This window comes from Salmonella sp. SAL4457 (genome assembly GCF_046548235.1).
GTDB lineage: Bacteria > Pseudomonadota > Gammaproteobacteria > Enterobacterales > Enterobacteriaceae > Salmonella > Salmonella enterica.
This window is the reverse complement of sequence record NZ_JBGDZO010000003.1, coordinates 401,357-459,027: the sequence shown is the minus strand read 5'-3', so window position 1 is coordinate 459,027 and position 57,671 is coordinate 401,357. Positions and strand designations below refer to the sequence as shown.

48 protein-coding genes, 1 tRNA gene and 5 pseudogenes (1 of these 54 cut by a window edge) are annotated in these 57,671 nt (G+C 50.5%); 39 read left to right on the top strand and 15 right to left on the bottom strand.

The features are described 5' to 3' along the window. Positions 1-213: 213 nt before the first annotated feature. Positions 214-981, bottom strand: a complete 768-nt coding sequence (locus ACLJNW_RS13325; RefSeq protein WP_000015789.1) for an amidohydrolase — start codon at positions 979-981, stop codon at positions 214-216. A gap of 108 nt (positions 982-1,089) precedes the next feature. Beyond that, entirely contained in the window at positions 1,090-3,534 is a 2,445-nt protein-coding gene (fadE, locus tag ACLJNW_RS13320) for an acyl-CoA dehydrogenase FadE (RefSeq protein ID WP_000973041.1), read from the bottom strand. A gap of 239 nt (positions 3,535-3,773) precedes the next feature. Here fadE and lpcA point away from each other — a divergent pair, with 239 nt between their 5' ends. Then, the gene (gene lpcA / locus ACLJNW_RS13315; RefSeq protein WP_000284051.1) at positions 3,774-4,352 is read left to right on the top strand and encodes a D-sedoheptulose 7-phosphate isomerase; all 579 of its coding nucleotides are present in this window, start codon (positions 3,774-3,776) and stop codon (positions 4,350-4,352) included. 212 nt (positions 4,353-4,564) lie between these two features. Next, on the top strand, positions 4,565-5,332 hold the full coding sequence (locus tag ACLJNW_RS13310; protein WP_000333387.1) for a class II glutamine amidotransferase: 768 nt from the start codon (positions 4,565-4,567) through the stop codon (positions 5,330-5,332). Here the strand turns inward: ACLJNW_RS13310 and dpaA are convergent. Next, positions 5,303-6,043 (bottom strand): peptidoglycan meso-diaminopimelic acid protein amidase, encoded by a 741-nt coding sequence (gene dpaA / locus ACLJNW_RS13305; protein WP_001225658.1) that lies wholly within the window; start codon positions 6,041-6,043, stop codon positions 5,303-5,305. The genes ACLJNW_RS13310 and dpaA overlap by 30 nt on opposite strands. A gap of 249 nt (positions 6,044-6,292) precedes the next feature. Here dpaA and dinB point away from each other — a divergent pair, with 249 nt between their 5' ends. From dinB to prfH, 3 genes are all read left to right on the top strand, one after another. Further along, positions 6,293-7,348 (top strand): DNA polymerase IV, encoded by a 1,056-nt coding sequence (gene dinB, locus ACLJNW_RS13300; protein WP_001226204.1) that lies wholly within the window; start codon positions 6,293-6,295, stop codon positions 7,346-7,348. Positions 7,349-7,566: 218 nt separating this feature from the next. After that, positions 7,567-8,706: an RNA ligase RtcB family protein gene (locus tag ACLJNW_RS13295; protein ID WP_000528886.1), complete on the top strand. Its 1,140-nt coding sequence runs from the start codon at positions 7,567-7,569 to the stop codon at positions 8,704-8,706. Beyond that, complete coding sequence (prfH, locus tag ACLJNW_RS13290) at positions 8,703-9,317, top strand: peptide chain release factor H (RefSeq protein WP_000602086.1); 615 nt, start codon at positions 8,703-8,705, stop codon at positions 9,315-9,317. The genes ACLJNW_RS13295 and prfH overlap by 4 nt, the downstream gene beginning before the upstream one ends. 155 nt (positions 9,318-9,472) lie before the next feature. Here prfH and pepD read toward each other — a convergent pair whose 3' ends face one another. Continuing rightward, on the bottom strand, positions 9,473-10,930 hold the full coding sequence (gene pepD, locus ACLJNW_RS13285; protein ID WP_001292979.1) for a cytosol nonspecific dipeptidase: 1,458 nt from the start codon (positions 10,928-10,930) through the stop codon (positions 9,473-9,475). A 248-nt stretch (positions 10,931-11,178) separates the two neighbouring features. Between pepD and gpt the strand changes: the two genes are divergently transcribed. From gpt to crl, 3 genes are all read left to right on the top strand, one after another. Continuing rightward, the gene (gene gpt, locus ACLJNW_RS13280; RefSeq protein WP_001292018.1) at positions 11,179-11,637 is read left to right on the top strand and encodes a xanthine phosphoribosyltransferase; all 459 of its coding nucleotides are present in this window, start codon (positions 11,179-11,181) and stop codon (positions 11,635-11,637) included. A gap of 88 nt (positions 11,638-11,725) precedes the next feature. Beyond that, positions 11,726-12,970 carry an esterase FrsA gene (gene frsA, locus ACLJNW_RS13275; protein ID WP_000189586.1) on the top strand — a complete coding sequence of 415 codons (1,245 nt, stop codon included), beginning with the start codon at positions 11,726-11,728 and terminating at the stop codon, positions 12,968-12,970. Positions 12,971-13,027: 57 nt separating this feature from the next. After that, entirely contained in the window at positions 13,028-13,429 is a 402-nt protein-coding gene (crl, locus tag ACLJNW_RS13270) for a sigma factor-binding protein Crl (RefSeq protein WP_000174696.1), read from the top strand. Positions 13,430-13,479: 50 nt separating this feature from the next. On the opposite strand, the gene phoE is transcribed toward crl, so the two are convergent. Then, the gene (gene phoE, locus ACLJNW_RS13265; protein WP_001043667.1) at positions 13,480-14,532 is read right to left on the bottom strand and encodes a phosphoporin PhoE; all 1,053 of its coding nucleotides are present in this window, start codon (positions 14,530-14,532) and stop codon (positions 13,480-13,482) included. Between the two features lie 282 nt (positions 14,533-14,814). Between phoE and proB the strand changes: the two genes are divergently transcribed. The 4 genes and pseudogenes from proB to ACLJNW_RS13245 all read left to right on the top strand — a co-directional run. Then, positions 14,815-15,918, top strand: coding sequence for a glutamate 5-kinase (proB, locus tag ACLJNW_RS13260; protein WP_001285275.1), 1,104 nt, complete (start codon positions 14,815-14,817; stop codon positions 15,916-15,918). Positions 15,919-15,929: 11 nt separating this feature from the next. Further along, positions 15,930-17,180 carry a glutamate-5-semialdehyde dehydrogenase gene (gene proA / locus ACLJNW_RS13255; RefSeq protein ID WP_023256403.1) on the top strand — a complete coding sequence of 417 codons (1,251 nt, stop codon included), beginning with the start codon at positions 15,930-15,932 and terminating at the stop codon, positions 17,178-17,180. Between the two features lie 115 nt (positions 17,181-17,295). Continuing rightward, positions 17,296-17,371: transfer RNA gene (locus ACLJNW_RS13250), tRNA-Thr, on the top strand. 163 nt (positions 17,372-17,534) lie between these two features. Beyond that, positions 17,535-17,789 (top strand): annotated as a pseudogene (locus tag ACLJNW_RS13245) (Arm DNA-binding domain-containing protein); the annotation flags it as partial. A gap of 17 nt (positions 17,790-17,806) precedes the next feature. Here the strand turns inward: ACLJNW_RS13245 and ACLJNW_RS13240 are convergent. After that, a pseudogene (locus ACLJNW_RS13240) lies at positions 17,807-18,475 on the bottom strand (IS3-like element ISSty2 family transposase); the annotation flags it as partial. 109 nt (positions 18,476-18,584) lie between these two features. On the opposite strand from ACLJNW_RS13240, the pseudogene ACLJNW_RS13235 reads away from it, so the two are divergent. From ACLJNW_RS13235 to ACLJNW_RS13195, 9 genes and pseudogenes are all read left to right on the top strand, one after another. Beyond that, a pseudogene (locus tag ACLJNW_RS13235) lies at positions 18,585-18,950 on the top strand (diol dehydratase reactivase ATPase-like domain-containing protein); the annotation flags it as partial. After that, positions 18,951-19,026: pseudogene (locus ACLJNW_RS13230) on the top strand (diol dehydratase reactivase ATPase-like domain-containing protein); the annotation flags it as partial. It abuts the pseudogene before it with no gap. Positions 19,027-19,135: 109 nt separating this feature from the next. Next, complete coding sequence (locus ACLJNW_RS13225; RefSeq protein WP_001573898.1) at positions 19,136-19,459, top strand: DUF1889 family protein; 324 nt, start codon at positions 19,136-19,138, stop codon at positions 19,457-19,459. A 341-nt stretch (positions 19,460-19,800) separates the two neighbouring features. Further along, entirely contained in the window at positions 19,801-21,039 is a 1,239-nt protein-coding gene (locus tag ACLJNW_RS13220) for an MFS transporter (RefSeq protein ID WP_077905371.1), read from the top strand. A gap of 131 nt (positions 21,040-21,170) precedes the next feature. Then, positions 21,171-22,592, top strand: coding sequence for a 3-isopropylmalate dehydratase large subunit (gene leuC / locus ACLJNW_RS13215; RefSeq protein ID WP_001274854.1), 1,422 nt, complete (start codon positions 21,171-21,173; stop codon positions 22,590-22,592). Between the two features lies 1 nt (position 22,593). Then, positions 22,594-23,220: a 3-isopropylmalate dehydratase small subunit gene (gene leuD, locus ACLJNW_RS13210; protein WP_024154462.1), complete on the top strand. Its 627-nt coding sequence runs from the start codon at positions 22,594-22,596 to the stop codon at positions 23,218-23,220. A gap of 14 nt (positions 23,221-23,234) precedes the next feature. After that, positions 23,235-24,113, top strand: coding sequence for a fumarylacetoacetate hydrolase family protein (locus tag ACLJNW_RS13205; protein ID WP_000780208.1), 879 nt, complete (start codon positions 23,235-23,237; stop codon positions 24,111-24,113). Beyond that, positions 24,113-25,027 (top strand): alpha/beta fold hydrolase, encoded by a 915-nt coding sequence (locus ACLJNW_RS13200; RefSeq protein ID WP_000105593.1) that lies wholly within the window; start codon positions 24,113-24,115, stop codon positions 25,025-25,027. Before ACLJNW_RS13205 ends, ACLJNW_RS13200 begins: the two co-directional genes overlap by 1 nt. A gap of 33 nt (positions 25,028-25,060) precedes the next feature. After that, positions 25,061-26,026 carry a LysR family transcriptional regulator gene (locus ACLJNW_RS13195; RefSeq protein WP_001525093.1) on the top strand — a complete coding sequence of 322 codons (966 nt, stop codon included), beginning with the start codon at positions 25,061-25,063 and terminating at the stop codon, positions 26,024-26,026. Here the strand turns inward: ACLJNW_RS13195 and ACLJNW_RS13190 are convergent. Continuing rightward, a complete protein-coding gene (locus ACLJNW_RS13190; protein ID WP_023193128.1) occupies positions 25,971-26,243 on the bottom strand; it encodes a hypothetical protein in 273 nt (90 codons plus the stop codon). The genes ACLJNW_RS13195 and ACLJNW_RS13190 overlap by 56 nt on opposite strands. A 691-nt stretch (positions 26,244-26,934) precedes the next feature. Here ACLJNW_RS13190 and ACLJNW_RS13185 point away from each other — a divergent pair. Next, entirely contained in the window at positions 26,935-27,333 is a 399-nt protein-coding gene (locus ACLJNW_RS13185) for a membrane protein (RefSeq protein WP_024154463.1), read from the top strand. A gap of 46 nt (positions 27,334-27,379) precedes the next feature. Here ACLJNW_RS13185 and stbE read toward each other — a convergent pair whose 3' ends face one another. The 5 genes from stbE to ACLJNW_RS13160 all read right to left on the bottom strand — a co-directional run bounded on the left by stbE (position 27,380) and on the right by ACLJNW_RS13160 (position 33,338). Further along, on the bottom strand, positions 27,380-28,138 hold the full coding sequence (gene stbE, locus ACLJNW_RS13180; RefSeq protein ID WP_024154464.1) for a fimbrial biogenesis chaperone StbE: 759 nt from the start codon (positions 28,136-28,138) through the stop codon (positions 27,380-27,382). Then, entirely contained in the window at positions 28,104-29,429 is a 1,326-nt protein-coding gene (gene stbD / locus ACLJNW_RS13175) for a fimbrial usher protein StbD (RefSeq protein WP_024154465.1), read from the bottom strand. Before stbD ends, stbE begins: the two co-directional genes overlap by 35 nt. A 4-nt stretch (positions 29,430-29,433) precedes the next feature. Further along, positions 29,434-31,995, bottom strand: coding sequence for a fimbrial outer membrane usher protein (locus ACLJNW_RS13170; RefSeq protein ID WP_024154466.1), 2,562 nt, complete (start codon positions 31,993-31,995; stop codon positions 29,434-29,436). Beyond that, entirely contained in the window at positions 31,979-32,740 is a 762-nt protein-coding gene (gene stbB / locus ACLJNW_RS13165) for a fimbrial biogenesis chaperone StbB (protein WP_000781495.1), read from the bottom strand. Before stbB ends, ACLJNW_RS13170 begins: the two co-directional genes overlap by 17 nt. 61 nt (positions 32,741-32,801) lie before the next feature. Next, on the bottom strand, positions 32,802-33,338 hold the full coding sequence (locus ACLJNW_RS13160; RefSeq protein ID WP_000062035.1) for a fimbrial protein: 537 nt from the start codon (positions 33,336-33,338) through the stop codon (positions 32,802-32,804). 663 nt (positions 33,339-34,001) lie between these two features. Here ACLJNW_RS13160 and ACLJNW_RS13155 point away from each other — a divergent pair. The 9 genes and pseudogenes from ACLJNW_RS13155 (at position 34,002) to ACLJNW_RS13115 (ending at position 40,747) form a co-directional block, all read left to right on the top strand. Next, positions 34,002-34,736 (top strand): transcriptional regulator, encoded by a 735-nt coding sequence (locus ACLJNW_RS13155; RefSeq protein ID WP_024154467.1) that lies wholly within the window; start codon positions 34,002-34,004, stop codon positions 34,734-34,736. Then, positions 34,709-35,009: pseudogene (locus ACLJNW_RS13150) on the top strand (hypothetical protein). The gene ACLJNW_RS13155 and the pseudogene ACLJNW_RS13150 overlap by 28 nt, the downstream one beginning before the upstream one ends. A 499-nt stretch (positions 35,010-35,508) precedes the next feature. Further along, the gene (locus ACLJNW_RS13145; RefSeq protein WP_072209478.1) at positions 35,509-37,083 is read left to right on the top strand and encodes an EAL domain-containing protein; all 1,575 of its coding nucleotides are present in this window, start codon (positions 35,509-35,511) and stop codon (positions 37,081-37,083) included. A 99-nt stretch (positions 37,084-37,182) separates the two neighbouring features. Further along, positions 37,183-37,926 carry a transcriptional regulator gene (locus ACLJNW_RS13140; RefSeq protein ID WP_000081368.1) on the top strand — a complete coding sequence of 248 codons (744 nt, stop codon included), beginning with the start codon at positions 37,183-37,185 and terminating at the stop codon, positions 37,924-37,926. Beyond that, positions 37,899-38,387 (top strand): hypothetical protein, encoded by a 489-nt coding sequence (locus ACLJNW_RS13135; RefSeq protein ID WP_000545426.1) that lies wholly within the window; start codon positions 37,899-37,901, stop codon positions 38,385-38,387. The genes ACLJNW_RS13140 and ACLJNW_RS13135 overlap by 28 nt, the downstream gene beginning before the upstream one ends. 398 nt (positions 38,388-38,785) lie before the next feature. Further along, on the top strand, positions 38,786-39,310 hold the full coding sequence (locus ACLJNW_RS13130; protein ID WP_000830239.1) for an Ail/Lom family outer membrane beta-barrel protein: 525 nt from the start codon (positions 38,786-38,788) through the stop codon (positions 39,308-39,310). A gap of 143 nt (positions 39,311-39,453) precedes the next feature. Continuing rightward, positions 39,454-40,095, top strand: coding sequence for a helix-turn-helix transcriptional regulator (locus ACLJNW_RS13125; protein ID WP_000610820.1), 642 nt, complete (start codon positions 39,454-39,456; stop codon positions 40,093-40,095). 10 nt (positions 40,096-40,105) lie between these two features. Beyond that, entirely contained in the window at positions 40,106-40,330 is a 225-nt protein-coding gene (locus ACLJNW_RS13120) for a membrane protein (protein ID WP_000737125.1), read from the top strand. A gap of 57 nt (positions 40,331-40,387) precedes the next feature. Then, positions 40,388-40,747: a DUF4156 domain-containing protein gene (locus ACLJNW_RS13115; RefSeq protein ID WP_000722978.1), complete on the top strand. Its 360-nt coding sequence runs from the start codon at positions 40,388-40,390 to the stop codon at positions 40,745-40,747. A gap of 69 nt (positions 40,748-40,816) precedes the next feature. Here ACLJNW_RS13115 and mdsC read toward each other — a convergent pair whose 3' ends face one another. From mdsC to mdsA, 3 genes are read right to left on the bottom strand one after another with little or no spacing between them, the layout of a single operon-like run. Continuing rightward, positions 40,817-42,274, bottom strand: a complete 1,458-nt coding sequence (mdsC, locus tag ACLJNW_RS13110; protein ID WP_001543180.1) for a multidrug efflux transporter outer membrane subunit MdsC — start codon at positions 42,272-42,274, stop codon at positions 40,817-40,819. A 16-nt stretch (positions 42,275-42,290) separates the two neighbouring features. After that, entirely contained in the window at positions 42,291-45,458 is a 3,168-nt protein-coding gene (gene mdsB, locus ACLJNW_RS13105; RefSeq protein WP_024154469.1) for a multidrug efflux RND transporter permease subunit MdsB, read from the bottom strand. Further along, a complete protein-coding gene (gene mdsA, locus ACLJNW_RS13100; RefSeq protein ID WP_001254850.1) occupies positions 45,455-46,681 on the bottom strand; it encodes a multidrug efflux RND transporter periplasmic adaptor subunit MdsA in 1,227 nt (408 codons plus the stop codon). The genes mdsB and mdsA overlap by 4 nt, the downstream gene beginning before the upstream one ends. A gap of 276 nt (positions 46,682-46,957) precedes the next feature. Between mdsA and golT the strand changes: the two genes are divergently transcribed. The 8 genes from golT to ACLJNW_RS13060 form a co-directional block, all read left to right on the top strand. Then, positions 46,958-49,246 (top strand): gold/copper-translocating P-type ATPase GolT, encoded by a 2,289-nt coding sequence (gene golT, locus ACLJNW_RS13095; RefSeq protein ID WP_024154470.1) that lies wholly within the window; start codon positions 46,958-46,960, stop codon positions 49,244-49,246. A gap of 11 nt (positions 49,247-49,257) precedes the next feature. Then, entirely contained in the window at positions 49,258-49,722 is a 465-nt protein-coding gene (gene golS / locus ACLJNW_RS13090; protein ID WP_001020583.1) for an Au(I) sensor transcriptional regulator GolS, read from the top strand. 77 nt (positions 49,723-49,799) lie between these two features. Further along, entirely contained in the window at positions 49,800-49,994 is a 195-nt protein-coding gene (gene golB / locus ACLJNW_RS13085; protein ID WP_001159470.1) for a gold resistance metallochaperone GolB, read from the top strand. A gap of 291 nt (positions 49,995-50,285) precedes the next feature. After that, positions 50,286-51,539, top strand: a complete 1,254-nt coding sequence (locus ACLJNW_RS13080) for an MFS transporter (RefSeq protein WP_000288503.1) — start codon at positions 50,286-50,288, stop codon at positions 51,537-51,539. 188 nt (positions 51,540-51,727) lie between these two features. Further along, complete coding sequence (locus ACLJNW_RS13075; RefSeq protein WP_024154471.1) at positions 51,728-53,686, top strand: site-specific DNA-methyltransferase; 1,959 nt, start codon at positions 51,728-51,730, stop codon at positions 53,684-53,686. Positions 53,687-53,695: 9 nt separating this feature from the next. Next, the gene (locus tag ACLJNW_RS13070) at positions 53,696-56,668 is read left to right on the top strand and encodes a type III restriction-modification system endonuclease (protein WP_077910348.1); all 2,973 of its coding nucleotides are present in this window, start codon (positions 53,696-53,698) and stop codon (positions 56,666-56,668) included. A gap of 276 nt (positions 56,669-56,944) precedes the next feature. Next, positions 56,945-57,046 carry a small effector SsaA gene (ssaA, locus tag ACLJNW_RS13065; protein ID WP_000934834.1) on the top strand — a complete coding sequence of 34 codons (102 nt, stop codon included), beginning with the start codon at positions 56,945-56,947 and terminating at the stop codon, positions 57,044-57,046. A gap of 116 nt (positions 57,047-57,162) precedes the next feature. Beyond that, positions 57,163-57,671: the 5' portion of a cytochrome ubiquinol oxidase subunit I gene (locus ACLJNW_RS13060; protein WP_000393711.1), read on the top strand. It continues 895 nt past the right edge of the window; 509 of the gene's 1,404 nt are visible here — the first part of the coding sequence; it begins with the start codon at positions 57,163-57,165; its stop codon lies beyond the right edge, outside the window.

Below are 57,671 nucleotides of genomic sequence, written 5' to 3'. Positions count from 1 at the left end.
GGCCCGAAGGGCGAGCGTAGCGAGTCAAACCTCACGTACTACGTGTACGCTCCGGTTTTTGCGCGCTGTCCGTGTCCAAACTGGCTGCGCCAATAACGCCTGGTGGGATAGGCTCTTAGTCAGAATACGTTGCCTGCCACATTACGCCACGCGAATTTGTTTTACGGAGAGTTACGGAGTGAAACAATCCCGCCGCGGTGAGCGGCAGGTTGCTTACAAGGTGAATGGATCGGCATCGCGCCAGGCTGGAAATTTTTCGCGATAGTCCTGCAAGGCGACGAGAGAAAGATCGGCATCGATACGTGTCGCCTGGTGTGGTTCGGCGGTGGCGATAATGTCGCCCTGGGGATTAATGATCCGGCTATCGCCGCGATAATGTAGCCCGTTACCATCGGTGCCAACCCGGTTGCAGCCTGCGACATAAGCCTGATTTTCAATAGCGCGCGCCGTCAGTAATGTTTGCCAGTGTAGCGAGCGCGGCGCGGGCCAGTTCGCTACATACAGCGCCAGATCGTAATCATTGCGGTTGCGTGACCATATCGGAAAGCGCAGATCGTAACAGATCAGCGGCAGAATGCGCCAACCGCGCCACTGCACGATGATGCGTTTATCGCCTGCGGCATAATGTTGATGTTCATCCGCCATACGAAAGAGATGGCGCTTATCATAGAGATGAACCTTGCCTTCCGGTTCAACCAGTAAGAAGCGATTTACGGCGCCGCGCTCAGTTTGTAGCGCCGCGCTGCCGGCAATCAGAGCGTCAGTTTGTCGGGCTTTGGCCTGCATCCACGTAATCACGCTATCTTGCGAAAGTGAGTTATTAGCGGCCTCCATCGCGAAGCCGGTGGTAAACATTTCAGGCAGAACAATCACATCCCGGCCAGATACGAGCTCTAGCTGTCTGTCAAAATGACGCAGGTTTGCCGGGCCGTCCATCCAGACTAAAGGTTGTTGCAACAGAGTAATTTTCAAACCAGACACGATCGGAGCTCCTCATTGAACAGCGTCTTTACACTGTAGCATGAGCAATAATAAAAAAGCGGCAAGAAAAAGCCCCGCGAAAGCGGGGCAGGAAAGACGCGAGACTGATTATGCGGCTTCGACTTTACGCACTTTCTCCGGCAGCTTTACCGGTTTGGTCGCCAGCGCTTCAGGTTCAAAATCATCAACGTTGATACTGCGCAGGCGGCTCTCTTCCGCTTTCGCCAGAATGGCGGCTTCATCTTTATCTATAAGCCCTTTCGCCAGCGCATTGCGCGCCAGTTCATCCAGACGAGTAAACGGCAGATTTTTACCCAGTTCTTTGCAGATGCGCTGGTGGATAGGGTCGGCAGCGATGACATCACGCAGCGCTTCTTCCAGTAAACCGACCGGATTATGTTCGGCGGGCGTCAGATACTGACCGCGCCCAATGCGTGAACGTGTGGCGTTCGGCACCTGTAGGATCTTCGCCACGGCGTGATCCAGCTTATCAGACGGCGCCAGATAATGACGGCCAGTCGGGAAGATCATCGCGGTGAGCAATCCGGCCACGACGCGGTTCGGGAAGTTCTGCAGCAGATCGTCCATCGCTTGTTCAGCACGATACAGCGCATCCTGTACGCCCCAGTGTACCAGCGGCAGGTCGGCTTCGTGGCGACCTTCGTCGTCGTAACGCTTCAGTACGGCTGAGGCCAGATAAAGCTGACTCAACACATCGCCCAGACGCGCGGAGATACGCTCGCGGCGTTTCAGGCTGCCGCCCAGTACCGCCATTGACACGTCGGACAGCAGGGCCAGGTTTGCGCTCAGTCGGTTCAGATGCTGGTAATAACGCTTCGTGGCGTCGCCGGTTGGCGTATGGCTCGTTAATCCGCGGGTCAGGCCAAGCCAGAAACTGCGGACGGTATTGCTGCCGACATGACCAATATGTTTAAACAACAGTTTATCAAAGGCATTCACATCATTATTCTGCGCTGCGGCCATCTCTTCCAGTACATAAGGATGGCAGCGAATGGCGCCCTGACCAAAGATCATCATGCTACGGGTCAGGATATTCGCGCCTTCCACGGTGATCGCGATAGGCGCGCCCTGGTAAGCACGCGCCAGGAAGTTGCTCTCGCCCAGCATAATGCCTTTACCCCCAGTGATATCCATCGCGTCGATAATGGACTGCTGGCCGCGGTGGGTGCAGTGGTACTTCACGATAGCCGACAGTACCGCCGGTTTTTCGCCCAGCATAATGCCGTAGGTGATTAACGATGCGGCGGCATCCATCACATAAGCGTTACCTGCAATACGCGCCAGCGGTTCTTCAATACCTTCCATCTTGCCGATAGAAATTTTGAACTGACGACGAATGTGAGCATAGGCGCCGGTTGCCAGCGCGACGGATTTCACCCCGCCAGTGGAGTTGGACGGCAGGGTAATACCGCGTCCTACCGACAAACATTCCACCAGCATACGCCAGCCCTGTCCGGCCATTTTGGGGCCGCCGATAATATAATCAATAGGCACGAAAATATCGTTACCGCGGGTTGGGCCATTCTGGAACGGAACGTTAAGCGGGAAGTGACGACGACCAATTTCCACACCCGGCGTTGAGGTGGGGATCAGGGCGCAGGTAATACCCAGCTCTTCTTCTCCGCCTAACAATCTATCCGGATCGGAAAGCTTAAACGCCAGGCCCAACACGGTAGCTATCGGCGCCAGCGTAATGTAACGCTTGTTCCAGGTCAGACGCATACCCAGCACCTGCTGGCCCTGCCATTCGCCCATGCAAACCACGCCGGTATCCGGAATGGCGCCTGCATCAGAACCTGCTTCCGGGCTGGTCAGCGCAAAGCAGGGGATCTCCTGGCCGCGCGCCAGTCGCGGCAGATAGTGATTCTTCTGCTCTTCCGTACCATAGTGCTGCAACAACTCGCCAGGGCCGAGTGAGTTTGGAACGCCGACGGTGATAGCCAGAATTCCGGAGACGCCGGACAGTTTTTGCAGTACACGGGACTGCGCATAAGCGGAGAACTCCAGCCCGCCGTACTCTTTTTTAATGATCATCGCAAAAAAACGATGCTCTTTCAGATAAGCCCACAGTTCCGGCGGCAGATCCGCCAGTTCATGGGTAATCTGGAAATCGTTCGCCATCCGGCACGCTTCTTCTACCGGACCGTCGAGAAACGCTTGCTCTTCGGCAGTGAGTTGCGGTTGCGGATAGTTGTGCAGTTTTTTCCAGTCTGGCTTGCCCTGGAACAGATCGCCTTCCCACCAGGTTGTACCGGCATCAATCGCTTCTTTCTCAGTGCGCGACATCGGCGGCATGACCTTACGGAAGCCGCGGAACACCGGTGCGGAAATCATTGATTTTCGCATCGGTGTGAGGTTAAACGGCACGAGGATAATGGCCAGAGGAACCAACAGCCAGATGGACCACAGGCCAGCGACGCCAAGTGCGGCGGTCCAGGCGAGCAGAATCAGGCTGCTGAGAAATAAACTCACGCGGTGATAGAACAATGCGCCGAGCAGAACAACCGTAGCGATAATACTCAAAATCATCATAACGAAAAGCTCCCTTGCTTGTAGGAGGTCTGACCACTTGTGATGATTAGGTTGTAGTGGATGTAAAATTTTTTAGCAATGTGTTTACAAAATAATTACAACAAAGCTCACATTGTTGCCGTTTTTGGGGGCACGAAAAATCAAAAGCGTGAGGCGTTAATTCGGCTTATGCTTCTCGCCTGTACTGCTATCCGGTACACTGCATACTGTCATTTACATTCATGCTGAAGGATATCCTCATGTACCAGGATCTTATTCGTAACGAACTGAACGAAGCGGCGGAAACGCTGGCTAATTTTTTAAAAGATGACGCCAATATTCACGCCATTCAGCGCGCGGCGGTCCTGTTGGCTGACAGTTTTAAAGCGGGTGGTAAGGTACTTTCCTGCGGTAACGGCGGCTCCCATTGCGATGCGATGCACTTTGCTGAAGAGCTGACAGGTCGTTATCGTGAAAATCGTCCGGGCTACCCGGCAATTGCGATTTCTGATGTTAGCCATATATCCTGCGTCAGTAATGATTTTGGCTATGACTATATTTTCTCTCGTTACGTTGAGGCGGTAGGGCGCGAAGGCGATGTCCTGTTAGGGATCTCGACGTCGGGTAACTCTGGTAACGTGATTAAAGCGATTGCCGCGGCCCGTGAAAAAGGCATGAAAGTGATTACGTTGACCGGCAAAGACGGCGGCAAAATGGCGGGAACGGCGGATATTGAAATTCGCGTACCGCACTTCGGTTATGCCGATCGTATTCAGGAAATTCATATCAAAGTAATTCATATCCTGATTCAACTGATCGAAAAAGAGATGGTTAAATAACTATACCCGTCATACTTCAAGCTGCAGGTGCGTTGGTTGCGCTCAGAAACCCCAGTCACATAGTTATCTATGTTCCTGGGGATTTCCTCCCTTACCGCCTTCCTGCAACTCGAATTATTTAGGGTATAGCATATTGTTTTCTTTGATATTTTGAGATTTGATTGGCTGTAAAAATTACGCCTTCCCGCTTAAGGCGTTTGTGGAGGTGATGTATGTGCGAACTGCTTGGGATGAGCGCCAATGTGCCGACGGATATCTGCTTTAGCTTCACCGGACTGGTGCAGCGTGGCGGCGGAACCGGGCCGCATAAAGACGGCTGGGGAATTACCTTTTACGAAGGAAAGGGCTGTCGCACGTTTAAAGATCCGCAACCGAGCTACCATTCGCCGATTGCGAAACTGGTACAGAATTACCCGATCAAGTCCTGCTCGGTTATCGCCCATATCCGTCAGGCTAATCGCGGTGAAGTGGCGCTGGAAAATACACACCCTTTTACCCGGGAATTATGGGGACGCAACTGGACTTATGCTCATAACGGTCAGCTCAACGGTTATAAGTCGCTGGAAACCGGTAATTTTCGTCCGGTGGGGGAAACCGACAGCGAAAAAGCGTTTTGCTGGCTATTGCATAAATTAACGCAGCGTTATCCCCGCACGCCGGGCAACATGACAGCGGTATTTAAATATATTGCGACACTGGCGACGGTATTACGTGAAAAAGGCGTTTTTAACATGCTGCTGTCAGATGGGCGATATGTGATGGCGTTTTGCTCAACCCATTTGCACTGGATCACTCGCCGGGCGCCGTTTGGCGTAGCCACGCTGGTGGATCAGGATATGGAAATTGATTTCAGCTCACAGACCACGCCAAATGACGTGGTTACCGTGATTGCTACCCAGCCGCTAACGGGGAATGAAACCTGGCAAAAGATTATGCCAGGCGAATGGGCGTTATTTTGCCTCGGAGAGCGTATAATTTGAGGCCAGCTGTGGCTGAACGACTTCGTGACTCAACGGTTTGCTCACGACGTAACGTCCATCAACGATAGAAACAGTTGGCGGCTTATGCGTCTGTTCAAAATAATCGTAGCCGGGTTTTAGCTGCGCCCAGAAATCTTTGTAATATGAATATTTATGACGCTGCATATTGGCGTCGGTCATCCGGAACGGATAAATACTCACCTGCACGCTCGGCTGACCAAAGACCAGCGCGGCGGTGACAAACTGGAAAATCTCATCAATGCCGCTATCGGTCATGGCATAGCAGCCGACGGAAACACAGGCGCCGTGAATCATCAGATATTTACCATCATAGCCATGCGCGCGATCGTAGGCATTGGGAAAACCAATGTTGATGGCCTTATAAAAACGGCTGTCTGGCTTGAGTTGATTGCGCTGAACGCTGTAAAACCCTTCCGGACTTTTAAAATCGCCCTGACGGCGTTTCGGGCCTAACCCACCGGAATAGTTGCAAATTTTGTAGCTATCAAGCAACTGGTATTGCTCACCCATTTTGACGTAGAGATCAAGAGTGCGCTCTTCTTTAAAAATCTGAATATAGACCGGTGAGCCCATTAACTGCTGCTTATACTCTTTACTGACCGGCGTGACGGGGCTGCTGCTGCTCAGCAAACCGGCAAACGAGACGCACGGCATCAGAAGCATCGCAAGAAAAAATGCGATTTTACGCATACTGCTTGTTCCTTGATAAAACGGTTACACACGCCAGAACGGCAAAAGAGTCCCCAAATCGGAGTAATCTGGATTTGGAGCGCTCACATTAGCACCACGGCAGTTTTTCGCAAGTCCCCGTGTGTACGTTTACAATTTTCCCGCCGCTTTCGTCGTCATACCTTCGAATATGTCGCATTTTTAACGCGAATGTCTCTTTGCGCGCAATAAAACATACTGTACACTTAAACAGTATTGTGGGGGCGAGCGATGCGCAAAATCATACATGTTGATATGGACTGTTTTTTTGCCGCGGTAGAGATGCGTGATAATCCGGCGTTACGCGATATCCCCATTGCCATTGGCGGGAGTCGTGAGCGAAGAGGCGTTATCAGTACCGCCAACTATCCTGCGCGCCAGTTTGGCGTACGTAGCGCGATGCCGACCGCCATGGCGCTAAAGCTGTGCCCCCATCTCACCTTACTGCCTGGCCGCTTTGACGCCTATAAAGAGGCTTCGCGGCATGTACGTGACATCTTTTCCCGCTACACTTCACTGATTGAACCGCTCTCGCTGGATGAAGCCTGGCTGGATGTGACTGACAGCCCGCACTGTTATGGTTCGGCAACTCTGATCGCCAGGGAGATTCGTCAGACTATTTTCAATGAACTGCAACTCACCGCCTCCGCCGGCGTTGCGCCAGTGAAATTTCTGGCGAAGATCGCCTCCGATCTCAATAAACCGAACGGACAATATGTTATTACGCCAGCCGATGTACCCGGCTTTCTTAAAACGTTGCCGTTAGCCAAAATTCCAGGCGTGGGGAAAGTTTCCGCCGCTAAACTGGAAAATATGGGGTTAAGAACCTGCGGGGATATTCAACAGTGCGATCTGGCGATGCTTCTCAAACGCTTTGGTAAATTTGGCCGGGTATTATGGGAGCGTAGTCAGGGTATTGACGAGCGTGATGTTAACAGCGAAAGGCTGCGTAAATCGGTAGGTGTTGAGCGTACTCTGGCGGAGGATATTCATGAATGGTCGGACTGCGAGGCCATTATTGAACATTTATATCCGGAACTGGAGCGTCGTCTGGCTATAGTAAAGCCCGATTTACTGATTGCCCGACAGGGCGTTAAATTAAAATTTAATGATTTTCAGCAAACCACTCAGGAACATGTCTGGCCGCAATTAAATAAAGAAGACTTAATTACCACCGCCCGTAAAACCTGGGACGAGCGTCGCGGCGAGCGCGGCGTACGGCTGGTGGGGCTACATGTAACGCTGCTCGACCCTCAGTTGGAACGACAGTTGGTGTTAGGGTTATAAGTCAGGCTATTAAGATTTTATCACTATTACGATTGCGCCATCTAAATTTCAGTATTACTATACCCGCGTTTTCTCATTCTCAATAACTGCAAAGGAGGTTCATCATGACACTTTATTCTCTGAACGCACTTTGCAGACCTTTCCAGGATTAATTTTCTTTTATTGCCCTGGATTAGTCTGCCATTTCCTGATTTTTTAATTCATATATGGAATGGTATATGGGCAATTATATTCGTCCTTTATCAGATGTGGTATTTTCTATCGCATCAGATAACCTGTGGATCGAAGATTCCGCGATCCAACAATTATATACGACGGCTAAGTTAACCGGTATGAAACGCGTTATCGGGATGCCAGATCTGCATCCGGGGCGCGGCTACCCTATTGGCGCAGCCTTTTTCTCGCGTGGACGCTTTTATCCGGCGCTGGTCGGCAACGATATCGGCTGCGGCATGGCGTTATGGCAAACGGATATTTTAGGGCGTAAATATAACGCCGATAAACTGGAGAAGCGGCTGGCGTCGCTGCCTGACGTGGCGGACGCGCAGTGGCTGGAGGAGAATGTCCCCGCCGCAATGCAGCATCATTCGTGGCGCTCTGCGCTGGGTTCTATTGGCGGCGGCAATCATTTTGCCGAGCTGCAACAGGTCGATCGCATCGTCGATGCTGATTCGTTCGCTTTGTCGGGGTTGCAAAAAGCGCAGTTATTACTGTTGGTACACAGTGGTTCACGCGGTCTGGGGCAAGCTATCCTGCGTCGTCATGTGGAGGCGTTTTCGCATAACGGTTTGCCGGAAGATAGCGACGATGCGCGCCGCTACCTTGCAGAACATGACGATGCGCTGGCATTTGCCCGCAGTAATCGCGCGCTGATTGCCCGCCGGATACTGCAACAACTCAAGGCTGAGGGCGAACCGCGGCTGGATGTGGCGCATAACTTCGTTGAACCCTGTACTGTCGCGGGTGAGGCGGGGTGGCTGCACCGTAAAGGCGCTACGCCAGATGGGCAGGGACTGGTGATTATCCCCGGCTCGCGCGGCGATTATAGCTGGCTGGTGAAACCCGTCGTCAGCGAGGAGAGCCTCTTCTCCCTGGCGCACGGTGCGGGGCGCAAATGGATGCGTACCGAGTGTAAAGACCGGTTATCGGCAAAATTTACCCCGCGACAGCTCTGCCGTACCGGGATGGGTAGCCGGGTGATTTGCCGCGATCGCCAGCTCATTTATGAAGAAGCGCCGCAGGCGTATAAATCCATCGATAGCGTTGTGGATTGTCTGGCAGACGCCGGACTGATTACGCCGGTTGCCTGCCTGCGTCCGGTGCTGACGCTGAAAACCTCAGGGGAGAAAAGCGCATGATCTTACTGCAACTTTCTTCTGCGCAGGGACCGGACGAGTGTTGTCTGGCGGTAAAAAAAGCGCTGGATTGTCTGACGAAAGAAGCCGCCAGAGAAAAGGTATCGCTGACACGGCTTGAAACAGAGCCGGGACGATTACCAGACACGCTGCGTTCTGCGCTGGTCTCGCTGGACGGCGAAAAAGCCATGGCTTTCAGTGAACGTTGGTGCGGCACGTTACTGTGGATTTGTACCAGCCCGTATCGCCCGCACCATGGGCGAAAAAACTGGTACGTCGGCATTGGGCGCTTTTCCGCCGACGAGCACATACAGTCTGATGAGATTCGTTTCGAGACTCTGCGCTCTTCCGGCCCGGGTGGGCAGCACGTTAATAAAACCGACTCGGCAGTGCGGGCCACGCACCTGGCGAGCGGGATTAGCGTGAAGGTTCAGTCGGAGCGCAGTCAACATGCGAATAAGCGTCTGGCCCGGCTGCTGATTGCCTGGCGGCTGGAACAGCAACGGCAAAATGAGTGTGCGGCGTTGAAGTCTGAAAGGCGTCTGTTCCATCATCAGATTGAGCGCGGCAATCCGCTGCGGATATTTAAAGGAATGGCGTTTACGCCACAATAATTCGGTGTTACCGGCGCTGTTATAGGGCTGTCCGGCTATTCGCGTGTAGCCGCAGCGCTATTCAGCGCATCCAGGAGAGTTTATCTGGCAATAGATACCCGATATTCCATATTGATAGCCCGTTCCAGAAATGGGACGGGCATTTTAGCGCTTTCTTACTTCGCAGGAATCGCTTTCAGCAATTCGGTCAGCAGAGTCCAGTAGTGGCCGACGCTTTCGATATGTACCTGCTCATCCGGAGAGTGAGGTCCGGTAATGGTAGGCCCAATAGAAACCATGTCCATATCCGGATAGGGTTTCTTAAACAGACCGCATTCCAGGCCGGCGTGGATAATCTGGATGTTCGGTGTCTTGTTGAACAGACGCTGATAGGTTTCCCGCACCAGGTGCATGACCGGCGAGTTCGCATCGGGCTGCCAGCCAGGATAGCTGCCTTTTGCTTCGGTTTTCGCGCCAGCCAGCTTGCCCAGCGAATCCAGCATACTCACCACATAATCTTTACCGCTGTCGATTAGAGAGCGAATCAGGCAGTGAATTTCGACATTCGCATCAGACATTGTGACCACGCCAACGTTCAGCGATGTTTCCACTACGCCTTTCGCCACGTCTGAATTGCGGATCACGCCGTTCGGCGTTGCGTTCAGCAGGCGCACAAAGGTATCGCGTGACGGCGCGGTCAATGCGGCTTTATCACTGGCAACCTCATTGAGTTGCAGCGTCAGGTTTTTCTCTTTTTCCGCCAGTTCGTTTTTCAGAATATCCTGGTAAGCGTTCACTAATGTTTTCAGAGCGCCTACGTTGTCTGTGGCAACGGCGAGGGTAGCGAACGCTTCGCGCGGAATCGCGTTACGCAGCGTGCCGCCGTTGAAATCGATCAGACGCAGATCCAGTTCTTCTGCGTGCCCGGCCAGAAAACGCGCCAGCAATTTGTTGGCATTGCCAAGACCGAGGTGAATTTCACCACCGGAGTGGCCGCCTTTCAGGCCTTTCAGGGTTAGCTTAAAGCACGCAAATCCTGCGGGTACAGCTTCACGGGTCAACGGCAGATTAGAGGTAAAATCAATACCGCCTGCGCAGCCCATATAGATCTCACCTTCTTCTTCAGAGTCGGTGTTGATCAGGATGTCGGCCTGCAACCAGCCGGACTGGAGGCCGAACGCGCCATCCATGCCCGCTTCTTCGGTCATGGTCAGCAGCACTTCCAGCGGGCCGTGGACGACATTATCGTCAGCCAGTACCGCTAACGCAGAAGCCATTCCAATACCATTGTCGGCGCCGAGCGTAGTACCGCGCGCTTTAACCCATTCGCCATCAATATAAGGCTGGATAGGATCTGTAGTGAAGTCGTGAACGGTGTCGCTATTTTTTTGCGGCACCATATCCAGATGCGCCTGTAAAACGACCGGCTTGCGATTTTCCATACCTGCAGTGGCGGGCTTACGGATCAGAATATTACCGACCTGGTCGCGATCCACGTAAAGGCCTTTCTCTTTGGCCCAACTCACAATATGTTCCGCGAGTTGCTCTTCGTGATAGGACGGGTGAGGAATAGAACAGATTTTGGCAAAAATATCCCACAAAGGTTGTGGTGATAACTGAGACAGTTCAGACACGATAAGTCTCCTTGGCGGTGGTCTGAAAAACGTTCTTACAGGCCACAGGGTTAGCGGAATTGATAACTCTTACGAGATGCGACTGAGAATACCACTTTCTCCGCCTGCGGGTAGTATAAAGCATACAAAAAGAGGCGTGGATTCCGCTAAACACTGGTTTTTAGCGCGTCAGGTCTCTATAATCTCGCGCAACTATTTCCCCCTCGAACACTTTTTAAGCCGTAGATAAACAGGCTGGGACACTTCACATGAGCGAAAAATACGTCGTCACCTGGGACATGTTGCAGATTCACGCACGCAAACTGGCGAGCCGCCTCATGCCTTCAGAACAATGGAAAGGCATTATTGCCGTAAGTCGTGGCGGCCTTGTACCGGGCGCACTACTGGCGCGTGAATTGGGCATTCGTCATGTCGATACCGTATGCATCTCCAGCTACGATCACGATAACCAGCGCGAACTGAAAGTGCTGAAACGTGCAGAAGGCGACGGCGAAGGCTTTATCGTCATCGACGATCTGGTCGATACCGGCGGTACCGCCGTCGCGATTCGCGAAATGTACCCTAAAGCGCATTTCGTCACGATTTTCGCTAAACCGGCGGGCCGTCCGCTGGTTGATGATTATGTTATTGATATTCCTCAGAACACCTGGATTGAACAGCCCTGGGATATGGGTGTGGTATTTGTACCGCCGATTTCAGGTCGTTAATCAGCAGCTTTTCAGAGCGCCCGGCAATGCCGGGCGCTGTTTTATTGGTTACAATAAGCCTCTATGAGTATCCAAGGAGGCTGCACGAATGACACAGGCTAACCTCAGCGAAACCCTGTTCAAACCCCGCTTTAAACATACTGAAACGTCTACCCTTGTCCGTCGGTTCAATCGTGGGTCGCAGCCGCCCATGCAATCCGCGCTGGACGGTAAGAACGTCCCGCACTGGTATCGCATGATAAACCGCCTGATGTGGATTTGGCGCGGCGTTGACCCACGAGAAATCCTTGATGTGCAGGCGCGCATTGTGATGAGCGACGCAGAGCGAACGGATGATGATTTATACGATACGGTCATCGGTTACCGCGGCGGCAACTGGATTTATGAGTGGGCAAAGCAGGCGATGGACTGGCAGCAGAAAGCCTGTCAGGAACAGGACGCCATGCGCAGCGGACGCTACTGGCTTCATGCCTCAACGCTCTATAACATTGCCGCCTACCCGCATTTGAAGGGCGATGAGCTGGCGGAGCAGGCGCAGGCGCTGGCGAATCGCGCCTATGAAGAGGCCGCGCAGCGGTTGCCAGGCTCGTTACGTGAAATGGAATTTGCCGTTCCTGGCGGTTCGCCTGTCACCGCGTTTTTACATATGCCGAAAGGGGATGGCCCGTTTCCGACGGTGCTCATGTGCGGCGGCCTGGACGCCATGCAAACCGACTATTACACCCTGTATGAACGCTATTTCGCGCCGCGCGGTATCGCGATGTTAACGCTTGATATGCCTTCGGTTGGATTTTCATCAAAGTGGAAATTAACCCAGGATTCCAGCTTGCTCCATCAGCATGTGTTAAAAGCGCTTCCTAATGTCCCCTGGGTGGATCATACCCGTGTTGCGGCGTTTGGTTTCCGTTTTGGCGCCAATGTTGCGGTGCGTCTGGCCTATCTGGAAGCGCCGCGTTTGAAGGCGGTGGCTTGCCTGGGGCCGGTGGTCCATGCGCTACTTAGCGATCCGCAACGACAGAGCACGGTGCCGGAGATGTATCTGGATGTGCTGGCCAGCCGTCTGGGTATGCATGATGCTTCGGATGAGGCGCTGCGTGTGGAGCTCAATCGCTATTCGTTGAAAGTACAGGGGCTACTGGGCAGACGTTGTCCTACGCCAATGCTTTCCGGCTTCTGGAAAAACGATCCTTTCAGCCCGGAAGAAGAGTCTCGCTTAATTACAACATCATCTTCAGACGGTAAGCTGATAGAGATCCCTTTTAACCCGGTGTACCGTAATTTTGACCACGCGCTGCAAGAAATTACCGACTGGATTAATCATAGATTGTGTTAATAGATTGATAAATTCTATTGATTTGGTAAAACAGTTGCTTCATTAAAGGAGATCGCAATGACGTTACCGAGTGGACACCCGAAAAGTAGATTGATCAAGAAATTTACCGCGCTTGGCCCTTATATCCGGGAAGGGCAGTGCGAAGACAATCGTTTTTTTTTCGATTGCCTGGCAGTTTGCGTCAACGTGAAGCCCGCGCCAGAGAAGCGTGAATTTTGGGGCTGGTGGATGGAGCTGGAAGCACAAGAGAAACGCTTCACTTATCGTTATCAGTTTGGTTTGTTTGATAAAGAGGGCAACTGGACCGTAGTGCCGATTAACGAAACCGAAGTGGTGGAGCGACTGGAATACACGCTACGCGAGTTTCATGAAAAACTACGCGACCTGCTGATTTCTATGGAGCTGGCGCTGGAGCCGTCTGACGATTTCAACGACGAGCCGGTAAAACTGTCGGCATAACCCTGCTGCCATGCCTGATGGCGTAGCGCCATCAGGCACAATGCGACTTATCAGAACTGGTAGGTCAACCCTATTGCCACAATATCATCGTCATTAATGCCTAACGTGTTATCGCTATCAAGCTGATTGATTTTGTAATCTACAAACGCGGACATATTTTTGTTGAAATAATAGGTTGCGCCAACGTCAATGTAATTCACCAAATCCTCACTGCCGACGCCCTCAATATCTTTGCCTTTTGACAGCACATAGCCTAATGACGGACGCAGACCAAAGTCAAACTGATACTGGATAACCGCTTCGAAGTTTTGAGTTTTATTGGCAAATCCGCCGGAAACTGGCGTCATGTTGCGGGTTTCTGAATAGAAAGTCGCAATATAAATATCATTCGCGTCATACTTAACACCCGTAGCCCAGGCTTCGGCTTTATCGCCCGTACCGCGGCGCTGCAGATTTTGCTCCCTGGTGCGATCGGAGAGAGTATAAGCGCCGCTGACGGCAAAATCACTGCCGCCGAAATCATAGCTCACGGAAGTGCCGAAGCCGTCGCCGTTTTGCTTTTTCACATCGCGATCTTCGTTTTTCCCCTGATACTGTAAGGTAAGATCCAGTCCATCAACGATGCCGAAGAAATCGGTATTGCGGTAAGTCGCCAGCCCGCTGGCGCGTTTAGTCATAAAATTATCGGTCTGGGCGGAAGAGTCGCCGCCGAATTCGGGAAACATATCCGTCCAGGCCTCAACATCGTACAGCGCGCCCAGGTTACGTCCATAGTCAAAAGAACCGATATCTTTTAATTTCAGGCCAGCAAAGGCCAGGCGGGTTTTTTGCTGGGACGAATCACTTTCGGCTTTATTACCGGCAAACTCAGCTTCCCAGCGCCCGTAGCCGGTCAATTGATCGTTAATTTGCGTTTCGCCTTTAAAACCAAAACGAACGTAGCTTTGATCGCCATCTTTGCTGTCATAATCGCTCATATAGTGCATGGCTTTAACTTTTCCATACACATCAAGCTTATTACCGTTTTTATTGTAAACCTCGGCGGCGTGAACAGATGCTGATGCGATGATACTCACCACTATTGCCAGAGTGCTTTTATTCATTTCCATTCCTGTTTTAATTACGCGCTATGATTTGTCGGGAAACCCGGTAAAAAACAGGAAGGTTTTTAACGTTCGGTAATGAAAGATTTATGACAAAGTGAGAATTTTTTTAAAAAAATATGTTTAATTGTTGCGGTAATAAAATGGTCAAATTCCGCCGCTACGCTTGCTGATCCTGCGCAACAAAATTTCACGCTACGCGTACAGGTTGTTGGCAACCGGAGCCAGTCCTGCTAAAACGTTCATTTGGTCTTTATTTCTTATTTTGAACGGCAGAGAATCATGAGTGACAGCCAGACGCTGGTCGTAAAACTCGGCACCAGCGTGCTAACAGGCGGATCGCGCCGCCTGAACCGTGCCCATATCGTAGAACTTGTCCGCCAGTGCGCGCAGTTACACGCCGCGGGACATCGTATTGTTATTGTTACCTCTGGCGCGATTGCCGCCGGACGTGAACATCTCGGCTACCCGGAACTGCCGGCAACAATTGCCTCTAAACAGCTTCTGGCGGCGGTAGGGCAAAGCCGCTTGATTCAACTGTGGGAGCAGTTGTTTTCAATTTACGGTATCCATATCGGGCAGATGCTGTTGACGCGTGCGGATATGGAAGACAGAGAGCGCTTTCTGAACGCCCGCGATACGCTACGTGCATTACTGGATAACCATATTGTGCCGGTTATCAATGAAAATGATGCCGTTGCGACAGCGGAAATTAAAGTGGGCGACAACGATAACCTCTCCGCGCTGGCGGCGATCCTGGCAGGCGCGGATAAACTGCTGCTGCTGACCGATCAGCAAGGATTATTTACCGCCGATCCGCGTAGCAATCCGCAGGCGGAGCTTATCAAAGATGTGTATGGCGTTGACGATGCGCTGCGCTCTATCGCGGGAGACAGCGTTTCCGGGCTGGGAACCGGTGGTATGAGCACTAAGCTTCAGGCGGCAGACGTGGCCTGTCGCGCGGGTATTGATACGATTATTGCCTCAGGCAGTAAACCGGGCGTGATCGGCGATGTGATGGAGGGGATTTCCGTCGGCACCCGTTTTCATGCGCAAGCCTCGCCGCTGGAAAACCGCAAACGTTGGATCTTCGGCGCGCCGCCGGCAGGTGAAATTACGGTTGATGAAGGCGCGACCGCGGCAATGCTGGAACGTGGCAGTTCACTTCTGCCAAAAGGCATCAAAAGCGTGACGGGCAATTTCTCGCGGGGGGAGGTCATCAGAATTTGTAACCTGCAAGGGCGTGATATTGCTCATGGCGTCAGCCGTTATAACAGTGATGCTCTGCGGCGGATAGCCGGTCACCACTCTCAACAAATCGATGCGATTCTGGGCTATGAATATGGCCCGGTCGCTGTTCATCGTGATGACATGATTACTCGATAAGGAACAGGCATATGCTGGAACAAATGGGCATTGCTGCTAAAGCGGCGTCGTATAAGCTGGCGCTGCTCTCCAGCGGCGAAAAAAATCGCGTGCTGGAAAAAATAGCCGATGAACTGGAAGCGCAAATGGAAAGTATCCTCAGCGCGAACGTACAAGATGTTGAGCAGGCGCGAGCCAATGGCCTGAGCGAAGCGATGCTGGACCGCCTGGCGCTGACCCCTGCGCGTCTGAAAGCGATTGCTGACGATGTGCGCCAGGTCTGTAATCTCGCCGACCCGGTCGGGCAGGTGATCGACGGCGGTCTGCTGGACAGCGGGCTACGTCTGGAGCGCCGCCGCGTGCCGTTGGGCGTGGTTGGCGTTATCTATGAGGCGCGTCCGAATGTTACCGTTGATGTGGCTTCTTTGTGTCTGAAAACCGGTAATGCGGTGATTCTACGCGGTGGGAAAGAGACGCATCGCACGAATGCCGCAACCGTTCGTGTCATTCAGAAGGCGCTGAAAGCTTGCGGTTTACCGGAGGCAGCGGTTCAGGCGATTGATAATCCGGATCGTTCGCTGGTCAATGAAATGCTGCGTATGGATAAGTACATCGATATGCTGATCCCGCGCGGCGGCGCAGGCTTGCATAAACTGTGCCGCGAGCAATCCACCATTCCGGTGATTACCGGCGGGATTGGCGTGTGCCATATTTTTGTTGATAGCAGCGCAGACATCGCCCCGGCGCTGAAGATTATTGTCAACGCCAAAACCCAGCGCCCGAGCACCTGTAACACGGTGGAAACCTTGCTGGTGCATCAGGACATCGCAGAACGCTTTTTGCCTGCGCTGAACAAGCAGATGGCGGAGAGCGGCGTAACGTTGCATGGGGATGAAACCGTCATGCAGGTACTGCATGGCCCTGCCAAACTGGTGCCGCTGAAACCGGAAGAGCTGGATAACGAGTTTCTGTCTCTGGATCTGAACGTTGTGGTGGTCGAAAATATGGATGGCGCTATCGCCCACATTCGCGAACATGGTACTCAGCACTCCGATGCGATTTTGACGTGTGATATGCATAATGCTGCGCGTTTTGTGAACGAAGTGGATTCCGCTGCGGTTTATGTCAACGCCTCTACCCGTTTTACCGACGGCGGGCAGTTTGGGCTTGGCGCAGAAGTGGCGGTCAGCACGCAGAAATTACATGCCCGCGGTCCGATGGGGCTTGAAGCGCTTACCACCTATAAGTGGATCGGCTTTGGCGATGGTACGATTCGTGCGTAATTAATGACGAGCGGTGCAAAAATAGCCGGTTGAGTAGCAAGGCTATTGACGCACCGCCCGGTTAGTTTTAACCTTCTACCCCGTGATTCACCCGCGTGAACACATCCTTCTCAGGGCCGATATAGCTCAGTTGGTAGAGCAGCGCATTCGTAATGCGAAGGTCGTAGGTTCGACTCCTATTATCGGCACCATCTCAAGTTCCTCAAACGTCCGTATTCATCCATAAATACACTGATTTATAACGACTTTATTGCTTTTTTGTCCATCACCGTCCGTAACCATCCAGTAGAATCCGACACTGAATGTGTATAGGATTGTGTATATGTTCCTGTTCGGTCTTGGATTCCTATCCACATGCCTTTAAACGATATGCAGATTCGCCGCGCTAAGCCTGAAACTAAAGCCTATACACTCGGAGATGGGCAAGGGTTGTCATTGCTAATTGAACCTAATGGAAGCAAGAGCTGGCGGTTCCGTTATCGTTTTGCCGGTAAGCCAAAAATGATCTCGCCGGGTGTGTATCCGACGATCACACTTGCAGATGTCAGTTCTCGTCGTGATGATGCCCGAAAACTTGTGGCAGAAGGAAAGAGCTGTGATCCTACCCGCGTAATATGGGCACAACCCTAAGCGAGGTTCTGGTTTTCAAATTGTTCCGGACTGAGACCGCCACAGGCACTGTGACGACGCCACCGATTGTAATCACACTCACTATAATTAAACACTGCTGTCCGCATTATTTCCCGGCTGACAAAGTCCTCTCCGTGGATACATTCCACCCTCAGCGTATGGAAGAAGCTTTCCGCACAGGCATTGTCGTAACAACAACCTCTGGCGCTCATACTTCCCCGCAGATTATGGCGTTTCAGTAAGCTCTGGTAATCCGTTGAACAGTACTGACCGCCTCTGTCTGTATGCACGATGACATTTTCCGGACATTTACGCCGCCACAGCGCCATCTGTAACGCATCGCAGGCAAGCTGTGCTGTCATCCGCGAGGACATCGACCAGCCAATGACTGACCGCGACCACAGATCGATAACCACGGCCAGATAAAGCCAGCCTTCACCAGTGCGAAGATACGTGATGTCACCCACCCACTTCTGATTCGGGCCGCTGGCGTAAAAGTCCTGCTTCAGCAGATTCTCTGAGACTGGCAGACCATGTTTGCGGTAACTGACCGGACGGAACCGGCGCGAGGCTTTCGCCCGCAGCCCCTGCCGACGCAGGCTGGCCGCCACGGTTTTCACGTTGAACTGGTAACCCTGAGCACGAAGCTCATCCGTCAGGCGTGTGCTGCTTGCGTGGCTTTTTGGTGGTTGATGCTGGTTTTGTCATGTGAGTCACCTCTTACTTGTGAGTTTACTCACTTAGTCGCGTGTCCACTATTGCTGGGTAAGATCAATGGCCTCGCTGACCGGTCATGACATGAACGCCGTGCATATCCAGGATCTTCTGGCGGTGGATACGTTTATTCCCCGCGCGGTGCAGGGTGGCATTGCCGGGGAATGTTCAATGGAAAACGCCGTTGGCATTGCGGCAATGGTGAAATCCGATCGCTTACAGATGCAGGCTATCGCCAGCGAGCTAAGCGCCCGGTTAAATACCCCAGTTGAAGTCGGTGGTGTGGAAGCCAACATGGCTGTGGCTGGCGCGTTAACGACGCCTGGATGCGCCGCGCCGCTGGCGATCCTCGATTTAGGCGCAGGATCCACCGATGCCGCCATTATCAATAACGATGGCGTAGTACGGCGTTGTCGCCGGGCAGGGTAATATCTGTGGTACTGAAGGCCCGCGCAATGCGGTAGCGACCGGGCTGGTTTTAGCCGGAGAAGCCAAAAAATAGTGCAGAAAACAGCCGCGCAAGCGTTTAGCTGCGGGGTAAGTCAAAGAAAGGCGATGTTCTCTTTGATATCCCGGCGGAGTTGGGTACATAGTATCAAGGTGTCTCTCACGTGGTTAATTTTAAGGATAAGAGCATGCCAACAGCAATTGAAAAAGCCTTGGATTTTATTGGTGGTATGAACACTTCGGCGTCAGTGCCCCATTCAATGGATGAAAGCACCGCTAAGGGAATTCTAAAGTATTTGCATGACTTAGGTGTGCCAGCGAGTCCGGAAGTTGTGATGGCACGGGGTGAGCAGGAGGGATGGAATCCTGAGTTCACGAAAAAAGTGGCCGGATGGGCAGAAAAAGTCGCCTCCGGTAACCGCATCCTTATCAAAAACCCAGAGTATTTTTCGACCTATATGCAGGAGCAGCTCAAAGAACTCGTGTGAGCTGACTATCGAATAAAACGCTAACGGACGTTTCCATCTAAGGATGGCGGCGTCCAGAAGGGGTTGCCAGTGACAATTTTGGACTGCCGATTCATTTCTTTTCGTCAAATTAATGTCTATATATTTATTGAATAAATATATAGTTCATAACTTACTACGTTGCCATTACCGCGTCATTCTTAGATGATCTACATTTCATAAAACACTTGATTCCATTTTGTCTCTATTAAGAAAAATAAAATGTGAACGCTGTCAATTCTGCAAACGTAAAAGATAAATATTGTATACACGGATGTTTGTTGGCAAACAGGCAGATGGCAATCAGGATCTTTTACGGAACATTGTGTATGAAAAATAATATTGAAGAGACAATAGGTAAGTACTTGCCTATTTTAATGATATTACCTCTGGCGGGTTTGGCAGAGTTAGCTTCTTTATATTCAATCCAGGCTTTATTACCAAAGTTAAGTGAGGTTTATAATATCCCATTGAATCAGGTAGGGATGATTTTGTCTGCTGAGGTGGGGTTTCTGGCATTAGCCATGTTATTTAGCGGCACGTTATCTGACCGTTTTGGGCGAAAGCCAATCATTTTTTATTCGTTGCTGGCAGGAGGTATTTTAACTCTATTGTGCGCAACTGCATCATCATGGCCGATGCTGGTGGTATACCGCGCTTTGCTCGGCATTGCAGTAAGTGGTATTACGGCGGCCGTTACAGTCTATATCAGTGAAGAAGTCTCTCCTGCTTTGGCAGGGATTGTTACTGGATATTTTATTTTTGGCAATTCGCTAGGGAGTATGTCTGGTCGTGTGTTTGCAACTTTGATGATGGAGCATGTATCTATAGATATGATTTTCTTTATCTTCGGTGGTGTTCTGATTGCTATGGCACTCGCGGTGAAGTTGTTTCTCCCAACATCCCGACAGTTTGTTCCTACACCTTCACTACAGCTTGGTGCAGTGTTGAAAGGCGGGTTGGAACATTTTAAGAATATCCGCGTATCATTATGTTTTGTCATTGGATTTATTCTTTTCGGCTCTTTTACGTCCATCTTTAATTTTCTGGCGTTTTACCTGCATCGACCGCCTTATGAGCTGAGCTACACCTGGATAGGTTTGATTCCAGTTAGCTTCTCATTAACTTTTTTTCTTGCGCCATATGCTGCCCGTGTCGCGTTGAATATTGGGTCGATGAATGCGCTCAGTATGCTGATCATCTGTATGATGGTCGGTGCATTTCTCACGCTAATCGCCCCTTCTCTGTGGGTTTTCATTTCAGGTATCGTTTTACTGTCAGTCGCATTTTTCTCTGCTCATTCCACCGTATTAGCCTGGGTCAGTTCACGGAGTCCAAACGCAAAAGGACAGGCGACATCGTTTTATCTGCTTTGCTACTACGCTGGCGGTGCAGTAATGGGGTATTTCAACGGGTATCTTTTCTCCTGGCAGGGATGGAATGCTATTGCGGCATCATGTCTGATGATGCTGGGGATAGGATTATTTATCTGCCGGTTTATTTTCGCAAAATATGAGAAACAACCGCAAATCAAAAAACAGTCAGTTCAGGAGAGTTTCTGATTATAGACACGAAGTGTGTTTTTATACTTTCCATAATGGAATCATCATTTTTTCATTAATGTGTCACTATAGCTAAAAGCCTAAATTGTGAATATTTGGCTACCCGGATATTCGTTGCTCCAGGAATATATATGTCTGCTAAAACGCTGTATGAAAAATTAGTTGAGTCACATACCATTCGTGAACTTGATAACGAAGGACATGTTTTACTTTATATTGATCGTTCAATACTGAATGAATATACCAGCCCGCAGGCATTTAGCGGGTTAAGAGAACGCGGCCGCACCGTTCGGCACCCCGACACGTTTTTATTGAATATTGACCATGTTAATCCTACGCGGTCGCAACGGGATGACTTAATGACCGATCCGGGAGGACAGCTACAGGTTGATTACTTTCGGGAAAATGCCGCTGACTTTGGCATCACATTATTTGATGTGCTGGATCCGCGTCAGGGGATTGAACACGTGGTTGCTCATGAACAAGGGCTAGTGATGCCTGGCATGGTGATCGCCGCCGGGGATAGTCACACGACAACCTACGGTGCATTTGGCGCGCTGGGCTTTGGTATCGGGACGTCGGAAATTGAACATCTGCTGGCCACGCAGACGCTGGTTTACCGCAAGCTCAAAACCATGCGCGTAAGTGTTCAGGGAGAGCTACCTTTCGCCTGTTCCGCAAAAGATATTGTTCTTGAATTGCTTGAACGTATTGGCGCTGATGGCGCGACGGGATATGCCATTGAATTTGTGGGTGAGGCCATCAGCGCGTTGAGCGTTGAAGGACGAATGACGCTCTGCAACATGGCGGTAGAAGCGGGGGCGCGTGGTGCCATTATTGCGCCGGATAAAAAGGTTTTTGACTATATCTACGGTAAACCGCAAATGCCTGTAGGTGAACTCTGGCAGCAGGCATTGCTGGAATGGTCACAGTTGAGCAGCGATGCTGATGCGGTATTTGATAAGACGGTGGCGATCAACTGCCATGATCTTGAGCCTAAAGTCACCTGGGGAATCAGTCCGGATCAAACAGGTTCCATCACCGGACGTGTCCCTTTCCCGGAACAGGAAACCAATCCGCTTAAGCGCCTGGCGCTTGAGAAGGCCCTTCATTACATGGGATTAACGGCTGGCATGTTGCTGAAAGATATTCGTATCTCTCACGCTTTTATTGGTTCATGCACAAATGGTCGCATTGAGGATTTGCGTGCCGTTGCGAAGGTGCTTGAAGGGCGCAAAATCGCCAGCCATGTTCGCGGGATCATTGTGCCTGGTTCAACAATGGTAAGACGCCAGGCGGAAGAAGAAGGACTGGCGAAAATCTTTATTGCTGCCGGTTTTGAATGGCGGCAGTCGGGTTGCTCAATGTGCCTTGCGATGAATGAAGATGTATTGTCGCCCGGCGATCGCTGTGCATCAGGTACGAACCGTAACTTCCCTGGACGACAGGGCGCTGGAGCAAGAACGCATTTGATGAGCCCGGCGATGGTTGCGGCGGCGGCGGTAGCGGGGCATCTGGTCGATGTTCGGTCATTACTTCAGGCAGGGGAATAAGATGGATACGTTTAAGCAAATCAGCGGGCGAATTGCGCCGATGCTGGAACCGAATATCGACACTGATGTGATTATGCCAAAACAGTTCCTGAAAGGGATCGATCGCCAGGGGCTGGATAAAGGGGGGTTTTTCGATCGTCGCTTTATGGCTGGCGGCCAACCAAATCCTGATTTTATTCTGAACATGCCGGGCTGGCAGAGCGCGACATTCCTGCTGGTTGGCCCCAATTTTGGCTGTGGATCGAGTCGTGAACACGCCGTATGGGGATTAAAACAACTGGGAGTACGGGGGCTGATAGGTAGCACATTTGCAGGCATTTTCGATGATAACTGCCAACGCAACGGGATCCTCACGGTCTCATTAGATGAACCTGCTTTGGCGCGCCTGGCGCAGCTTGCCGCGAGTGCTGATACCAATTCTATCACTGTTTCACTCGATCGCTGCGAAATTACGACGGCAGAGGAAACGATCTCCTTTGTGATCAGTGAACTCAAACGGGCGATGCTGGCCGCAGGCGAAGATGCGATAGCCTGGACATTGCAATACTTGCCGGAGATTGAAAATTTTGAGGTTGCGCATTATTCACGGCGGCCGTGGTTAAAACGCCCTGCATCCCCGCTCGGTTAAGGAAGAAGACTGCAATGAAACTGGTTCAATATCTTGTGAACGGTGGCAAACGCTACGGCATTATGCAGGAAACCGGAATAATTGATCTCTCGCAGCGGCTTGGCGACAAATATCCCACTTTGAAATCTCTACTGTGCGCTAATGCGCTGACGGATGCGGCGTTATGGTGTGATGAGCCGGCGGATTATTACTACCAGGAAGTCACTTTTCTGCCGGTGATTGACGATCCGCAGAAGATCATCTGTGTCGGAATGAATTACGCCGATAAGCGTATTGAGTTTAATGAAACCAACCCGGCCCCAACCCTTTTTGTCCGCTTTGCGGATTCTCAGACCGGGCATAATGGCCTGCTGCTGAAGCCTGAAAATACCAATGAGTTCGACTACGAAGGTGAATTAGCCGTAGTGATTGGGCGGCCATGCTCCCGGGTCAGCGCTGAGGATGCTTTAGATTATGTCGCCGGATACAGCTGCTATATGGATGGTTCAGTGAGGGACTGGCAGCATAGCTGGTTTACGGCTGGAAAAAACTGGCCTTCGACAGGATCATTCGGTCCGTGTCTGGTGACCACAGACGACATTCCCGATCCCCAGATGCTACGTTTACTGACACGACTAAACGGGCGGGAGGTGCAGAACGAATCTACGGCAAATATGATCCATCCTATCGCTTCACTCATTGCTTATATAAGCACCTTTACTCTGCTTTCCCCTGGCGACACGATCCTCACAGGGTCGCCTGGTGGAGTGGGCAAAAAACGCGTTCCACCGCTGTTTTTACACGATGGTGATGTTATTGAAGTTGAGATTGAACATATTGGAACCCTGCGCAATGTCGTCCGGGATAGCCGTTATTTAACATCATCTGTTAGCTGGCATGACGGGAGAAAGTGATGAGTACACTGATTGAATGCGGTGCCTCTCCGTTTATTCCGGGGTTTGCGCTCAAGGATGTTCGTCTGGAAAATGGTCTGACGGTAAGAGTGGCTATCGGAGGCAGCGGTTCACCTTTGGTACTGCTACATGGGCATCCGCAGAATCATACAACATGGCGGAAAGTCGCACCGACATTGGCGCAAAATCATACAGTCATTTTGCCGGATTTGCGTGGCTATGGCGACAGCGATAAACCAACGAGCGATCCGGCGCACCGTACCTATTCAAAGCGCACCATGGCGCAGGATATCGTCATGTTAATGGACGCGCTCGGCTTTTCCCGTTTTGCCTTCGTAGGGCATGATCGTGGCGGACGCGTAGGACACAGGCTCGCGCTGGATTATCCGGATCGTGTGACCTGTTGTACTTTTATCGACATTGCTCCAACCGCGACGATGTACGCCTTGACCGATAAATCCTTTGCTACGCGTTACTTTTGGTGGTTTTTCCTGATTCAACCTTTCCCGTTACCCGAAACGATGATTGCGCACGATCCGGCATTTTTTCTGCGTAAGCATATTTCTGGCCAGCTAAAAATAGAGGGCGCGACCTCGCAGGAAGCATTCAATGAATACCTGCGCTGTTACCAGAACCCTGAGATGATCCACGCGATCTGTGAGGACTACCGGGCTGCTGCGACGATTGATTTGGACGATGATGCCGCAGATACGTCGGCGCGTATCCGGTGTCCGTTACAGTTGCTGTGGGGAGGGCTGGGAACGGTAGGGCAACTATATAATGTGGTTGGTACCTGGAAAGAAAAGGCGCTAAACGTTCAGGGGGAAGCATTGCCTTGCGGACACTCCCCGCAGGAAGAGTGTCCTGAGTACTTTATCCAGAAACTTCAGTCCTTTTTACATTCAGTGTTATAACTCGGTCATCCTTTGCAACTTCGCACTGATGCTATGAAAACGACACCTGTAGGAAAAAAACATCGCCAGCCCCTTGAGGGCTGGCCTTCCGTTGAAGATCTTTTCGTTTTTGTCACCGTTGCTCGCAACGGTGGATTTGCCCGGGCAGCGCTGGAGCTGGGGTTATCTCCCTCCTATATCAGCAAACGTATCGCTATCCTTGAAAAATGTCTCAACGCCCGGCTTTTTTTTCGAAATAACAGAGTGATGCGTCTCACACCGGAAGGCGAAAATGCGCTGGGTGGGGCTATGCAGGTCGTCAGTGAAATGGATGGTTTTGTAAGTCGTTTGGATAATCAACGTGGTGTGTTGGCTGGTAATATCACCATCAACTGCTCATTTGGTTTTGGGCATAAATATGTCGCAGAGGCGCTGTCGTCATTTATGATCACCTATCCTGATATTACGGTAAAACTCACGCTAACAGATCGTGAAGTGGATCTGGTGGAAGAGGGGATCGATATTGAAATTCGCGTTGGGGATGATATCAACGAATTGTATATCGCACGGCAGTTAGCCACTAATCGACGGATCCTGTGTGCTTCCCCTGAATACCTCGAACGCCACGGCAAGCCAGAGTCTGTTAGTGCGCTTGTGCAGCACGATTGCCTAATGATTCAGGAAAAAAACTCGGCATTTGGCAATTGGATATTAACGGACGGTAAGCAGCAGACACATTGCCGACTAAACGGTTTTCATTCTTCCAACAGCGGCAGTGTGGTGCTTATTTGGGCCCTGAAAGGCCATGGCATTACATTGCGGTCGGAATGGGATGTTGCGCAGTATATTGAACGAGGTGAGCTGGTTCGCGTGTTGCCTCAGTGGTATCAGGAAGCGAATATCTGGGCTGTATATACCCGGCGTTCATCAAGTTCTGATCGTATCAAAATCTGCATCGATTTCCTCACGGAGCATCTTGCACAATGCTTGCCAGGCGGTAAAGCACCGGGCGTACTGTGATCAGTCGGTGCCAACTGTCGTGGCGCCAGATGCTCTGACTTACGTTTACTGTTAGGTGTTCTTTTTGCCAGCACCCAGTAGCTTTTAGGGCGTTGCGTTGGTGGCGCGGTTTTGTTTCCGCTATCGTGGCGAAGTTATCTTTTATCCCACCACGCGGCCCAACCTCCACATAGATACCTCCATTATTACCGGATTTCTCACCTGGTTTTAACGTCATATTTTATCTCCTGATTTTTGGGTGACGATTATCGGAGGTTGAGAATTCTATTGGTATCGGCTGGATGGCATTGTAAGTATCACACACTCACTCCATAACAATCAGATTGATTGAGCGACTACTTTAGCTCAATAGATATGTGTTCATCTTAAGCGTATTATCGCAGGTTGGCAATTAAAATCCTTTTAAAAAACAATACCATCCATCAATTCAATATGCTGATTTTTCGAGGTTTTCTCAAATTTAGTTATGCTTATGTAATGCTACCTAACTGACTAAAAGTAATGCTCTTTTCACACAAAAGCCTTAACAGAGGAAACGCAATATTACGTGACTTAATGCCTCTGCTCATTCTCATTAGTTATACCAATGTAATGTTTTCTCACAGCAAAAGAGAAGTAGCTACCTGTGCAGCATTATAGGCGGAAAATCCATTGGGGGTATTACCAAAGATGAAATAGAAAATTAATATTATTAATTAAATGAATATGAAATAGGTATTGTTCCTGTTATCGTTACAACCTTTTCTGTCATAACAATCTTCTCATTTTCTTTCTCGCATACTTGCTGAGCATGGTATAAATGTCTATGAGGACGTCAGCTCGGAAAGCATTCGTTCTGCATGGTATGCCTTTCGCTATTCTCAGGGGCGTGAAATGAAAGTTTTCTTTGATGGAGTCTATATAAGTATATGAAATTGATAGTAATCCTCCTTCTCGCGCTATTCCCGTTATGTTCATCTGCCAGCAATCATTATGCCCTTGTTTTTGAAAATAACACGATACTGCTTGTTTTAAATCTTAAATGTTCTCCCTGTGATTTAAACTGCGCAAATATTCAATATCAGCTTTTCAATAAAGAGACGGAATCTGTTATTTCAGGGGTTGCTAAGCCTGTGACAACGGGCATCGAAAATAATTTTCGTGGTTATATGATGCGTAATAATAATACGTTCTACACATTAATTGAGTCAGATAATGAAAACGTATGGGATATGTCTGTTGAGGAGAAGGGAACTCAACAGAACAAAGATGCCGTGCAAAAAGTAAAATATCAGCTTAATACTATTTTTGACAATGGTACATGCTGAGTCTGACTTGTCTCAGGGATACGATCGCATCCCTGAATATTTCCCATCAAAACTCAGGAGTAAAATCACTCTCACTAATATATTTTTCCAGTATGGCGGTATATTGTCGCCAGTTCCCGGAGTCATTGATTACTGCATAATTTATCGATGCTCCCGGCGTTGGCGAGCGTGTTAGCGGCACATCACGTGCTGTTTTCGGCGCAACCATGATATCGCCGATACTTTTCTTGTCATCCGTCGTTAGTGTTAAACTCATATACCACGAGGTGGGGTTAACTATCCGTATAGTATTCTCTTTAGCAATAAAGCGTAATTTTTTCTCCTCCGCTTCCGTTGGCGCTTTTAATCCGGTCGGGCGAATTAAAATTTTTAGCCGCAAACGAAGCGGTAATACCAGTTTTCGCGGGTGGTTTTTAATGTCCTGGGTGACTGGCGGTATCTGATAAATGTTTAGCCAGAAGAGACTCTCCCGGTCCGTTGCCAGCTGCTGGCGGGAACTCAGGAGCAGGCGAAGCGTTCTCAGTTCTCCTGGCTGCATTTTAAATACCGGCGGCAGCGCCACCAGCGGCGTTTTGCTATTATCCGGAGAGGCGTCAATGTTTCCGGCGTCGGTCCATACCTGTAACAGCATCGGCGTTGTATTATCGTTGGATAATGTCAACGATTGAGCGACCTCATCTGAAGCAAAAATAATTCGGGTTCTGTCAATATTAACGGCGGCTTGTGCCGGGCCATACCATCCCGTCAACCCAAGTAGCGTTAATATGACTTTACTGAAAACTAACCACTGCCTGTAATTGCGCATTCACGCTTCCTGCCGTTACTGTTTGTCCGCCGATCGCCTCAAGCGAGGCAGTAAAATCACCGCTGTAGGTTTCTACTGAACCGGATGATACCCGTGTGGTTAAATCTTTATAGCCATACCAGCCTCGGGCGTTGCCAGTGCCTGTCTTAATCCGATCGGGTAACAGGTTAATTGGCGTACCGGCATCGTTATAGATGCGGATACCCACTCCGGAAGCTACGCCAGGTTCGCCATAATGGGTGTCCAGTAGCCACGACAGACCGCCTGCGGATGTGGTTAGCCCCAGGCGACGCGCCGCCGCCACGGCGGTGGGTTGATTAACGACAAACCCCATTGCGACATTAGCGGCGCTGGTGGACGGGAGGGCACTGGACACTGCGCCGGACTCACATTCCAGGCTGACGTGGAAAGGCGCCTGGCTATTGCCTCCGGCGGCTAATATGCCAACGGCGACAGGGGGAATTTTCACGATCGCAGGATAATCTTTGATTTTACATAACGCGCCGCGAACATAGGTGACGCTATTATATGTACTCCATGCCCCGGGCCAATAGCTGGGCCAGCCATAATAATCGCTGGCATGATCCAGTCCCGCTTTGATCCGCTCGGTAATCAAGCCTAGGCCTTTAAACGCGATATAACCCCGAGGCTGCGTCCAGGTATCTCGGTCCATTGGATTCTGGTAGGCAAAATATTTTCTTGAGTCAATTTTAAACATCTCATATAACACGTTGCTAAACGCGCTGGCAGGAATATAAATATATTTGTCATCCTGAAACCAACTGTCTGCGGTAAGTTGGCGTTCTTTCCAGAAGCGGCTGTAATATTCGCCGGTACTGAGGTTTGTCATACGGACAGCAACATTACGCTCCACATCATAATAAGCGCCTTCTACTTCGGGAGTAAAAAATGCCCCCGCAAAAGCGCTATCGCCATTTGTCGAATACATCTCATAGAGCTTCCCGGCATCGGCGGTATCGCAGCGGTAAAGTACCTGTTTACTGGAATAGGGCGTTTCGGTGGCGGCCGTCAGGAAGTTACCGATCCCACTGGCCAATAGTGTGCCGGAGGGTTGAAATGTTTCACTATTACTGATGCTAATCACCGTTGGCAAACCGATATTACCGGTATTCGTGTCAGTTGCGCCGATCCAGTTTTGCGCCGTGTAGCCCGCTTTTATCGCCGCGTCAGAGAGCGCGCTCTTATCGGTGACTTTGATACATGACGACCATGTTCCGGCGCTGACGAACAGGCTGGTGATAAACAATAGCGTTCGGAAACTAAAAAGCATTGTGCTATTCCTTCTCGCAGATTTTGTTCAGATAGAGAAACGGTTCTTTGGTGTGAAGATCGAGTTGGTAGGCAACCCGGCAACGCTGGTTTGCCCCTGTTCCCCAGCGCACCAGTAGAGAACCCGACGGATGGGCGATACGGGCATAAATCTGCCCACTCTGGCCGACCATGCCGATGTTTGTGCCTTCACCGTTGAAAACATCAGCGCCCATTGGCGGTATGCCGCCATCCGGCATCTTCACGGAGATCAGCACTGCTTTGCCGCTGATAGTGGCGAAATTGACACGCGCGATGGCGCCGGCATAGGGCACAATCTGCTGACTTCCTCCCGTCAGTTCGGCATCGCTGCGCATCTTACGGGTATCGAGCGTAACGTTATTGACGCGGTAAGGAGATAACGAAGGCAGAATGGCGTAACCAAAGCGATCAACCACAGCGCCCTGGCCATTTTGTACGATCGCGCCCTGCGCGCCATCGGCATGAATAAGCGCAAAGGTATCGCTGGTATAGGGGCCAGCCGTCAGACCGCCAGGGTGAAGTACCAGGGTGCCGGACGCGCCCAGCCCTTCCTGACGATAGTTATCACCCTGGTCATAGTTGGCGCGAAGTGCGCCAAACCGGGTGTTTTGTTGTAGATTACCGCCAAACGTCGTTGGCGCGCTGCTATCGCTATTACTATTGCGATAACGCTCGTAGCCGCCATAAACCGACCATGACAGGTCGCTGTTTTCACCGCTACTGCCGGTCATGGATACGGTTGAGGAACGGCTTTGACTGGACTGGTTATAATTCATGGCGACAGACGTTCTGTTTTCGCCCCAATCCAGCGGTATAGAGACATTAAACGACATTGTGGTTTCGGTATATTTTTGTCGGCTACTCACGTCCAGTGGTTCGTTGACGCCGTGATAAAAGCGATCGTAATGCCAGGTGGTGCGCTGTCGTGCGATATTCACCCCGTAGCTTATATTCCGCCACTGGTTGCTATACCCCATTTGTAGCTGTGTTATACGCGATTGGTTATTGTAGTAGTCTGCGGTGCTGGCGCTGAGGTTAAGCGTGCCAAGCCGTCCTAACGGCTGGCTTACCGTCGCGGACAGGCGATTGCGCTGATGCAGCGTGTCGGAGTAGTAATCAATCCCCGTTTTTGCTTCCCGGCGTACGCCGAGCACGTCCTGAAGATCGCGAAAGCCGTTGGTTGAATAACGATAAGCCGCCAGTACCAGGTTAGTGCCGGTGGTAAACGTTTTGCTGTAACTGAGTTCCGCGCGCCAGCCTTGCTGGCGATCGTTATGCTCTGCGCGCGCGTTCGACCAGGTGGCGTTAAGGCCGAACGCGCCCATACCGGTGGCCCAGACGCCGCCCGCCAGCCATGCCTGGTAACGCTGCGCAATTCGTGAACCGAGGTTGAGGGTAATGGTGTTATTAACGCCGTGCTGGAACGTTCCCTCAAAGAAACGATTTTCAATATCGTAGTACTGACGAACCCTGCCGAAGGCCAGCGAATAGTGCCAGTTACCGGGGCGAACCGAATCCGGCACGGAAGAATAAGGCACGGTGAAACGTGAGGTTTTACCGCTGGCCTCGATAACCTCTACCTCCAGATCGCCTTGATAACGGGTATTGTACAGATCGTCAATATAAAATGGGCCCGGCGGAACGTTGGTTTCATAAATCACTTTCCCCAGTTGTTTTACTACCACGTGCGCGCTACTGGCCGCTACGCCCCGAACTTCCGGCGCATAACCGCGTTTGCCCTGCGGGCGCATCCGCTCGTCGGTGACTAGTTTAGCTCCGTTAAAAGACAGACTGCCGAATAAGCTGGAGTCCGTATAGCTATCGCCCAGCGACAGAATACTGTTAATAGACGCGACAGGTCTTTGCACCCAGGTTCGAACGCTATTATAGCGCCAGGCGCTTCCGCTCTGGTTGCTATTGGCATAGCGCAGATTACTTTGATGACGGACCTGCCAAAGTCCGAGGTTAACGCCCATGTTTAAACCGCTCCATAAGTATTGGTAGCGATAATGGCTGTCGGTATTTTCGGTGTGGGTCCAGTTTGTGTTATGGCGTAAAAACAGCGCCAGCGCGCCGCTATCCCACTCTGAAGGGGAGATATAACCGCGCGGTTTGTGCGTAAGTTCGGTCATTGGAATCGTCAGCAACAGGCGAAGCGTGGCGCTATCAAATTGCCAGCCGGCATGAGGTACCCACTCCCTGAGCGGGCGGCACTCGGTCGCAGCGTCGGTCGCGGGGAGTGATTTTATCTGTGCCGCTTTCATCACCGATAAGGGCAGGCAGGGTTCAGTCTGTTGACCCTCTTTTGCAGCGTTAAATCGAATATTAGTGCTCGCTGTTACCAGCGTGCCATTAACGTAAACGTCGGCAAGATAGTCTCCGGAAGGCGTTTGCTGTTCATTAAAACGGGCAATATTTTGTCCGTAAGTGGCCCCCTGAAGTAGCGCAGGATCAAAATAATACTCTTCACCTTGCGCGGAGCCTGAGCAAACTATGGCGATCAATAGCGCAAGGCTTTTGCGGTTCAAATTAATGGTGGGGGACATCGTAGCTCTCGCTTATCCTTGCGCCCAGGTCGTTAACCAAAGTAACGGTGACTGTACCGGAGAAGGATTTGAGTGACCGTTTGCCCGGCAGCCACCAGGTTTGACTGGAGAAAGGGGCAATCATGTCAGCATCCAGGTTATACGAAGCGCCGTTCACTTTTACATTCAGGTTACTTAAAGAGGCAAACCAGGGCTGCGGATTAACAATAACAATACCGCTTTTTCCGGAACCCTTATTTACCGTTTTAATCTGTAATTTTTTCGCCAGACTATCAGGTTTACCTAGCCCGTCAGGACGATAGAAAAGTTTTATTCTTGAGCGCAGCATCACCAACATTTTATTTTGCCCACTGTCGCTGCCAATATTCGTTGGTGGTACCTGTAATACGTTAAACCAGAATACTGACTCACGATCCTGCGGCAATTTTTTCGTGTTGTTATAAATTACACGTACCACCTGGCCTGCTTTGGGTTGAATACGAAATACCGGCGGCGTGGCAATAAAAGGCATCGCGCTGCTATTTTCCGGGCTGGTATTCATATCGCCATCATCAAACCAGGTTTGTACGATATAAGGTATTGCATCATTATTTTTTAACTGCACATCTACGGAGGAGGCTGTTGATGGGTAAATTATTCGGCTACCCAAAATAGTAACGCTCGCCCACGATGCTGTGGCGGGTAGGGCCAGCAATAGAAAAACTATTAAGTAATATAATGCGGAATGTCGGGTATCCATTTTCATCTCAACAACTCCCTGGCGATTGAAAATGGTCTGGCGTTTCAACGCCAGACCGTAGCGACAATTATTTATACGAAACGGCGTATTGAAGGGTGGCAGCGACTGTCCCAGCCTCTGCTTTCCCGGTAGAGTAATACCGCGCGGTATAAGTCGCGCTCGCTTCAGAAGCATTTGGTTCCAGTTGTAGGTCGCCGTCGCCAGTAAAGCCGCCGGTCAGATTGATTGGCTCCCCTGAAGTGTCGAGTAATTGGACTTCAACATTTTTCGCGCTGCCAGTATTACCCAGGTTACCGTTACTGGTGACCTGATTACCGACAAAGACAGTGGAAATTTTTGTTGTTTTGTCCTGAGAGCCGGTACACCCGGACAGCCCAATATCAAACGTTATTGGCCCCGCGGTTTTCCCTTGTTCTGATAAATCTTTAGTACTTACTGTTGGTAATAACACGACGGGTTTAGCCTGATTACCATTAATCACGACAGAGCATGTTTCATCAGAGACTTCCCCTTGAAAGGTGATGGTGTTATCAGAAACAGCCATCGCGCTGCTGGAGACAAGAAGCGAGCCTGTGATCATTGCTAAATACTTTTTCATAGACATATGATAATGTTCCTGTATTAATCTTTACTTTTTCAGGACGAGTGCAATTCGCCCGAATGTTTCGTGCTTATGGAGGAGTGGTAAAAATAACGATCATTAACTCTATTTTTGGATGTGAGCTATACCCTCCTGACTATTGATAATGCGATATAAAACAAACAGACTTATTTCTCTTATCATGAAATAGAGCGATAAGCGCTTTCGTCCATACATCTCATTAGTACAACTGATAGTGTTATCATTTGAGTGAGTGTAATCCGATAACAATTCTCTCCGCGTCTGAATAGATAGACTATGTTGCAATACAAACCTGCACATTTTTGCTATGTAAAATCCGCATCAGTTAAACCTCCCGATGGATAATACGATGGTGAGATTAAGGTAAATTTTCTGAAATGTGCTTCTGAAACAGTATAATTAGTCTTACTTTTTTCTTACTTTTGGCCTTTCAGAAGTTTCCTGAGTTTGCGTTAAGGTAAAGAAAAGTGTTCAGATTTACCTATAACTGTTTGATTTGTAATGTGCAGGTAATACTTGTGTCAATTATTGTTTACTATAAGTGAGACTTATAAGTTAAACTCAGGTTAATTAGGGGGCTGAATTCTTTTTTGAGCATGATAATATGTCGTCTGAATGATGGATGCAGTTACCTTTAGGATTGTCATGAATGAAAGCATATTTTTACTTGATAAGCGTGTTGTATTTGATAGTACGAAGATGACCTTATCGCATGGTAATGAGATAATCAGAGTATCAGAAGCTGAGACCCATCTGCTTCTTGCTTTTTGGCATGGTCTTTACAAAAAAGAAGATATTATTCATTTTGTTTGGGAAAATCGTGGAGGCTGCGTCTCAGAATCAAGTTACTATAAACTCATTAATCAAATGAGAAATGATTTTAGTAGCATTGGTCTACAGTCATCTGACATCGTAACTCGCCCTCGGGTGGGGGTATCGCTGTCTGTTACCATTGAACCTATAAAAAAAATCACCTCCCTAAAGGTGAGTGATGAAAACGTTAAAGGCACCACGACTCGGGAGAACATATTTTACAAAATTAAACGTCACAGCGTATTTGTGGTATTAACAGGAGCCATTCTTCTGGCATTGCTCTATGGTGTATTTACTATATATAAAGCGCCTGTTCGTAACAGCCCTGATAGTTTTTTTACATATCTTGGCGAATATAACGATTATGCAATCTATAAAACAAAAGAGGATAAGGTCACATTAAGTGAAGTAGTTTTTTCTTTTAACTCTCTAAAAATTAAAATTTACCGGCAAAATGGACGCCATCTTTATTATATCAGGGAGCCTAATATGAATATTTTTCTGCAATGCTTAAATCCTGTTGAAATGGCGGTGCCAAAATGTATTACAGTAAAAGAACGTTACTGATTATATTTGTAATATTTATCGCCATTGTCGCAATCGGATCGATAATAGCGCTTGAGTGGGTAAATCGTGACTCTTATAGAACCAATAATCTTATATGCACGACAAAATCAGAAGCGTATATTGCGCCACGAAAATTGTACATGGATGGTGGACTTGTGCTGGATCTTAAATCCGGCAGGATTACCCTACACTACGATGTTACTACCGATACGAAAGAGAAACGGCTTTTTTTTCGTGATATCTGCATCAGCAAACTGCGCAGAACGGGTATGAAAACATTTACTTTTAAAGTCAATTCAGTTAAGACTTTTGAGTCTGATACTGCTGGCGATTTGTTTTCCTGGTTGAGACTGTTACAGCCTGGTACGATTAATGAGTTAAAGATGGTCAAAATTGGGAAAAATACCTACATGTTTTCGCTTAATCGACATTTGTATAATGTGTGTACCACCAGTAGTAACGTTGAGTTGTAGCCAATAATCCCTGTATTGATGGGAATTCGTTCCGTGATTTATGCCTCATCAGGCAGCGAACCTGGCATCTGGCTAACATATTGAATTTAGATATCTGCTATCGCTTATTCTAACGATAGTATCCTGCACCTGTTGGGTATTGATATTTTCTTGTCTATTTTCGGCACAGGGAGTGCCATCTTGCTATCATTAAGAACGTATAATCTATCTCTCAATATTGCTTTTCTATATTAATGTTACTTTAGTTAACCTATAAAAGCGTACAGTGGCAAAAGGAAGGCCGGTAAGAGGGCAATGATTTGAAAGTAAGACAGCTATTTCTGATGTTGTTTATTGCCGTTCCACTGATCGTAATGATATTGGTGGGGTTACTCGCGGGTATCTTCCAGCTAAAACGAGATATCGCCGTCAGCGCCAATACGCTGCTGCGGTTTAGCGCGGATATATCCGCCGCCTCCTGGCAAGTCGCCGGAAAAGCCGCCAGACTGGCTGAGAGTTCTTGCACTGACACGCTGAAAGAACTGTCCAGAACGCGGGCCTTCACTCCTTATGTCCGTGACATTGGGTTTCTGGAAAATGGCGATATCACTTGCTCCTTTGTCACAGGAACCGAACGCTATCATTTTTCCCGGCTGGCAGGGCTTTCTTTACCTGCTTCTTATCCGGAACGGTGGTTGCGATCTATCGGTAGTATGGCCGAAGGACCCGATCGCCTTGTTGTGGTGTATGTGAAAAAAGTAGCAGCGGATAAAGCGGCTTTCGTCATTGTGGATTCGCAGTATGTCCAGGAGCTCATGGAGATATTGGCTGCAGAGAGAGCATCAGCCTTTAGCCTGACATTCGGCGCAGGAGAGGCGATTACCAGCGCTGCGACGTTGCGCGGTAAGGCGTTTTTAACGCAGCGGTTCACCTCAACCGATCACACTCTCCAGCTGATGGTGCGAACCCCTTTCTCAACGTTATCGGCATACTGGTTACAAAACCTTTTTATTTTTGTTCCGCTGTCATTGTGTCTTTCTGTAGGGATGATGTTGTTCTACAGGCGCTGGTATTTAAAACGTTTATCTCTGGCCCGGGAGATTGCCAGGGGAATAACGCACAATGAGTTTACGGTACATTATCAGCCTGTTTTTAATGTTAAACACGGTAGTTGCGGCGGCGTGGAGGCGCTAATGCGCTGGCCGCAACCGGATGGCCGTTTTATAACCCCGGATATTTTTATTACCGCCGCAGAAAATGAAGGCATGATTATTCCACTCTCTCGTCATCTGTTCGAACTGATTGCTCATGACGTAATAAACTGGACTGTACCGGATGATTTCTATATCAGCGTAAATATATCGCCTGCGCATCTTATGGATGACGGTTTTATACAAGATATAGAGGCGCTCAGGACTCGTTTGGGAACGATAACGCTTATGTTGGAGCTCACCGAACGTAGCCTGATTGTAGAACCTTCACAGGTCGCAGAAAAACTTTCAACGCTCCGTGAAAAAGGCGTGTTAATAGCGATTGATGATTTTGGGACCGGCTATTGCTCACTCTCCTATCTCCAGCAATTACCTGTAGACTCTCTTAAAATAGACAGAACGTTTATCGATACCATTGATACCAGCAGCGATGATGTTCCTGTCCTGGATACTATCATTACGCTGAGTCAGCGACTGGGGCTCAATGTGGTTGCCGAAGGGGTCAGTACCCAGCACCAATTGCGTTACATCTTAAGCCACGGGGTAGGATTCGTTCAGGGATTTCTTTATGCCAGGCCGATGGGGGCTAATGACTTTATGAGCTGGCTTGGCAAGTCGGCCCAGAGGCAAAATGGTTTGCTCAAGGGGGAAAACGAATCTGCGAGTGGCCTGGTGGCTGAATAATACAGGAGCTCGCTACGGAAAAAAATTCAATAGCGCGATATATCCTGGTAATATGTTTATGCCGTGAAGAAACGTGATAGCACTGGGGCGGATATTTTTATGAGTCAGAACAATTATCTGATTGACAAAAGAGTTATTCTTGATTGTGAACGAATGACGCTTTCCTGCGCCGGAGAGTCGATAACGATATCTGAATCGGAACGCAGTTTGCTTATCGCTTTTCATGAAGGCCTTTTTAAAAAAGATGATTTAATTAACTATGTCTGGGGGCGCAAAGGTGTCGTGGTCTCTGATGCCAGTTATTATAAATTGATTAACCAGCTACGAGGGTCATTTGATAAAATTGGTCTTAAGGGGGCGTCTGTTGTGACTCGCCCTCGCGTGGGTGTTTTACTCTCAGTTTCCATTGAACCGTTGAGTGATGAGGCGCAAAATACGCCGTTGCCTGCTGTTGCTGAAACAGAAGTATCGACGGTTGAAGTGCGGCACGATGACACTATTATTACCCCAATACCGGGCGCTGTGAATAAAAAAGATTGGCTCTACTTTTGCCTGGCCGCGCTTCTGATGTTTTTTATGATGTATAAAGTTAAGGGTGAAAATATTGATTACTTTACCCTCCAGGGTTCGTATGATGGATACACTTTTTATAGTGTCGGGCATGATAAAACCCATCTGACGGATATCGTTGAAGCGTACTCTGAGATGAGTAATGAAATACATAAACAAAACGGAAAAATCATTTATTACATTCGCGTTCCTAATACAAATATTTTTGTCCAGTGTCTTAACCAACTTGATATAGCGGAGCCGAAATGCATTTCCATAAAAGAACGTTATTAAGCGTGGCGACGCTTGGTATGTTGGCTGTTTCAGTCGTACTGATGGTAGTTTGGGTACGAAACAGTAGCCATAGTTCTATTAATACTAATGAATTTTTATGTACGACAAGAACGGTAACGACGATACAACCTAAAGATATCCATGCCGATGGCAGTCTTGTTCTTGATTTTAAGATGAAGAGAATTACGCTTCAATATGAAATAAAAACAAAAGATAACGGTGTAAAAATATTATACCGGGACGTATATATGAAAAATTTACATCGAACAGCGCCTGGTGTTTATACGTTCGAAGTATCCCAGGTAAAAGTCTTTGCCACGGACACGGCTGGCGATCTGTTATCATATTTACGGGTTCTGCATCCGGAAGCGGCTAATGAGATTCGAATATCTAAAGTGGGTGAGAAAACCTTTTTTTATTCTCTTAATCGGCAGCTTTATAACGTTTGTACCGCGCAGTAGATCTGAATGTTGTCTGAATGCGTCAGAAAGCGAGTTGCGAAATTGCCCTCCGCAAGGGTAAAGGTTAACTCAATAATCAATAAAATACATGAAAAACAATTGTTTATGAGTTTTGACTCTTCAAGGAGGTGACTGATACTCGCTGATAACCTCTCGCTGTCCGCCTGACGGATGCGATGCCAGGATCGGGTCTGAAGCAACTATGAATCCGCCATTAATAAAAAGTAAGAACTCTGTAAGACTGATTTCATATCCATTATCGAATATATCAGGTTATATTACCTCCGCAGTTGGCATGACTGGTAATAAGCGCATTAGGTGCTCTTAATCTAAATGCTATTTGTGTGCCATAAGTTCCGGTACCGCCTTAATTATATATCAAAAATGGAGTGGTTTTAATGAAAAGACGGTCTTCGTTCCTTGTTTTTTTAGGTTTATTATTAGCGTCACCTTTAGCTTTGGCTAACGATCAGCACACCGTATCGTTTGGTTATGCACAAACTCATCTCAGTTCATTGAAAAATAGCGATAGCAAAGATCTGCGAGGCTTTAATTTTAAATATCGTTACGAGTTTAATGAGACCTGGGGGATGTTAGGCTCATTCACCGCGACGCGCAATGAAATGGAGAATTACACCTGGAAAGAGGGGAAATTGCATAAAAATGGTTCCGATTCTGTGGACTATGGTTCTTTGATGTTTGGACCAACATATCGTTTTAATGACTATGTGAGCCTGTACGGCAATGCGGGTATAGCGACGATGAAATTTAATAAACACTCAAAAGAAGAGTCCTTTGCCTACGGCGCTGGCGTAATATTTAATCCAGTTAAGAGTATATCTATCGATGCATCATGGGAAGCCAGTCGTTTCTTCGCTGTGGATACCAATACATTTGGTGTCAGCGTAGGTTATCGCTTCTGACATTAAAAGTATAAGCGTTACGTTTATGGCAAGGAATTAAAAATAATATGGCGCTGCTACAGAATAGGGATGGTTATGAGCGCTCAGGTAATCTTAAGAGGAAGATAAAACACTCACCGTAGCGTTATTCTATTGATGAAATTATGATAAATTCACTATCGGAACAACTTCCGTTAAAAACGATAGGTATAGTTTTAACGGATGATTATTATACTTATTTAGGCATCGCTTCACTCTTTGAGGATGGGAAGTGCTTTATGTTCCCACTCAATGGAGAATATAATTCGTGTCAGATATCAGCTAGCGAAGATATCATAATTATTATTGATGGACGAGTTTTGATTCAGGGGGTCTGGAAAGGTTTTAAGGCGCTCATGCAGCATTATCCACATGCTCGTCGAATCTGGCTCACGCGCAGAGATATTGGAAAACTTTATCCACATGGCTGCGATAGAGATCCTGATATCGATCCCGATTTGGCAAAGCCTGTTTTTATTGAGCATTTCATTAAATACGCTTGTGCAAACGATGTAGCGGTCGGTGAAATTGCGCCGTTGACAAAAAAGGAGGAGGAGTTGTTATGGCACTTTTTATATAAAAAGTCGATGAGTCAGATCGCCAGTAGCTATGGCATGAGTCGTAAGACTTTGTACATTCATAGATTGCGTATCTGTCGTAAATATGGCTTCAAGCGCTTTTTCCATTTGCTATTTATTTACCAAAGAAGTCGCCATATCTTCGCATCTAAAATTTGCCGTGTAGACAAAAACGCCGATCAGGCTTGAAGTAAACAAGATGAAAAAGTTAACGATGAGAGAGTGTGAAAGCATCAATCCTACTTTGCTGCTTGCCATTAAGATACTTATCTCGGCGCTTGACGAAAAAACAAAAATAAGGCTCAGAGAGCATATTGAAAAAACTGAACAAGAAATAACCTCAAGCATACATGATAGCATCATGACAGAGACTTTTCTTCAGCAAATGAAAGACATTCGTTACATCTTAAATATAGTTCCTTGACGGCGTTCAGAAGCAAGAACGCGTTATTATTTAATGATTAATAGACCAGGTATTAGTATGAAAAAGATCTTAGTATGTTTCGTCGGCTTGGCTTTAACCGCATGTAGTGCTAATTCGCTGAATTATGGCGCTGAACAGGTACGGGTGATGACCAGCGAGCCAGGTAAGGAGTGCAGTTACTTAGGGGATATCACGGGCAGCCAGGGGAATTTCTTTACCGGTGGCTGGACTTCCAACAGTAACCTGGAAACGGGTGCCCGTAACGATCTGAAAAACAAAGCTTATAAAATGGGCGGAAATACGGTAGTCCTGTTAACCCAGCGTGCAGGCCAGACAGGAAGTTCATGGCACGGTTCTGGCTCAAGCAAACAAACGAATGTCACGTTAAGCGGGAACGTTTATCGTTGCCCTCGTTAACCTTATTTTGCAGGCAATATATGCCTGTTTAGCGCGCGCGCCGCACTGGCGACGCGGGCGCTATTTGGGCTAACCTTGCTTTTTCTCGCTGTATTCCCGCCAACCGCCGCCTAATGCTTTATACAGATTAATGATATTCAGCTGTTGCATGAGCCGTGTGCGCACCAGACGCTGCTGCGCGCCATAAAGCATACGATGGGTATCAAGCAGCGTAAGGTAGTCATCGACGCCTTCCTGAAAACGGAGTCCGGCCAGCTCATAGGCGATTTGACTGGCTTCAACCGCGCGTTGTTCTGATTGCACCTGGTCATTCAGCGTACGCTGTCCCGCCAGACCATCCGCCACGTCGCGAAAGGCTTGCTGAATAACGTTTTCATACCTGGCGATTTCAATCTGTTTTTGGACATGCGCCCTATCCAGGTCAGCGCGTAATGCGCCGCCGTGAAAGAGAGGCAAGGTGATTTGCGGTAGAAAACGCCAGCTTCCCGATCCCGGTTCAAAGAGTCCGCTAAGAGACGCGCTGGCCGTTCCCGCCGTGCCTGTCAGGCTGATGGTCGGGAAGAAGGCGGCGCGCGCTGCGCCTATTCGGGCGTTTGCGCCACGCAGCCTGTACTCGGCGGCGCGAATATCCGGGCGGCGTACCAGCAGATCTGACGGTAATCCGCCTGGCAGTGTGGTCGGGATCGCGCCTTCCGTAAGCGTGACCGCTTCGTTTAGTCGACGCGACAGTTCAGGCGTGAGCGGCTGGCCCAACAGCAATTCCAGCGCGTTACGATCCCGCGCCAACTGTCGCGTATACGCCGCGCGATTGATTTCGGCAGAACGCAGCGCGATCTCCGCCATACGCAGATCGAGCTGTGTGGCGTTGCCTGTCCGGGCAAGCTGGGTTGTCAATGTGTATGAACTTTTTTGCGCGGCCAGCGTATCCTCGGTTAAGCGCAGCAGCTCCCGGTCAGCCCGTAGCGTCAGCCAGGCGCTGGCGACTTCGGAAACCAGGCTCATTCGCGCCGCAATGTACGTCTCATCAAGCGCCATATAGGCGGCTAATGCCTGGTCGCTAAGGCTTCGCACTCGCCCCCAGAGATCCAATTCCCAGGCCGTCGTCGCCCCAGCCATCTCGTAGCGTCGGTTAATCTCAGGCTCGTCCGTGACGCTGAGATCGGCGGGAGTGCGACCGGCGTCCATGGCGGTGGCGATGCCGAGCGTCGGCAGCATCTCCGCGCGCTGAATACGGTATAACGCCCGGGCGGCTTCAACATTGAGCCCTGCCTTGCGTAAATCCCGATTATTGCGTAACGCGATCGCGATCAGTTCCTGTAGAAGCGGATCGTGGAAGAAATCACGCCAGCCAATGTCAGCGGCATCCGGCGCGCCAGAAACGGTTGACGTTGCGTAGGGATAGACCATCGCAGTCGGCGATGCGGGGCGTTCGTGCTTCGGCGCCATCGTACAGCCAGCAAGCGTGGTGACGAAAGCAAGCGTCGCCAGCGTGGCGGTCTGCCGATAGCCTGTAAAAGTGATCTTCATTATGCCATTCCCATCATTATGCTTGCTGATCATGTGAATCAACGCGGTTCTCACGCTTTAATGCCATCCTGCGAACCACCACGTAAAATACAGGCGTCAATAACAGGCCGAAGAGCGTGACGCCCAACATTCCGGCAAACACGGCGATGCCCATCGCATGTCGCATTTCCGCGCCGGCACCCGTCGCGAGTACCAGCGGTACTACGCCTGCGATAAAGGCGAATGAGGTCATCAGGATAGGACGCAGACGCAGGCGGGACGCTTCCAGTACGGCGGTCAGCGAGTCTGCGCCGTCGTGTTCTTTGGCGCGGGCAAACTCGACAATCAAAATGGCGTTCTTGGCCGCCAGGCCGACCAGCACCACGAAACCAATCTGCGTAAAGATATTGTTATCTCCGCCAGATACCCACACGCCGACAATGGCTGAGAGTAATGACATAGGCGCAATAAGCAGGACGGCGAAGGGCAGCGACCAACTGTTGTACTGCGCCGCCAGGATCAGGAAGGCCAGCAGCACCGCCAGCGCAAAGATAGCAAGCGCAGAGTTGCCGGCCTGTTTTTCCTGATAAACCAGATCGGTCCATTCGAAGACCATCCCTTCCGGCAACGTTTCACGCACGATCTTTTCAATCGCGTCCGTCGCCTGTCCGGAGGAGAAACCCGGAGCCGGTCCACCGCTAATATCTACCGAGGGGAAGCCGTTGTAATGGATGATTCTGTCTGGCCCCGACTGGCGCATAATCGTGACGAAAGCGCTAAGCGGGATCATCTCGCCCTTCGCATTGCGGACTTTAAGCAGGCCGATATCCTCTTGTTGCATACGGAATGGCGCATCGGCCTGCGCCATCACCCGCCAGGTACGGCCAAATCGGTTGAAATCGTTGACGTAAAGCGAGCCGAGGTTAATTTGCAACGTTTCAAAGATGTCGGTGAGCGATACCCCCATTGATTTCGCCTTTACCCGGTCGATATCCACCTGTAATTGCGGGGCGTTCGTCTGGAAACTGGCCAGCATATTGGCCAGTTCGGGCGTCTGCATCGCCTTAGACATAATCTCGCTTTGCACCTTTGTCATCGCTTCAAATCCCAGTTCCGCACGATCTTCAATCTGCAATTTAAAGCCGCCCGTCGCGCCAAGCCCTGGAACCGGCGGCGGCGGGAAGATGCCAATAAACCCGTCGGGAATGTGGCTAAATTTGTGCATTAGCTTTCCGGCGATAGCGTTAGCGGAAAGTGAAGGATCTTCACGCTCGTCAAAGGGTTTCAGCATGGCGAACATCAGCGCCGAATTTGGCACATTTACCGGGCCGTTAACCGACAGACCGGGGAAGACGACGACGCTTTCAACGCCGGGTTCCGCCAGCGCGATAGCGGACATCTGTTTCACGACCGCCTCTGTGCGATCCAACGATGCGCCGCTTGGGAGCTGGGCGATGCCGACGAGATAGTATTTATCCTGCGCAGGCACAAACCCGTTCGGCACCTGATGGAAGCCAAGCCCGGTCAGCCCCACAAAGCCAGCATAGAGCACCATCACAATGACGCTGCCGCGCACGGCCCGACGGACGGCGCTAACATAGCGGTTCGACGCGCTGTCGAAGAAACGGTTAAAGCGATGGAAAAAACCGCCAGTGACCGTGCCCATCAACCGCGTTAGCCAGTCAGCCTTCGCAGTATCGTGGTGCGGTCTTAGCAAAATGGCAGCCAGCGCAGGGGAGAGCGTCAGCGAGTTAATGGCCGAAAGGATGGTCGAAATAGCGATGGTCAACGCGAACTGACGATAAAACTCACCCTGCAGGCCCGCCAGGAATGCGGAAGGGATAAAGACCGCCGTTAGCACCGAGGTAATAGAAAGAATGGGACCAGTGACTTCATCCATCGCCTTCTTTGCCGCCTCTCCGGGGCTTTTGCCCTGCGAGATATGCCGTTCCACGTTTTCGACCATAACGATGGCGTCATCAACAACGATACCTATCGACAGGACCAAACCAAACAGCGAAAGCGTATTCAGCGAAAAGCCAAACAGGTGCATCAAGGCAAAGGTGCCGACCAGCGAAACGGGAACCGCCACCAGAGGAATAATGGATGCCCGCCAGGTTTGCAGGAACAGCACCACGACAAGGACGACCAGCACGAGGGCTTCCAGCAACGTAATCGCCACCGATTGCAGCGATGCGCGCACGAAGACCGTAGGATCATAGGCAATCCGGTATTCGATATCCTGCGGGAAGTTTTGCTGCAACTCATCCATTTTGCCGCGAATCGCGTTAGATACGTCAATTGCATTGGCGCCCGGACTTTGAATAATCTGTAACGCTGGCGCCGCTTCGCCATTCAGTAAACTGCGCAGCGTATAGGCATCTGCGCCCAGCGTGACGCGGGCGATATCACGCAGACGCGTCACCTCGCCGTCAGCGCCGATTTTTACCACAATCTCGCCGAACTGTTCTTCGCTGGTCAGGCGGCCCAGCGTGTTTACCGTCATCTGAAAAGCGGCGGAGGCCTCCGGCTGTTGCCCGACGGAACCGGCGGCGACCTGTACGTTTTGTTCCCGCAACGCCGTAACGATATCACTGGCGGTAAGACCGCGGTTGGCGATTTTCGCCGGGTCCAGCCAGACGCGCATGGCGTACTCGCCCGCGCCCCAGACGAGAACATCACCGACGCCGGGTAAACGGGCCAGTTCGTCGCGAACCTGCCGGATGGCGAAGTTAGACAGGTAAAGTGAGTCATAGCGTTTTTGCGGCGAGACAAGATGGACCACCATCAACATATCGGGGGACGTTTTCTCCGTTACAACGCCAATTCGTTGGACTTCTTCGGGCAGGCGAGGCAGCGCGCGGGATACCCGGTTTTGCACCTGAATTTGCGCCATATCAGGATCGGTTCCCTGTTCGAAGGCGATAGAGATAACCATGCGACCATCAATGGCCATCTGGGTATTCATATACAACATGCCGTCAACGCCGTTGATCACCTGTTCCAGCGGCGCGGCTACCGTATCGGCAATCACTTGCGGGTTAGCGCCGGGGTAGCTGGCGCTAACCTGTACCGTGGGCGGCGTAACGGCCGGATATTCACTCAGCGGCAGTTTTAAAAAGGCGATAGCGCCAGCCAGCAGCATTAACAGCGACAGGACGATGGCGAAGATGGGCCGTGCGATGAAAAAGTGGGTGAATTTCATTGGCGCACCGCCTTCGACGCGCTGTCGCCGTCCGCTTTAGTCAATGTCGCGGTCTGTTTCTCGGGCATATTCTGCCGCATCGGCACCAGACGCGGCGCAACGGTCATGCCAGGACGCACCAGCCCCTTGAGGATGATTTTTTCTCCCGGCTGTACTCCCTGTGTAACGACGCGGAGTCCATCGACCATTTGTCCCAGCTCAACCGGACGATACTCCACCTGATTCTCCTTGCCGACGATCAGCACATAGTTTTTGCCCTGATCGGCGCTCACCGCCAGATCGTCAATCAGCACGGTTTCCCGCGGCTCGCCGATGGGCAAACTGATTCGGGCAAACAGGCCGGGAGAAAGCATTCCGTCGGGGTCAGGAATCACGGCGCGCGCCCGGATAGTGCCGGTGCTGCGGTTCATCTGATTGCCCATAAAGTCGAGTACGCCCTGATAAGGCAGCCCGTTATCGGTGGTTAACCCCATGTTGACTACCGGTGGATTTTTGTCGGAGCGGGTATGCCGTAACGCCTTCAGCCAGGTGGCTTCGTCAATATCGAAATACACATACATGGGATTGTGAGACACGATAGTCGTCAAAAGCGTGGCGTTACCCGCTACGCCGCCGCTGACCAGGTTGCCCCGGGTCACCAGTATGCGGTCAACGCGTCCGGCAATGGGCGCGGTAATACGGGTCCAGGAGAGTTCAAGGCGCGCTGCGGCGACGGCGGCTTTGGCCGATTGCATCTGCGCCTGTCGCGCATTACGCGTGGCGGTGACATCGTCAGCGTTTTTACGTGATACGGCGCCGCTGGCGACCAGTCGTTGAATGCGATCGAAATCCGCCTGCGCCTGGCGGGCCAGTACTTCAGCCTGACGTAATTGCGCGACGGCGGTGTCGAGGGCGACCTCGAACGGGCGCGGATCGATCTGGAACAGCAGTTGTCCGCGGCTTACCAGACGTCCTTCCGGAACGCTGACGGCGTCAAGGGTTCCTCCCACGCGCGAACGCAGCTCCACGGTCTCCGGCGCGGCCAGAAAACCGGTGAATTCCGCCGTAGGCGCGAGTGTACGGCTAAGGGCTTTAGCAACCGGTACCGACGGTGGAGGCGGCGCGCTGGCCGGGGGGCCGACGGCGTTGTCTTTATCCCATAGTGCTTCGCCGGCCATGTAAATCACGCCCCCGATGGCGGCGATGACGCCGGCTATCAACATAATTTTGAATGTTCTACGCATGTCGTTTCCCTCTTTACCGCAGCGTGTCGGCCATTCCGCAACGCTGCCGCAGAATTTTTGGCAAAGGCTAGGCGTTACAACGAAGGAAAGGTCAAGCGTTCCTGACGGGTTTTTACGGGGCGTGGGTCGGCATCGTGGCGTAAATGTCTCGCATCATCCTCTTTTATGAGCCATCTCACATTCTCGCCGAACCGTGCAGCCTGAATACGCTTGACCTTCCCACAATGGCAAGCTTTAGGCTTTCTGATACCGAATAGTCAGGATGGGGAAGTCGTCATGAGTCAGTCAGAAAATCGTCACGACACGATAAGCTTGCTTATTGAAGGTATGACCTGCGCGTCGTGCGTCGCTCGCGTTGAAAAAGGTATTAAGGCTGTGCCTGGCGTAACGGACGCTACGGTGAATCTGGCGACGGAGCGCGCCGCCGTCCGCGGGACGGCGTCGGCGGAGGCGGTGATCGCGGCGATTGAAAAAACGGGGTATGAGGCGCGACCGGTAGAGACGGCGGGGCAGGGCGAAGACGACTCTGAAGAGAAAAAAGAGGCCGAGCGCGTCAGGCTGAAGCGCGATCTGATTCTCGCCAGCGTGCTGGCGCTCCCCGTTTTTGTGCTTGAAATGGGCTCGCACCTTATTCCTGGTATGCACGAGTGGGTGATAAAAACGATTGGCCTGCAACAAAGCTGGTACTGGCAATTTGCACTGACCCTGTTGGTGCTGACGATCCCCGGTCGCCGTTTTTACCTTAAAGGGTTCCCGGCGCTGGCGCGTCTGGCGCCGGACATGAACTCGCTGGTCGCCGTGGGAACCGCAGCGGCATTCGGCTACTCGCTGGTGGCGACCTTTACGCCCGACCTGTTGCCTGAAGGGACGGTAAACGTCTATTACGAGGCCGCCGCAGTGATTGTCGCGCTTATTCTGCTGGGGCGCTTTCTGGAGGCAAGGGCGAAGGGGCGGACTTCCGAAGCGATTAAACGTCTGGTGGGGCTACAGGCGCGGGTCGCGCATGTGTTACGCGAGGGCCGCATCGTGGATATCCCTGTCGACGAGGTTGTGCTGGGCGACTGTGTGGAGGTTCGGCCAGGCGAGCGGATCCCGGTTGACGGCGAAGTGACCGAAGGCCGCAGCTTCGTTGACGAGTCGATGATTACCGGCGAACCGATACCGGTAGAGAAATCCGCAGGAAGCGCGGTGGTGGGCGGTACCGTAAACCAAAAAGGCGCGCTCACGCTGCGGGCGACCGCCGTCGGCGGACAGACCATGCTGGCGCAAATCATTCGTCTGGTGGAACAGGCGCAGGGTTCAAAACTGCCGATTCAGGCCGTCGTGGATAAAGTGACGCTGTGGTTTGTCCCGATGGTGATGCTTATTGCTGCGCTGACCTTTGTGGTATGGCTGGCGTTTGGGCCGTCGCCAGCGCTGACTTTCGCTCTGATCAATGGCGTTGCGGTTCTGATTATCGCCTGTCCTTGCGCGATGGGCCTGGCGACGCCGACCTCTATTATGGTGGGAACCGGTCGTGGGGCGGAAATGGGCGTGCTGTTCCGTAAGGGGGAGGCGTTACAGCTACTCAAAGACGCTAAGGTGGTGGCCGTAGACAAAACCGGGACGCTTACCGAAGGCCGCCCGGTACTGACCGATCTCGACGTGGCCAGCGGCTTTGAGCGCCGTGAGGTGCTGGCGAAAGTCGCGGCGGTAGAATCGCGTTCAGAGCATCCGATTGCCCGTGCGATTGTCGTGTCGGCAGAAGAGGAAGGGATCGCGCTACCAGGCATGAACGGCTTCGAATCGGTGACCGGGATGGGCGTATACGCTACCGTTGACGGTACGCGTGTTGACGTGGGGGCTGATCGCTATATGCGCGAAATTGGCGTGGATATTAGCGGCTTCGCCACCACCGCCGAACGGTTAGGGCAGGAAGGGAAATCGCCGCTCTATGCGGCTATTGACGGTCAACTGGCGGCGATTATCGCCGTGGCCGATCCGATCAAACCCAGTACGCCCGCCGCAATTAACGCTTTACATCAGTTCGGCATTAAGGTCGCCATGATCACTGGCGATAATGCCCGCACGGCACAGGCTATCGCCAGACAGTTAGGGATTGATGACGTGGTTGCCGAGGTATTGCCGGAAGGGAAAGTCGAGGCGATACGGCGCCTGAAAGCGGCGTATGGGCAGGTGGCGTTTGTCGGCGATGGCATCAACGATGCGCCAGCGCTGGCGGAGTCCGACGTGGGGCTGGCGATTGGCACCGGCACCGATGTGGCGGTGGAATCCGCCGACGTCGTACTAATGTCCGGCAACCTGCAAGGCGTGCCGAATGCTATCGCGCTGTCTAAAGCGACCATCCGCAATATCCACCAGAATCTGTTCTGGGCCTTTGCTTACAATACGGCGCTGATTCCTGTCGCGGCAGGCGCGCTATTTCCGGTCTGGGGCATATTATTGTCACCGGTATTCGCCGCAGGGGCGATGGCGATGTCGAGCGTGTTCGTGCTGGGTAACGCTTTGCGGCTGCGCCGTTTCCGGGCGCCGATGGCAACCCCATCCGACACATCCACGACATGAGGAGGAGCGTCATGAACATCGGTAAAGCAGCTAAAGCATCGAAAGTTTCGGCCAAAATGATTCGCTACTATGAACAGATTGGTCTGATTCCCGCGGCAAGTCGGACGGATTCCGGCTATCGGGCCTATACCCAGGCTGATGTTAATCAATTGCATTTTATACGCCGCGCGCGCGATCTCGGCTTTTCAGTTGCTGAAATCAGCGACTTACTGAATCTTTGGAATAACCAGTCGCGGCAAAGCGCTGACGTCAAACGCCTGGCGCAGACGCACATTGATGAACTGGACAGACGTATCCAGAACATGCAGCACATGGCGCAAACCCTCAAAGCGCTGATTCACTGCTGCGCCGGCGACGCGCTGCCAGATTGCCCCATTCTGCATACGCTTGGACAACCTGACGATAGCGAGCCGGAGGCGCGTACCGGAGCGGTATTGCGCCGTCCTCGTCGCCACGGACTGGCAAAGCGTCTGTAAGTCCTGAGATTACGCTTGACCTTCCAACACTGGCAAGGCCCAGACTGGCAACAGTTCCCACACAAAAGGAGTTCACCATGCAGTTCCATATTGATGACATGACCTGCGGCGGCTGCGCCAGTACGGTAAAAAAGACGATTCTGACTCTCGATGCTAATGCGACGGTGAGAACTGACCCGGCGACGCGTCTGGTTGACGTTGAAACGTCGCTATCCGCGGAGCAGATTGCCGCCGCCCTGCAAAAGGCCGGTTTCCCGCCGCGCGAAAGGTAATCGTCAATGGCGATCGGTCTGGCGACAGGCCGGTCGCGATACGCTAGCCACGCTTCGCTTTCCTTTGCATGAGATAATCCCCATAAAAACTGTGACAAATCATGTGCCAGTAAGCTTTGTTAATAATATGTAATGATTTGTCTATTTTTGCTAACATTTTACCTGCTATATACAAAAAGATAACAAATAAGTAGCGCAACGCTACCTTGTTACGTCGCTTTGACGACGGGAGCGCTCCAGCGTTTCGCCGCTTCAAAGCTTGATGTTATTTTTTGATGCAGGACACTACCTATGTACACCCCCCTGAACTGGACGACGACACAACGACATGTGGCGTTTGCCAGCTTTACCAGTTGGATGCTGGATGCGTTTGATTTCTTTATCCTTGTCTTTGTACTTAGCGATCTCGCCGAATGGTTTCACGCTTCCGTATCGGACGTTTCCATTGCGATTATGCTGACCCTGGCGGTACGTCCCATTGGCGCGCTGCTATTTGGTCGAATGGCGGAAAAGTACGGACGTCGACCGATACTGATGCTCAATATTCTGTTCTTTACGGTGTTTGAACTGCTTTCCGCCTGGTCGCCCACCTTCATGGCATTTCTGATTTTTCGGGTCATGTACGGCGTGGCGATGGGCGGGATATGGGGCGTTGCGTCATCACTGGCGATGGAAACCATTCCCGATCGTTCGCGTGGCCTGATGTCGGGCATTTTTCAGGCGGGCTATCCCTGCGGCTATCTGTTCGCCTCGGTTATTTTTGGCCTCTTCTACAGTATGGTAGGCTGGCGCGGCATGTTCCTGATTGGCGCCCTGCCTGTTGTCTTGCTGCCTTATATCTGGTTTAAAGTGCCGGAATCCCCCGTCTGGCTGGCGGCCAGAGCGCGTAAAGAGAATACCGCGCTGCTTCCTGTTCTGCGCAAGCAGTGGAAGTTGTGTCTGTATCTGGTGCTGGTCATGGCGTTCTTTAACTTTTTCAGTCACGGCACGCAGGATCTCTATCCTACCTTCCTGAAGATGCAGCATGGTTTTGATCCGCATCTGATCAGTATCATTGCGATTTTTTATAACATTGCCGCCATGCTCGGCGGTATTTTCTACGGTACGCTATCGGAACGTATTGGGCGTAAAAAAGCGATCATGATCGCCGCCTTTCTTGCGCTTCCGGTACTCCCGCTATGGGCATTTTCCAGCGGATCATTCACGATTGGCCTGGGCGCGTTCCTGATGCAGTTTATGGTGCAGGGCGCCTGGGGAGTCGTGCCGACCTGGCTGAACGAGCTGGTTCCGGCGAACGCGCGCGCCGTGCTGCCAGGGTTTGTTTACCAACTCGGTAATTTACTGGCGTCGGTTAATGCGACGTTACAGGCCCGCATCGCGGAAACGCATGGCGGAAATTACGGGTTGGCAATGGCGATCGTGGCTGGCGCGGTGGCTATTTTAATCTGTGTATTTGTGGCATTTGGTCGCGAGACCCGGGGAGTCGTCATCTCCGGTACAGATAGCGACGCCCTCCCGGAGTCGGCCATCAGTCATCGCACGTAAACACTACGCTCCTGGCGCATACTGTCGCCGGGAGCACGCCTTCCTCCCGTCGTTTTCACGCCCTTTCAACGAACAACAAAGGTTAATGATGGCATCTGCCGTTCGTGACCATTACAATCATCGCTTACTTTTTTCTTTATAAGAAATTGATTGCTGCACCTTAAAATTATCAACGGAGCGAAGATATCATGTTGAAAGATAACCAAAAACACAACGAGTCTGTTGCCCCGAATAGCGCCTTTCTGTCTGAGTTACAACGTGCATTACCGGAATTTTTTACCGCCGATCGCTATAACGAGCAGGGCGAACTGATCGCGAAAGGCGGATTTGATCTCGCCAGATTTGAGCGCGCGCTGAAAGCGCGTAATATTGATGAGCTGACTAGCGGTTATCAGATTGATTTTATTGGCAAAGATTACGCAAAAAAACAGGCGGGTGAAAAATCCGTTACCGTTATCGTTCCTGACGTGGAACACAATACTCTGGCAGAAAACAAAAACAGCCATAATCTTTTTCTGACCGGGGATAATCTGGATGTTTTACGCCATCTGCAAAATAATTACGCCGATACCGTCGATATGATCTATATCGATCCCCCTTATAACACCGGATCGGACGGGTTTGTCTATCCCGATCATTTTGAATATAGCGATCGGGCGTTGCAGGATATGTTTGGTCTTAATGATACTGAACTGGCACGTTTAAAATCCATTCAGGGTAAATCGACGCACTCCGCGTGGTTATCTTTTATGTATCCGCGTCTTTTCCTGGCCAGGAAACTCCTGAAAGATACCGGATTTATTTTTATCTCTATCGACGATAATGAGTACGCCAATCTTAAATTAATGATGGATGAGATTTTTGGCGAAGGTGGATTTGTCACCAATGTGATGTGGAAGCGCAAAAAAGAGATTTCTAACGACTCTGATAACGTTTCCATCCAGGGGGAATACATTCTTGTTTATGCCAAAACCGGTCAGGGCGCTTTACGTTTAGAACCGCTTTCTAAAGAGTATATTCAGAAATCCTATAAAGAACCGACCGAACAGTTTCCAGAAGGGAAATGGCGACCGGTGCCGTTAACGGTGTCAAAAGGGCTGAGCGGCGGCGGCTATACCTATAAAATTACCACGCCGAACGGTACGGTACACGAAAGACTATGGGCTTATCCTGAAGCCAGTTACCAAAAACTGGTGGCCGATAATCTGGTCTATTTTGGCAAAGATAACGGCGGTATTCCCCAGCGAGTCATGTACGCGCATCACAGTAAAGGGCAGCCAACGACCAATTACTGGGATAACGTAGCGTCGAATAAAGAGGGGAAAAAGGAGATTCTGGATCTCTTCGGCGACAACGTTTTTGATACGCCGAAACCGACCGCATTATTGAAGAAAATCATCAAGCTCGCTATCGATAAAGACGGCGTCGTTCTGGACTTTTTTGCCGGTTCCGGCACCACGGCCCATGCGGTAATGGCGCTGAATGAAGAAGATGGGGGGCAGCGCACGTTTATTCTGTGTACTATCGATCAGGCATTAAGCAATAACACTATCGCGAAAAAAGCAGGTTATAACACTATTGATGAAATCAGCCGCGAGCGAATTACACGCGTTGCGGCGAAGATCCGCGCCAACAATCCCGCGACCAATAGCGACCTCGGTTTTAAACATTATCGTTTTGCCACTCCGACACAGCAGACGCTGGACGATCTGGATAGCTTCGATATTGCTACCGGCCATTTTATCAATACCAGCGGTCAACTGGCCGCTTTTACCGAGTCAGGATTTACCGACATGATCAATCCTTTTTCCGCCAGAGGATTGGGCGTGCCGGGCGGCGCAAGCGGCGAAGAGACCTTATTAACGACATGGCTGGTCGCCGATGGTTATAAAATGGATATTGACGTACAGAGCGTTGATTTTTCCGGCTATTGCGCCAGGTATGTTGATAATACGCGCCTGTATCTGATTGATGAACGATGGGGAACCGAGCAGACCCGCGATCTTCTCAACCACATTGGTACGCACCAGCTTCCGGTTCAGACCATTGTCATTTACGGCTACTCTTTCGACCTTGAATCCATTCGTGAACTGGAAATCGGCTTAAAACAGCTTGATCAAAAAGTGAACCTGGTGAAGCGTTATTAAGAGGGGATGATGATGAATATTTTACTGGAAGAACTTCCCCATCAGGAACAGGCGTTAGCGGCGATTCTGGCGAGTTTCACCGGTATCGATCACGCGCAGGCCGATCATAATCACTATGCTAATCCGCTGATTAAGGAACGTTACGACGATAAGGCCAATATTGACGTTAAAATGGAGACCGGGACGGGCAAAACCTATGTCTATACCCGGTTGATGTATGAACTGCATCAGAACTACGGGCTCTTCAAATTTGTGCTGGTGGTGCCGACGCCAGCCATTAAAGAAGGCGCGCGGAACTTTATCACCAGCGATTACGCCAGACAGCATTTTTCACAGTTCTACGAAAATACGCGGATGGAACTTTGCACCATTAACGCCGGTGATTTTAAAGTAAAGTCGGGGCGTAAAAATTTTCCGGCCCAGCTATTAAGTTTTACTGATGCCAGCCGTCGTGATAGCCATACGATTCAGGTTTTGCTGATCAATGCGCAAATGCTCAATTCCGCCAGTATGACGCGAGACGATTACGATCAAACGCTCCTGGGCGGGCTGACGTCGCCTGTTAAAGGGCTGCAAATGACGCGACCGGTGGTCATTATTGATGAACCGCATCGTTTTGCGCGAGATAACAAATTTTATCGAGCGATTCAGGCTATTCAGCCGCAAATGATCGTCCGCTTTGGCGCTACCTTCCCGGATATTGTCGAAGGTAAGGGTAAAAATAAATGTGTACGTAAAGATTACTATCGCCGGCAACCGCAGTTTGATCTCAACGCGGTGGACAGTTTTAACGATGGTTTGGTGAAAGGTATTGATATTTATTACCCGAATCTCCCCGAAGAACAGGCCAACAATCGTTATATCGTTGACAGCGTCACGGCAAAGAAATTAATCCTCCGACGGGGGAGCAAAATTGCCGAGGTTGGCGTGGGCGAAAATCTCGCCGATGTCGATGCAGGATTTGAAGGCAGTATCGAATATGCCGGCAGTAAAATGTTGTCGAACGATCTGGAGCTGGAGGCAGGGATGGCGCTGGTGCCAGGAACCTTTGGCGCGAGCTACCAGGAACTGATTATTCAGGAAGCCATTGATAAGCATTTTGATACAGAGCAGGCAAATTTCTTACGCAGCAATGAGCCAGAAAATAATGCCCCGCGTATTAAGACCTTAAGCCTTTTCTTTATTGACAGTATTAAAAGCTATCGTGATGACGAAGGCTGGTTGAAAGTCACTTTTGAGCGTTTGCTGAAAAAGAAACTGACGCAACTGATTGACGATTATCAGCGCAAGACCCTGCCGCGAGAAGTGGAGTATCTGTCTTTTCTGCAGGCCACGCTCGCCAGCCTGCACTCGGATAACCAAAACGTCCACGCTGGTTACTTTGGCGAAGACCGCGGAAGCGGCGATGAGGCGATCCAGGCTGAGGTAGATGATATTCTGAAAAATAAAGAGAAGTTGCTCAGTTTTTCAGACCATCACGGCAACTGGGAAACGCGCCGCTTTCTGTTTTCAAAATGGACGCTTCGCGAAGGCTGGGATAACCCGAATGTTTTTGTCATTGCTAAATTACGTTCTTCCGGTAGCGAGTCGAGCAAAATTCAGGAAGTGGGGCGCGGCCTGCGGCTACCGGTAGATGAAAACGGCCATCGCGTTCATCAGGAAGAGTGGCCGTCCCGACTGTCGTTTCTGATTGGTTATGATGAAAAAGCGTTTGCCAGTATGCTGGTTGATGAGATTAATCGCGACAGCAAAGTTCAGCTTAACGAGCAGAAACTGGATGAGGCGATGATCACACTCATCGTCACCGAGCGGCAAAAAGTCGATCCTGCGTTTACGGAGCTTCGTTTGCTGGAAGATCTGGATGATAAAAAACTGATCAACCGGAGTAATGAGTTTAAACCCAGCGTCACGCTTAACGGGGAAACCAAAAGTGGCTTTGCGTGGCTACTGGAGTTCTACCCTGAGCTGACGCAGGCGCGGGTGCGAGCGGATCGCATTCGTGACAATAAGCCCGCCTCCCGACTGCGAGTCAGGTTACGCAAAGAGAATTGGGAACAACTTAGCAGTATCTGGGAGCAGTTTTCCCGCCGTTATATGCTGCAATTCGAGCGTAGCGGCGCGTCTCTGGAACAGATTGCCGCCGAGGTGCTGCGCGATCCGGCGCTGTATATACGCCAGAAGCCAAGCCAGGTTCAACAACGGCTGGTATCGAATGAAGATAATGGCCGTTTTGAAGTGGCGCAGCGGGAAGGCGAATTAGCCGCCAGCGAATTTATGGCGGGCATGAAATATGGCCATTTTCTTAAGCAACTGGCGTTACGCACCAGTCTGCCGGTTAACGTCCTGCACCCGGTGTTAATGGCGATGCTGCGTGATGTTTTGCACGGAGATTCACGCTATTTAAGCGAGATCTCGTTGGACAATATGACCCGCGCATTACAGACGCGGATTAATGCGCATTTTGCGCAGCGCCACGATTATCTGCCTCTCGATTTTCAGGCTTCAACGTCGGTATTTGATTCCACGGTACGGCAGTTCAGAGAGGAGATTAGCGCTGAAATTGTGGGGAAAAATGTGGATGAGAATGCGATAGACGATCCCCGTTCTCTCTATCAAATACCGCCGTTGCGTTATGACAGCGTCGATCCAGAATTGCCGCTATTAAAATACGATTATCCGCAACAGGTTTCTGTGTTTGGCAAACTGCCTAAGCGGGCCATTCAGATCCCCAAATATACGGGGGGCTCTACTACGCCGGATTTTGTGTACCGTATTGAGCGTCAGGACGCCGACAGCGTTTATTTACTGGTTGAAACTAAAGCAGAAAATATGCGCGTAGGCGATCAGGTTATTCTTGATGCGCAACGTAAATTCTTCGATATGCTGCGTCGGCAAAATATTAATGTCGAGTTTGCGGAAGCGACCAGCGCGCCGGCGGTATTTTCTACCATCAATGGCTTGATTGAGGGGAAGGCAAACTAACGGGTTTGAATGAACCTTAACGGTTATCTTTTTGATAGACCATATAAAATGGCCGCCGCGCAGCGAGCGTTGCGGTCATTCTCCCTGTGCTAATCCCCCGTCCCGTAAACCGCGTTGACTTGAAGGTTATCGTTTTACGTCTATTCTTAACTTTCAGCTAAGCGTATTTTGCTGAAATTGCAAATAGTCTTGAAGACGCTGTTTTTTTGTTTTGCCGTTATTTTTATAACGGCCAGGTAGATATTGCCAAGTGAATGTAACTAAGGGAGACATGTTATGCTAAATAGATACTACCGTTTCGCTGTCGAAAAAGACGACCCCTCCGAAGCGCCAGAGTCGGGCGATAAGCCTGACAGCCAGCCGCAAAAAAAATCGTAATTTATCTGGATATTCCCCGACGTTTTTACGTTTGGGGAAAATAACCGTTTCGTTTCAACCTGGTTGCGAACAGTGAATATTTTACACGAAGTGACTATATATAAACGGGAGGGAACATGGAGTTTGATGCCTTCTTTTTAGCGAGACTCCAGTTTGCCTTTACCGTCTCTTTTCATATTATTTTCCCCGCGATTACGATTGGCTTAGCCAGTTACCTGGTGGTACTGGAAGGTCTATGGCTAAAAACGCGTAATCCTGTCTGGCGCTCGCTCTATCAGTTCTGGCTCAAAATTTTTGCCGTCAACTTCGGGATGGGCGTGGTCTCCGGTCTGGTCATGGCTTACCAGTTCGGAACGAACTGGAGCGGTTTTTCCCAGTTCGCCGGCAGTATCACCGGGCCTTTATTAACCTATGAAGTGCTCACCGCATTCTTCCTGGAAGCGGGATTCTTAGGCGTGATGCTTTTTGGCTGGAACAAAGTCGGGCCGGGTCTGCATTTCTTGTCTACCTGTATGGTGGCGTTGGGCACGTTAATGTCGACGTTCTGGATTCTGGCGTCTAACAGCTGGATGCATACCCCGCAGGGATTTGAAATTCACAACGGTCAGGTAGTCCCGGTGGACTG

Bases quoted from the DNA above. Each gene is read 5' to 3' on its own strand.
- ACLJNW_RS13080 (WP_000288503.1), top strand. From the start codon at position 50,286: ATGTACACCCCCCTGAACTGGACGACGACACAACGACATGTGGCGTTT.
- crl (WP_000174696.1), top strand. From the start codon at position 13,028: ATGACGTTACCGAGTGGACACCCGAAAAGTAGATTGATCAAGAAATTT.
- fadE (WP_000973041.1), bottom strand. From the start codon at position 3,534: ATGATGATTTTGAGTATTATCGCTACGGTTGTTCTGCTCGGCGCATTG.
- mdsA (WP_001254850.1), bottom strand. From the start codon at position 46,681: ATGCGTAGAACATTCAAAATTATGTTGATAGCCGGCGTCATCGCCGCC.
- ACLJNW_RS13135 (WP_000545426.1), top strand. From the start codon at position 37,899: ATGCATTTCCATAAAAGAACGTTATTAAGCGTGGCGACGCTTGGTATG.
- ACLJNW_RS13295 (WP_000528886.1), top strand. From the start codon at position 7,567: ATGGGCAATTATATTCGTCCTTTATCAGATGTGGTATTTTCTATCGCA.
- golB (WP_001159470.1), top strand. From the start codon at position 49,800: ATGCAGTTCCATATTGATGACATGACCTGCGGCGGCTGCGCCAGTACG.
- ACLJNW_RS13125 (WP_000610820.1), top strand. From the start codon at position 39,454: ATGATAAATTCACTATCGGAACAACTTCCGTTAAAAACGATAGGTATA.
- dpaA (WP_001225658.1), bottom strand. From the start codon at position 6,043: ATGCGTAAAATCGCATTTTTTCTTGCGATGCTTCTGATGCCGTGCGTC.
- phoE (WP_001043667.1), bottom strand. From the start codon at position 14,532: ATGAATAAAAGCACTCTGGCAATAGTGGTGAGTATCATCGCATCAGCA.
- leuC (WP_001274854.1), top strand. From the start codon at position 21,171: ATGTCTGCTAAAACGCTGTATGAAAAATTAGTTGAGTCACATACCATT.
- ACLJNW_RS13185 (WP_024154463.1), top strand. From the start codon at position 26,935: ATGAAATTGATAGTAATCCTCCTTCTCGCGCTATTCCCGTTATGTTCA.
- ACLJNW_RS13115 (WP_000722978.1), top strand. From the start codon at position 40,388: ATGAAAAAGATCTTAGTATGTTTCGTCGGCTTGGCTTTAACCGCATGT.
- ACLJNW_RS13190 (WP_023193128.1), bottom strand. From the start codon at position 26,243: ATGACGTTAAAACCAGGTGAGAAATCCGGTAATAATGGAGGTATCTAT.
- ACLJNW_RS13130 (WP_000830239.1), top strand. From the start codon at position 38,786: ATGAAAAGACGGTCTTCGTTCCTTGTTTTTTTAGGTTTATTATTAGCG.
- stbB (WP_000781495.1), bottom strand. From the start codon at position 32,740: ATGAAAATGGATACCCGACATTCCGCATTATATTACTTAATAGTTTTT.
- ACLJNW_RS13120 (WP_000737125.1), top strand. From the start codon at position 40,106: ATGAAAAAGTTAACGATGAGAGAGTGTGAAAGCATCAATCCTACTTTG.
- ACLJNW_RS13310 (WP_000333387.1), top strand. From the start codon at position 4,565: ATGTGCGAACTGCTTGGGATGAGCGCCAATGTGCCGACGGATATCTGC.
- ACLJNW_RS13205 (WP_000780208.1), top strand. From the start codon at position 23,235: ATGAAACTGGTTCAATATCTTGTGAACGGTGGCAAACGCTACGGCATT.
- ACLJNW_RS13140 (WP_000081368.1), top strand. From the start codon at position 37,183: ATGAGTCAGAACAATTATCTGATTGACAAAAGAGTTATTCTTGATTGT.
- lpcA (WP_000284051.1), top strand. From the start codon at position 3,774: ATGTACCAGGATCTTATTCGTAACGAACTGAACGAAGCGGCGGAAACG.
- dinB (WP_001226204.1), top strand. From the start codon at position 6,293: ATGCGCAAAATCATACATGTTGATATGGACTGTTTTTTTGCCGCGGTA.
- proA (WP_023256403.1), top strand. From the start codon at position 15,930: ATGCTGGAACAAATGGGCATTGCTGCTAAAGCGGCGTCGTATAAGCTG.
- frsA (WP_000189586.1), top strand. From the start codon at position 11,726: ATGACACAGGCTAACCTCAGCGAAACCCTGTTCAAACCCCGCTTTAAA.
- ssaA (WP_000934834.1), top strand. From the start codon at position 56,945: ATGCTAAATAGATACTACCGTTTCGCTGTCGAAAAAGACGACCCCTCC.
- ACLJNW_RS13075 (WP_024154471.1), top strand. From the start codon at position 51,728: ATGTTGAAAGATAACCAAAAACACAACGAGTCTGTTGCCCCGAATAGC.
- ACLJNW_RS13155 (WP_024154467.1), top strand. From the start codon at position 34,002: ATGAATGAAAGCATATTTTTACTTGATAAGCGTGTTGTATTTGATAGT.
- stbD (WP_024154465.1), bottom strand. From the start codon at position 29,429: ATGCTTTTTAGTTTCCGAACGCTATTGTTTATCACCAGCCTGTTCGTC.
- golS (WP_001020583.1), top strand. From the start codon at position 49,258: ATGAACATCGGTAAAGCAGCTAAAGCATCGAAAGTTTCGGCCAAAATG.
- mdsC (WP_001543180.1), bottom strand. From the start codon at position 42,274: ATGAAGATCACTTTTACAGGCTATCGGCAGACCGCCACGCTGGCGACG.
- golT (WP_024154470.1), top strand. From the start codon at position 46,958: ATGAGTCAGTCAGAAAATCGTCACGACACGATAAGCTTGCTTATTGAA.
- leuD (WP_024154462.1), top strand. From the start codon at position 22,594: ATGGATACGTTTAAGCAAATCAGCGGGCGAATTGCGCCGATGCTGGAA.
- stbE (WP_024154464.1), bottom strand. From the start codon at position 28,138: ATGCGCAATTACAGGCAGTGGTTAGTTTTCAGTAAAGTCATATTAACG.
- prfH (WP_000602086.1), top strand. From the start codon at position 8,703: ATGATCTTACTGCAACTTTCTTCTGCGCAGGGACCGGACGAGTGTTGT.
- ACLJNW_RS13200 (WP_000105593.1), top strand. From the start codon at position 24,113: ATGAGTACACTGATTGAATGCGGTGCCTCTCCGTTTATTCCGGGGTTT.
- gpt (WP_001292018.1), top strand. From the start codon at position 11,179: ATGAGCGAAAAATACGTCGTCACCTGGGACATGTTGCAGATTCACGCA.
- ACLJNW_RS13170 (WP_024154466.1), bottom strand. From the start codon at position 31,995: ATGTCCCCCACCATTAATTTGAACCGCAAAAGCCTTGCGCTATTGATC.
- ACLJNW_RS13160 (WP_000062035.1), bottom strand. From the start codon at position 33,338: ATGTCTATGAAAAAGTATTTAGCAATGATCACAGGCTCGCTTCTTGTC.
- mdsB (WP_024154469.1), bottom strand. From the start codon at position 45,458: ATGAAATTCACCCACTTTTTCATCGCACGGCCCATCTTCGCCATCGTC.
- proB (WP_001285275.1), top strand. From the start codon at position 14,815: ATGAGTGACAGCCAGACGCTGGTCGTAAAACTCGGCACCAGCGTGCTA.
- ACLJNW_RS13070 (WP_077910348.1), top strand. From the start codon at position 53,696: ATGATGAATATTTTACTGGAAGAACTTCCCCATCAGGAACAGGCGTTA.
- ACLJNW_RS13195 (WP_001525093.1), top strand. From the start codon at position 25,061: ATGAAAACGACACCTGTAGGAAAAAAACATCGCCAGCCCCTTGAGGGC.